At 57.2% G+C, this 56,771-nt stretch carries 58 protein-coding genes and 2 tRNA genes (2 of these 60 running past the window's edge); 46 read left to right on the forward strand and 14 right to left on the reverse strand.

Features of this window, described 5'->3' with window-relative positions; translation table 11 throughout:
- A protein-coding gene (locus IE089_RS01910; protein WP_189474658.1) for an arylsulfatase crosses the window boundary here: on the forward strand, positions 1 to 868 show its 3' portion. Its footprint begins 680 nt before the window's first position; the window shows 868 of its 1,548 coding nt (coding positions 681–1,548); its start codon lies beyond the left edge, outside the window; the stop codon is at positions 866 to 868.
- Between the two features lie 92 nt (positions 869 to 960).
- On the opposite strand, the gene IE089_RS01915 is transcribed toward IE089_RS01910, so the two are convergent.
- The 3 genes from IE089_RS01915 to pdsR all read right to left on the reverse strand — a co-directional run bounded on the left by IE089_RS01915 (position 961) and on the right by pdsR (position 4,112).
- The gene (locus tag IE089_RS01915; RefSeq protein WP_189474660.1) at positions 961 to 1,257 is read right to left on the reverse strand and encodes a hypothetical protein; all 297 of its coding nucleotides are present in this window, start codon (positions 1,255 to 1,257) and stop codon (positions 961 to 963) included.
- 92 nt (positions 1,258 to 1,349) lie between these two features.
- On the reverse strand, positions 1,350 to 3,413 hold the full coding sequence (locus tag IE089_RS01920) for an ATP-binding protein (protein WP_189474662.1): 2,064 nt from the start codon (positions 3,411 to 3,413) through the stop codon (positions 1,350 to 1,352).
- A 6-nt stretch (positions 3,414 to 3,419) separates the two neighbouring features.
- Positions 3,420 to 4,112, reverse strand: a complete 693-nt coding sequence (gene pdsR / locus IE089_RS01925) for a proteobacterial dedicated sortase system response regulator (RefSeq protein WP_189474664.1) — start codon at positions 4,110 to 4,112, stop codon at positions 3,420 to 3,422.
- A gap of 161 nt (positions 4,113 to 4,273) precedes the next feature.
- On the opposite strand from pdsR, the gene IE089_RS01930 reads away from it, so the two are divergent.
- From IE089_RS01930 to IE089_RS02010, 17 genes are all read left to right on the forward strand, one after another.
- A complete protein-coding gene (locus tag IE089_RS01930; protein WP_189474666.1) occupies positions 4,274 to 6,475 on the forward strand; it encodes a marine proteobacterial sortase target protein in 2,202 nt (733 codons plus the stop codon).
- Positions 6,468 to 7,082, forward strand: a complete 615-nt coding sequence (locus IE089_RS01935; RefSeq protein ID WP_268247970.1) for a class GN sortase — start codon at positions 6,468 to 6,470, stop codon at positions 7,080 to 7,082. The genes IE089_RS01930 and IE089_RS01935 overlap by 8 nt, the downstream gene beginning before the upstream one ends.
- Entirely contained in the window at positions 7,079 to 7,495 is a 417-nt protein-coding gene (locus tag IE089_RS01940; RefSeq protein WP_189474670.1) for a hypothetical protein, read from the forward strand. The genes IE089_RS01935 and IE089_RS01940 overlap by 4 nt, the downstream gene beginning before the upstream one ends.
- A 47-nt stretch (positions 7,496 to 7,542) precedes the next feature.
- Entirely contained in the window at positions 7,543 to 8,427 is an 885-nt protein-coding gene (locus IE089_RS01945; protein WP_189474672.1) for a phospholipase D-like domain-containing protein, read from the forward strand.
- A gap of 24 nt (positions 8,428 to 8,451) precedes the next feature.
- Positions 8,452 to 9,048 (forward strand): phospholipase D-like domain-containing protein, encoded by a 597-nt coding sequence (locus IE089_RS01950; RefSeq protein WP_189474674.1) that lies wholly within the window; start codon positions 8,452 to 8,454, stop codon positions 9,046 to 9,048.
- 38 nt (positions 9,049 to 9,086) lie between these two features.
- A complete protein-coding gene (locus IE089_RS01955) occupies positions 9,087 to 10,400 on the forward strand; it encodes an APC family permease (RefSeq protein ID WP_189477297.1) in 1,314 nt (437 codons plus the stop codon).
- Between the two features lie 247 nt (positions 10,401 to 10,647).
- Positions 10,648 to 12,582 (forward strand): threonine--tRNA ligase, encoded by a 1,935-nt coding sequence (gene thrS, locus IE089_RS01960; RefSeq protein WP_189474681.1) that lies wholly within the window; start codon positions 10,648 to 10,650, stop codon positions 12,580 to 12,582.
- The gene (infC, locus tag IE089_RS01965) at positions 12,560 to 13,111 is read left to right on the forward strand and encodes a translation initiation factor IF-3 (RefSeq protein WP_268247971.1); all 552 of its coding nucleotides are present in this window, start codon (positions 12,560 to 12,562) and stop codon (positions 13,109 to 13,111) included. The genes thrS and infC overlap by 23 nt, the downstream gene beginning before the upstream one ends.
- Positions 13,112 to 13,170: 59 nt before the next feature.
- Complete coding sequence (gene rpmI / locus IE089_RS01970) at positions 13,171 to 13,365, forward strand: 50S ribosomal protein L35 (RefSeq protein ID WP_189474682.1); 195 nt, start codon at positions 13,171 to 13,173, stop codon at positions 13,363 to 13,365.
- A 31-nt stretch (positions 13,366 to 13,396) separates the two neighbouring features.
- The gene (gene rplT / locus IE089_RS01975) at positions 13,397 to 13,756 is read left to right on the forward strand and encodes a 50S ribosomal protein L20 (protein WP_189474683.1); all 360 of its coding nucleotides are present in this window, start codon (positions 13,397 to 13,399) and stop codon (positions 13,754 to 13,756) included.
- 444 nt (positions 13,757 to 14,200) lie between these two features.
- On the forward strand, positions 14,201 to 15,220 hold the full coding sequence (gene pheS, locus IE089_RS01980; RefSeq protein WP_189474684.1) for a phenylalanine--tRNA ligase subunit alpha: 1,020 nt from the start codon (positions 14,201 to 14,203) through the stop codon (positions 15,218 to 15,220).
- Between the two features lie 15 nt (positions 15,221 to 15,235).
- On the forward strand, positions 15,236 to 17,611 hold the full coding sequence (gene pheT, locus IE089_RS01985) for a phenylalanine--tRNA ligase subunit beta (protein ID WP_189474685.1): 2,376 nt from the start codon (positions 15,236 to 15,238) through the stop codon (positions 17,609 to 17,611).
- Between the two features lie 11 nt (positions 17,612 to 17,622).
- Entirely contained in the window at positions 17,623 to 17,928 is a 306-nt protein-coding gene (gene ihfA / locus IE089_RS01990; RefSeq protein ID WP_189474688.1) for an integration host factor subunit alpha, read from the forward strand.
- Entirely contained in the window at positions 17,906 to 18,268 is a 363-nt protein-coding gene (locus IE089_RS01995; RefSeq protein ID WP_189474690.1) for a MerR family transcriptional regulator, read from the forward strand. Before ihfA ends, IE089_RS01995 begins: the two co-directional genes overlap by 23 nt.
- A 61-nt stretch (positions 18,269 to 18,329) precedes the next feature.
- A tRNA-Pro gene (locus IE089_RS02000) sits at positions 18,330 to 18,406 on the forward strand.
- Between the two features lie 240 nt (positions 18,407 to 18,646).
- The gene (locus IE089_RS02005) at positions 18,647 to 18,796 is read left to right on the forward strand and encodes a hypothetical protein (RefSeq protein ID WP_189474691.1); all 150 of its coding nucleotides are present in this window, start codon (positions 18,647 to 18,649) and stop codon (positions 18,794 to 18,796) included.
- A 39-nt stretch (positions 18,797 to 18,835) separates the two neighbouring features.
- A complete protein-coding gene (locus IE089_RS02010) occupies positions 18,836 to 19,051 on the forward strand; it encodes a hypothetical protein (protein ID WP_189474693.1) in 216 nt (71 codons plus the stop codon).
- Positions 19,052 to 19,104: 53 nt separating this feature from the next.
- On the opposite strand, the gene IE089_RS02015 is transcribed toward IE089_RS02010, so the two are convergent.
- Positions 19,105 to 19,452, reverse strand: coding sequence for a gamma-glutamylcyclotransferase family protein (locus IE089_RS02015; protein WP_229802534.1), 348 nt, complete (start codon positions 19,450 to 19,452; stop codon positions 19,105 to 19,107).
- 52 nt (positions 19,453 to 19,504) lie between these two features.
- Positions 19,505 to 19,966: an Lrp/AsnC family transcriptional regulator gene (locus tag IE089_RS02020; protein ID WP_189474697.1), complete on the reverse strand. Its 462-nt coding sequence runs from the start codon at positions 19,964 to 19,966 to the stop codon at positions 19,505 to 19,507.
- A 149-nt stretch (positions 19,967 to 20,115) separates the two neighbouring features.
- Here IE089_RS02020 and IE089_RS02025 point away from each other — a divergent pair, with 149 nt between their 5' ends.
- The gene (locus IE089_RS02025; RefSeq protein WP_189474699.1) at positions 20,116 to 21,774 is read left to right on the forward strand and encodes an aminotransferase class V-fold PLP-dependent enzyme; all 1,659 of its coding nucleotides are present in this window, start codon (positions 20,116 to 20,118) and stop codon (positions 21,772 to 21,774) included.
- Positions 21,775 to 21,915: 141 nt separating this feature from the next.
- Positions 21,916 to 23,160 carry a cyclic di-GMP phosphodiesterase gene (locus IE089_RS02030; RefSeq protein WP_189474702.1) on the forward strand — a complete coding sequence of 415 codons (1,245 nt, stop codon included), beginning with the start codon at positions 21,916 to 21,918 and terminating at the stop codon, positions 23,158 to 23,160.
- 661 nt (positions 23,161 to 23,821) lie between these two features.
- Here IE089_RS02030 and IE089_RS02035 read toward each other — a convergent pair.
- Positions 23,822 to 24,547, reverse strand: a complete 726-nt coding sequence (locus tag IE089_RS02035) for an RT0821/Lpp0805 family surface protein (protein WP_189474704.1) — start codon at positions 24,545 to 24,547, stop codon at positions 23,822 to 23,824.
- Between the two features lie 22 nt (positions 24,548 to 24,569).
- Positions 24,570 to 25,058 (reverse strand): RNA polymerase sigma factor, encoded by a 489-nt coding sequence (locus IE089_RS02040; protein WP_189474706.1) that lies wholly within the window; start codon positions 25,056 to 25,058, stop codon positions 24,570 to 24,572.
- A 147-nt stretch (positions 25,059 to 25,205) separates the two neighbouring features.
- Here IE089_RS02040 and IE089_RS02045 point away from each other — a divergent pair, with 147 nt between their 5' ends.
- Positions 25,206 to 27,098, forward strand: coding sequence for a S8 family serine peptidase (locus tag IE089_RS02045; RefSeq protein WP_229802535.1), 1,893 nt, complete (start codon positions 25,206 to 25,208; stop codon positions 27,096 to 27,098).
- 6 nt (positions 27,099 to 27,104) lie between these two features.
- Here the strand turns inward: IE089_RS02045 and IE089_RS02050 are convergent, their stop codons facing one another.
- Positions 27,105 to 28,031 carry a surface lipoprotein assembly modifier gene (locus IE089_RS02050; protein WP_189474708.1) on the reverse strand — a complete coding sequence of 309 codons (927 nt, stop codon included), beginning with the start codon at positions 28,029 to 28,031 and terminating at the stop codon, positions 27,105 to 27,107.
- 182 nt (positions 28,032 to 28,213) lie between these two features.
- Here IE089_RS02050 and IE089_RS02055 point away from each other — a divergent pair, with 182 nt between their 5' ends.
- A complete protein-coding gene (locus tag IE089_RS02055) occupies positions 28,214 to 28,501 on the forward strand; it encodes a DUF3144 domain-containing protein (RefSeq protein WP_229802536.1) in 288 nt (95 codons plus the stop codon).
- Positions 28,502 to 28,518: 17 nt separating this feature from the next.
- On the opposite strand, the gene IE089_RS02060 is transcribed toward IE089_RS02055, so the two are convergent.
- The 3 genes from IE089_RS02060 to IE089_RS02070 form a co-directional block, all read right to left on the reverse strand.
- Positions 28,519 to 30,855: a putative bifunctional diguanylate cyclase/phosphodiesterase gene (locus IE089_RS02060; RefSeq protein WP_189474710.1), complete on the reverse strand. Its 2,337-nt coding sequence runs from the start codon at positions 30,853 to 30,855 to the stop codon at positions 28,519 to 28,521.
- A gap of 132 nt (positions 30,856 to 30,987) precedes the next feature.
- Positions 30,988 to 32,499, reverse strand: coding sequence for an FMN-binding glutamate synthase family protein (locus tag IE089_RS02065; RefSeq protein ID WP_189477305.1), 1,512 nt, complete (start codon positions 32,497 to 32,499; stop codon positions 30,988 to 30,990).
- Between the two features lie 72 nt (positions 32,500 to 32,571).
- The gene (locus tag IE089_RS02070) at positions 32,572 to 33,705 is read right to left on the reverse strand and encodes a medium chain dehydrogenase/reductase family protein (protein WP_229802538.1); all 1,134 of its coding nucleotides are present in this window, start codon (positions 33,703 to 33,705) and stop codon (positions 32,572 to 32,574) included.
- A 129-nt stretch (positions 33,706 to 33,834) separates the two neighbouring features.
- On the opposite strand from IE089_RS02070, the gene IE089_RS02075 reads away from it, so the two are divergent.
- Positions 33,835 to 34,599 (forward strand): alpha/beta hydrolase, encoded by a 765-nt coding sequence (locus IE089_RS02075; protein WP_189474711.1) that lies wholly within the window; start codon positions 33,835 to 33,837, stop codon positions 34,597 to 34,599.
- A gap of 105 nt (positions 34,600 to 34,704) precedes the next feature.
- Here the strand turns inward: IE089_RS02075 and IE089_RS02080 are convergent.
- Positions 34,705 to 34,791, reverse strand: a tRNA-Leu gene (locus IE089_RS02080).
- A gap of 179 nt (positions 34,792 to 34,970) precedes the next feature.
- Here IE089_RS02080 and IE089_RS02085 point away from each other — a divergent pair.
- From IE089_RS02085 to IE089_RS02115, 7 genes are read left to right on the forward strand one after another with little or no spacing between them, the layout of a single operon-like run.
- On the forward strand, positions 34,971 to 35,234 hold the full coding sequence (locus IE089_RS02085) for a hypothetical protein (RefSeq protein ID WP_189474713.1): 264 nt from the start codon (positions 34,971 to 34,973) through the stop codon (positions 35,232 to 35,234).
- Positions 35,235 to 35,289: 55 nt separating this feature from the next.
- On the forward strand, positions 35,290 to 36,354 hold the full coding sequence (queA, locus tag IE089_RS02090) for a tRNA preQ1(34) S-adenosylmethionine ribosyltransferase-isomerase QueA (RefSeq protein ID WP_189474715.1): 1,065 nt from the start codon (positions 35,290 to 35,292) through the stop codon (positions 36,352 to 36,354).
- Complete coding sequence (gene tgt / locus IE089_RS02095; RefSeq protein WP_229802539.1) at positions 36,351 to 37,472, forward strand: tRNA guanosine(34) transglycosylase Tgt; 1,122 nt, start codon at positions 36,351 to 36,353, stop codon at positions 37,470 to 37,472. The genes queA and tgt overlap by 4 nt, the downstream gene beginning before the upstream one ends.
- Positions 37,473 to 37,474: 2 nt before the next feature.
- Positions 37,475 to 37,792 (forward strand): YqfO family protein, encoded by a 318-nt coding sequence (locus IE089_RS02100; protein WP_189474717.1) that lies wholly within the window; start codon positions 37,475 to 37,477, stop codon positions 37,790 to 37,792.
- On the forward strand, positions 37,792 to 38,394 hold the full coding sequence (locus IE089_RS02105; protein WP_189474719.1) for an NUDIX hydrolase: 603 nt from the start codon (positions 37,792 to 37,794) through the stop codon (positions 38,392 to 38,394). The genes IE089_RS02100 and IE089_RS02105 overlap by 1 nt, the downstream gene beginning before the upstream one ends.
- Positions 38,391 to 38,915, forward strand: a complete 525-nt coding sequence (locus IE089_RS02110; protein ID WP_189474721.1) for a gamma carbonic anhydrase family protein — start codon at positions 38,391 to 38,393, stop codon at positions 38,913 to 38,915. Before IE089_RS02105 ends, IE089_RS02110 begins: the two co-directional genes overlap by 4 nt.
- Positions 38,912 to 39,103, forward strand: a complete 192-nt coding sequence (locus tag IE089_RS02115; RefSeq protein WP_189474723.1) for a DUF1289 domain-containing protein — start codon at positions 38,912 to 38,914, stop codon at positions 39,101 to 39,103. Before IE089_RS02110 ends, IE089_RS02115 begins: the two co-directional genes overlap by 4 nt.
- On the opposite strand, the gene IE089_RS02120 is transcribed toward IE089_RS02115, so the two are convergent.
- Together IE089_RS02120 and IE089_RS02125 are read right to left on the reverse strand one after the other, a co-directional pair.
- Complete coding sequence (locus IE089_RS02120; RefSeq protein ID WP_189474725.1) at positions 39,095 to 40,375, reverse strand: HlyC/CorC family transporter; 1,281 nt, start codon at positions 40,373 to 40,375, stop codon at positions 39,095 to 39,097. The two genes, IE089_RS02115 and IE089_RS02120, sit on opposite strands and share 9 nt — an antisense overlap.
- Before the next feature lie 82 nt (positions 40,376 to 40,457).
- On the reverse strand, positions 40,458 to 41,261 hold the full coding sequence (locus IE089_RS02125; protein ID WP_189474732.1) for a cytochrome C assembly family protein: 804 nt from the start codon (positions 41,259 to 41,261) through the stop codon (positions 40,458 to 40,460).
- A gap of 99 nt (positions 41,262 to 41,360) precedes the next feature.
- Here IE089_RS02125 and ffh point away from each other — a divergent pair, with 99 nt between their 5' ends.
- The 16 genes from ffh to IE089_RS02205 form a co-directional block, all read left to right on the forward strand.
- The gene (ffh, locus tag IE089_RS02130) at positions 41,361 to 42,752 is read left to right on the forward strand and encodes a signal recognition particle protein (RefSeq protein WP_189474734.1); all 1,392 of its coding nucleotides are present in this window, start codon (positions 41,361 to 41,363) and stop codon (positions 42,750 to 42,752) included.
- A gap of 214 nt (positions 42,753 to 42,966) precedes the next feature.
- Entirely contained in the window at positions 42,967 to 43,212 is a 246-nt protein-coding gene (gene rpsP / locus IE089_RS02135) for a 30S ribosomal protein S16 (RefSeq protein WP_189474736.1), read from the forward strand.
- Positions 43,213 to 43,238: 26 nt separating this feature from the next.
- A complete protein-coding gene (rimM, locus tag IE089_RS02140) occupies positions 43,239 to 43,772 on the forward strand; it encodes a ribosome maturation factor RimM (RefSeq protein ID WP_229802540.1) in 534 nt (177 codons plus the stop codon).
- Between the two features lie 26 nt (positions 43,773 to 43,798).
- Positions 43,799 to 44,551 (forward strand): tRNA (guanosine(37)-N1)-methyltransferase TrmD, encoded by a 753-nt coding sequence (gene trmD, locus IE089_RS02145; protein ID WP_189474738.1) that lies wholly within the window; start codon positions 43,799 to 43,801, stop codon positions 44,549 to 44,551.
- Between the two features lie 35 nt (positions 44,552 to 44,586).
- Entirely contained in the window at positions 44,587 to 44,943 is a 357-nt protein-coding gene (gene rplS / locus IE089_RS02150) for a 50S ribosomal protein L19 (protein WP_189474740.1), read from the forward strand.
- 282 nt (positions 44,944 to 45,225) lie between these two features.
- A complete protein-coding gene (locus tag IE089_RS02155; RefSeq protein WP_189474742.1) occupies positions 45,226 to 45,450 on the forward strand; it encodes a hypothetical protein in 225 nt (74 codons plus the stop codon).
- A 24-nt stretch (positions 45,451 to 45,474) separates the two neighbouring features.
- A complete protein-coding gene (locus IE089_RS02160) occupies positions 45,475 to 46,137 on the forward strand; it encodes a hypothetical protein (RefSeq protein ID WP_189474744.1) in 663 nt (220 codons plus the stop codon).
- 106 nt (positions 46,138 to 46,243) lie between these two features.
- Complete coding sequence (gene xerD / locus IE089_RS02165; RefSeq protein ID WP_189474746.1) at positions 46,244 to 47,149, forward strand: site-specific tyrosine recombinase XerD; 906 nt, start codon at positions 46,244 to 46,246, stop codon at positions 47,147 to 47,149.
- 146 nt (positions 47,150 to 47,295) lie between these two features.
- Entirely contained in the window at positions 47,296 to 48,042 is a 747-nt protein-coding gene (locus tag IE089_RS02170) for a DsbC family protein (protein WP_189474748.1), read from the forward strand.
- Positions 48,043 to 48,167: 125 nt separating this feature from the next.
- Positions 48,168 to 49,361, forward strand: a complete 1,194-nt coding sequence (gene alaC / locus IE089_RS02175; RefSeq protein ID WP_189474749.1) for an alanine transaminase — start codon at positions 48,168 to 48,170, stop codon at positions 49,359 to 49,361.
- Between the two features lie 22 nt (positions 49,362 to 49,383).
- On the forward strand, positions 49,384 to 50,703 hold the full coding sequence (locus IE089_RS02180; protein WP_189474751.1) for a homoserine dehydrogenase: 1,320 nt from the start codon (positions 49,384 to 49,386) through the stop codon (positions 50,701 to 50,703).
- Between the two features lie 8 nt (positions 50,704 to 50,711).
- Positions 50,712 to 52,109: a threonine synthase gene (thrC, locus tag IE089_RS02185; protein ID WP_189474753.1), complete on the forward strand. Its 1,398-nt coding sequence runs from the start codon at positions 50,712 to 50,714 to the stop codon at positions 52,107 to 52,109.
- An 8-nt stretch (positions 52,110 to 52,117) separates the two neighbouring features.
- Positions 52,118 to 53,845 (forward strand): single-stranded-DNA-specific exonuclease RecJ, encoded by a 1,728-nt coding sequence (gene recJ / locus IE089_RS02190; RefSeq protein ID WP_189474755.1) that lies wholly within the window; start codon positions 52,118 to 52,120, stop codon positions 53,843 to 53,845.
- A gap of 83 nt (positions 53,846 to 53,928) precedes the next feature.
- A protein-coding gene (gene prfB / locus IE089_RS02195) for a peptide chain release factor 2 (RefSeq protein WP_189474756.1) occupies positions 53,929 to 55,027 on the forward strand; the annotation gives its coding sequence in 2 pieces (ribosomal slippage) (positions 53,929 to 54,003 and positions 54,005 to 55,027; 1,098 coding nt in all).
- 34 nt (positions 55,028 to 55,061) lie between these two features.
- Entirely contained in the window at positions 55,062 to 56,555 is a 1,494-nt protein-coding gene (gene lysS / locus IE089_RS02200; RefSeq protein WP_189474758.1) for a lysine--tRNA ligase, read from the forward strand.
- A gap of 73 nt (positions 56,556 to 56,628) precedes the next feature.
- On the forward strand, positions 56,629 to 56,771 hold the 5' portion of the coding sequence (locus tag IE089_RS02205) for a hypothetical protein (protein ID WP_189474759.1). It continues 433 nt past the right edge of the window; only the first 143 of its 576 coding nucleotides appear in the window; the start codon lies at positions 56,629 to 56,631; its stop codon lies beyond the right edge, outside the window.

The raw sequence follows: 56,771 nt of genomic DNA on the forward strand, positions 1-56,771 counted from the left end.
GTGGAGCGGCACGCGCATGCACTTCCGCACCCACGTCTCGGAAGAGAAGATGAAGTGGTGCAAGGAGCAGTACCCACGCGCGGATGAATACAGCTGCGGAATGGTGGAGCACGATGCGCACATCGGGCTGTTCCTGGATAAGCTGGATGAGCTGGGCATTGCCGACAACACGATCGTGTTCTACAGCACCGACAATGGGCCGCACTACAACACCTGGCCAGATGCCGCTTCAACGCCATTCTTTGGTGAGAAAAACACCAATTGGGAAGGTGGCTGGCGAGTGCCTGCGGCCGTTCGCTGGCCCGGCAAGATCGAGGCTGGCTCCGTGTCTAACGAGATCATGCATCACATGGATTGGTTGCCCACCTTCCTTGCAGCGGCCGGGGAAGCAGATGTCAAAGACAAGCTGCTGAAGGGACATCGAGCCATTGGTCGTCGTTACAAGGTCCACCTGGATGGCTACAACTTTTTGCCCTATTTGACAGGTGAGTCTGAGGAAGCGCCTCGCAGAGAAATCTTCTATTTCTCGGATGAGGGTGATCTGACGGCGTTACGCTACAACGATTGGAAGATGATCTTCATGGAGCAGAAAGAGTATGAGACGTTCCGAGCTTGGATCGAGCCATTCACCCCACTGCGCGTACCCCTGATCTTCAATCTCCGTCGAGACCCGTACGAGCGGTCTTATCGCACATCCAATACCTATTATGACTGGATGCTTGATCGGGTCTACCTGCTGGTGCCTGCACAGGACTACGTTGCGCGGTTCCTGCAGACCTTTGAGGAGTACCCGCCGCGCCAGAAGGCAGCGAGCTTCTCCCTGGACCAGGTGATGGAAAAACTCACCACACCCTCTGGCAACCCTTAGTACCGCATGGGTTGCTGGGAAGGGCCTCTAACGAGGCCCTTTTTTGTGCATGAATGTTCAGTGATTCGCTCACTACTGCTTTCGCCGATAATCTACAAATCACCGTTCGCACTGCGCGGGGCGAAGTAATCGGCTGCCTCAGGCGTCGCCGTGAGCTCAATCGACTCCACCACTTCACCATCGATGATATAGGCTTGCCGACAAGTTTCCGTCTTGATGTGTGCTCGTTCAGTCCGCAGTTTTTCCACTGCAATTTCAGCGCGCGTGGCCTCAGCACCCGAGGTATCACCCTGTGCGATTTGACGTATTAATCTTTGCTTCAAACTTTCACCGTTTTTGGGCTGAAGCTCCAACTGGTGCGGACGTGGTTTCTTCGGTACTGCGATCATGCTGGTTTTCCTCCACTTTGAGGAAAATGCTACGCCGACACTGACGTCCATCGGATGGCCGGCGACGACAAGTGCTTTGCAGATTGCGCCATTTATGTCGGATCGATGGGGCCCGGCAGGATAAGCGTGATTTGCACACCCGAGCCATCCTCACGATTGTCTGCCTTCGAGGTACCCCCAAGTGCTGTTGTAATCAGGCGTACAACGTGGAGGCCGAGACCCAGGTGAATACTATTGCTCTCCGCGGTCTCCCGCAGCGACACCATGGGTTCGAAGATCTGACTGCCCAGGTGTTCCGGTAGCAGTGGCCCGGGATTGGTTACGGTAACAGCGACGCGGTCGTTTAACACACCGGCGCCCAACTCGATGGTCTTGCCACGTTGTGTAAATGACACCGCGTTGGCCACCAGTTTATCCAGGGCCTGCGCCAGCAGATCCGGATTACTCTCGATCCAGATTGGCTCTGATAGGGTTAAGGTAAATCGCCTATCGCTGTGAATCTGTGCGTAGGCCGTTACCAGTTCTTCGAGGAAAGCATTCAACTCTATACGCTCACGTTGTGGCCTCTGGAGGCTGTCTTCCAATCCGGCGGCCTCACTCATCGCAGTCAGTATTCGGCTCAAGCGAGCAAGGCCTTCCTGTGCACGCTGCCGGTAGGTAGCCCTTTCCTCCTTGTTGAGGGCAGGGTGTGCGAGGTTGTCCAGCGAGGATTGAATCACCGCAATGGGCGTGCGCAGTTCATGGGCGAGCTTACTGCTGAGGGTCCTGAGGTACTGGTTGTAGTCGGCAACGCGATCCAGCAGTTCAGCGTAGCGCCGGGAGAGATCGCCAATCTCATCCTTGGCCCGGCTGCGCGGAAACCGGTCGATGTTACCGTCACTGTCTAGCGCTGTTTCGGCGGCCTGGCTAAGCCGCCGTATCCGCCAACTGAGCAGGCTTGCATACGCCAAAAGCCCCAGCGCAGATACAGCAATAGCGCTCAGACTGTAGCCCACCAGAGTGGAAAAAGCCGCATCGGTCAATGACAGGTATCGCTCGCTGCTCTGTGCCACCAATAAAGCGCCCATTGGCGCTGCGTTGGCGAACAGGGGAGCCGCAGCCTGGAGCAGCGCACGGTCTCCGCTGGCGGCGTCGCCGTAACTGGCGACACCACCATAACCGGCCATGGGGTCCTCGAGCGTTTTGTCTGCCAGCTTACCGCGATTATCCACTGTGGGGCGCGGCGCCAGGTTCTCTTCAGGCAGAGCCCACCGATAGAGCTGTCGCAGCAGCCAATGGGTATTGCCACTGCCCGCGGCAGAACTGCTCTCATCACTGCCTAATTGGGCCAGGCGCTGGCCGCCCTTGTCAAACAGGGCGATATCAGTGCCGGGTGCAATGAATCGCTGCAACCATTGCTCCAGTGCGGGGGGGGAATGAATGAGCCAAGGGGGCGCAGCGGTGTCTAACGCGGTGGTATTGCCCAAAGTACGCGTACCCGATCCCGTGAAGGCCACATCCACCAAGTAAAAGCCAAGGCGTTCACCGAGCAGGCTGATGGGCATCTCCAATTCAAGGTTGTAGCCTTGTGCAGTGTCCTGCCAGACCCCGCGGATTCGATTAGGGTCGGTACCCGGGAGTGCGCGGTCTACGTACTGTGCCCTGATCCGCCCCGGCGCCGCGGTGGATATGACATAGCTCTGGCGCCGACCCTGTACCCAGGTGGTGAGATACAGTCGGTCGCCATTGGGCTGCGGTGAGAGAGCAGGGTTGTGAAAGACAATCTCGGGGTCGCTCACCTGAAAGAGCAGATACAGCCGGCCTTGCCGAGCCATTGCCTGGTACCGCAGTTGCAGTGAACTGTCGCTGTTGCCGTATTGCCTGAACCGCTGCTCCGGCCAACCTTCGGCATAGCCGTCCACGATCACGGGCTGCTCCGTGGGCCAGGCATAAACGCTGTCGCGGGCGTCGGGCAGGTCTTTCAGCCGCAAGGTATCGGGGTAAAGCAGGTCGTCCCGGTCTGTGAGCGTTGCCGCTATTGTCTCGGCGGTCGCTTGTAGTGCCTGCTCCTGGCCATCGCGCAAACCGGACTCAATTTCCCGAATAAACTGGCAGCCTGCCCATGGCAGGCTCAGCAGCAATAAACTCACCAGCAATAGCTGTCGGCGCAGGGTCATGACAGGCTATTCCATGTGCCAGCTGTATCCCATGGCATACGCTGTTTTGATGGCAACAAAGTGCGCGTCTACGGCTTTGAACTTGCGCCTCACTCGCTTGATGTGAGAGGTGATGGTGTTGTCGTCCAGGACCACGTTGGCTGCATCCATGAGCTGTTGCCGATTTTTGACGTGCCCGGGATGCTGTGCCAACGCATGCACAATCCAGAACTCCGTGACGGTGAGGTCTACGGCTTCACCACGCCAGTGTGCCGTCATTCTGTCCGCGTCCAGCCTGAGTTCGCCACGCGTGAGTGCCTGGCTCTCGGTCTGCGGTGAGCGCAGGGCCTCCATGCGGCGCAACAGGGCAAATATGCGCGCCAGCATATGCTCCTGACTGATGTCTTTGGTGACGTAATCGTCCGCGCCCAGTCTCAGCCCCGAGATAATGTCCACCTCGGAGTCACGCGCGGTAAGAAACATGATGGGTAGCTCACGGCTCTGGCTGCGCAATTCGCGGCACAACTCGAAGCCACCCTCGGTGTCCATGCCCAGTCCGATATCAATGATGGCAAGATCGGGCAGGTGGGTGTTGAAGGCATCGGTAGCGCTGGCTTTGTCCGAGTACCAGGAAACCCTGAAACCACGGCGCTGTAGCGCCTCGCGATAGTTAGCGGCAATCGCGGCCACGTCTTCGACGATGGCGATGTGATGGTCCATAGGGCGCTCCGAAATGATGTTCGCATGGTTTCAAAAACCCAGCTGCCTCACAAGGCTCTGCCACAATTCATCACAATTCGCCTCTGTCCTGCCCGAATCGTGCCATTACTGCGCCGCAATGACTCGCTTGAATAACTCCCATACCAATAAGGGGAGTCATCATGTCTTTTGCTCATCATTTCTATGCCCGTACGCGGTCCAGCTCACAATGGCGTGTCGCCGGGATGTGGTACTGCTTCCGTCTGTTGCCCGGGGCGATCGTCGCCGGCTTGCTCGTGCTTTTGTTATCCGCGTCTCCCGCCAGAGCGGTAGCGCCGGATCACATGCCCTTGCAAACAGGGGGGTTGCTGCTTGAGACGGCCGCCGGTGAGTCGCATCCCGCTGTCATGCAGTCCTCCAACTTTGACGTGTCGATCAGCGGAATGGTGGCTGTCGTCACGCTAACCCAGCATTTCGCCAACGAAAGCAGTGACTGGGTAGAGGGCGTTTACTCGTTCCCGCTGCCCGATGAGGCTGCGGTCCGCTCGATGGAGTTAATCGCGGGTGAGCGTCGGATCGTGGGTCGCGTTCGCGAGCGGCAGCTTGCGCAGCAGCAATATCGCCAGGCTCGGGAGGAGGGGAAGCGCGCCAGTCTGGTAGAGCAGCAGCGCCCCAACCTTTTCACCAATCGCATCTCAAACATTGCGCCCGGTGAGTCAGTATCGGTGCGTCTGGAATACGTACAGCCAGTACTGTACCGCCAGGGCGAGTTTTCACTGCGGCTGCCAACAACGCTAACACCGCGTTACATGCCGGGTAGGGTTTTGGAAGAGGGTGCTGGCAATTCGAAGCGGGAAATTCTTTCGATTAATGATGGCAGTGGGTGGGCACAGTCGACCGATCAGGTGCCTGATGCCGCGCTGATCTCGCCGTTTCTGCATGCCAGTCAGGGCAGCGATACCTCGCCTCTGAATGCGATGACACTTCAGGTATCGCTTGATATGGGTTTGCCTCTCGCAGACTTCACGTCGCTGTATCACGAGGTGGCTATCGCTCGGCAGCAGTTCACTTACCAAATTAATCTCGTCGATGGCCGCGCTGAAATGGATCGTGATGTGCTGCTCTCATGGCGAGTTGCTAGTGGCTCGGAGCCGCAGGCGGCCTGGCTGTCCGAAACGCGCAATGGCAAGCACTACGGTCTGCTTATGATTGTGCCGCCAGAAACCGCGCCGGTGCCGGTACCGCGCGAGCTTGTGTTTGTGATCGATACGTCTGGCTCAATGGCCGGTGACTCGATCCGGCAGGCAAAAAGCAGTTTGCGGCGTGCGCTGCGCAGGCTCTCGAGTGATGACCAACTTAACGTCATTGCCTTTGATTCAAGGGCTCGGCGCCTGTACCCACAGGCGATGCCCGCGAGCCAACAGCGCATCGCACAAGCACTTTCCTATGTCGACAGGTTGGAAGCTTCGGGTGGTACGGAGATGCTGGCGGCCCTGCAAATGGCATTGTCAGATCAGTCTGAATTGCATTCGGACCGGTTGCGGCAGGTCGTTTTCGTCACCGATGGCGCAGTGGGTAATGAGCAAACGCTATTTGAGGCGATCAATCAATCTCTTGGGCAATCACGTCTGTTCACGGTGGGCATTGGCTCAGCGCCCAATAGCTGGTTCATGCGCGCTTCCGCAGAGCTCGGTAGAGGTACGCACACACATATCGGCAGTGCTGGTGAAGTCGCGGAGCGCATGGATGCGCTGTTTGATGCCATGGCGGCGCCGGTCGCTACTGACATCGATATTCAGTGGCCAGCCGAGGTTGACAGCGCACCTGCGCGTATACCGGATCTGTATCACGGAGACCCGGTGCAGGTGGTTGCCCGTTTGCCACAGCCGTTGGCGCCCGGCAGTGCTATTACCCTTCGAGGTGTTACCGGCGGCCAAGCCTGGGAACGCGCTGTCACGGTATCTGCGAGTAGAGACTCCCATGAAGGGGTGGCGAGTCTGTGGGCGAGGCGAAAAATCCGGGAACTTCTGGATGGCCGTGCCCAAGGCGCTGATCAAGCTAGCGTAAAATCGTCGGTGCTAGCGTTAGCTTTAGAGCATCAACTGCTAAGCCCCTACACCAGCTTTGTTGCTGTGGATGAAACGCCGGTACGTGAACCTGGCTCAACGCTGACATCGCGTCCCGTGCCCAACACGGCGCCACGTGGGCAAGCGCCGCAGACCTATGCCTGGCCTTCCACCGCCACGTCTGCGCCATTGAGTATTTATCTGGCTAGTGTGTTCCTGCTTTCCGCGATCCTGGTGTGGCGCCTCGCCCGGGACGAGGTAACCCCGGCGGCAGATGTCTGTGCGTCGCGATCACGTATGGCACAAACCCATGTTTAGCGCAGTAACACGATGTGCCGCTTGTGTCTGTTTGTGCCTGGGCTTGTATCACTTGCAGTACGCATTGTTGATTGAGGCGAAGGCCGCAATGGCGCCCTTCCTGATAGAGCGGGCCTGGCAGCAAACATTGGTCTCCGGCGTAACGTCAAGGCCTTGGCCCTGGGCTGATACCTGGCCAGTAGCTCAGCTCGAAATTCCAGCAGTCGACGTGCGATTGCCCATTCTGGCAAGCACCAGTGGTGAGGCGCTGGCATTTGCGCCAGGACTGCATGCGGGCTCAGTGCTTTGGGGAGAGCCCGGCAGCGCGGTAATCGGTGGGCACCGTGACACCCATTTCGACTTTATGGCTGATCTGGTGGTGAATGACCGGCTGCAAATACAGGACAGTCTGGGCAGACAGTTGCGCTACCGCATCGCTGAGTTGCATGTCATCGACAGCGCCCATACACCTCTGGTTACTGAGGGCAACGAGCACCAAGTGCTATTGGTGACCTGTTATCCCCTGGACGCACTCCACGCAGGAGGCTCGCTGCGCTATGTGGCGGTAGCAGAAATGGAGCCACTACAACCGACTTTTCTTGCCTCGAGACGGAGTTTCAAACTATGAAACCGATTGCACTCAGACACACCGTGGCCGTGTATCAGGCCGTAGGTCCGCAACAGCTCGCCGCCCTGATTCGCACCGACTGGCGGTGCATTGAGCCGGGTTGGGGTGGCGAGCACTTTACGTATTTGAAGCAGCGCCAGCGCTACGCGGAGATGATCGCCCGGCAGTGGGAGGTGCCGCTCTACGGTGCGGGGTATGTGGTACGGCTTGTATTGCCTGAAGATGCACTGCGCCAGTATGACCTTGAGACCGTTGCCTACGAAGAGCACTTGGAGTATCGGGTACCCAGTTGCGAACTGAGGACCTTAAGCCGCGAGTTAGTGGGCGCCATTCAGCCTGTGGCAGCGTTTATGGATCGCGAGAGCTACTCCATACCCTTGGGGTCGCGGCCACTGGCGTCGCTTATTGGGTAGTGTGCTCATGCTCGCAACCGAGCGGGGTGGCCGTATAATGCAGCGCCATGCGAACGCGACTCGTCAATCCGGTATTTCATGTTCTGCTCATTGTGTTGGCGCTTGGCGGTTGTGCCGCCATCACACCGCAAGAGGACAGGCCGGCAGATAAGTCCATGGCGCCCGCGGCGTTTGAACGCTGGCCGGCCCTTTCCCCGATCGCCGACCGCAACGTGCTGGTGCCGCTCAACGAGGGTAAAACAGCATTGAACTGGCGCTTGCAGTTGCTCCAGTCCGCCACTCAGAGTATCGATCTTCAAACCTTCATCTGGCGCACGTATGCCACGGGCAATGCCATCCTCGCAGCGGTACTGGACGCCGCTGGCAGAGGAGTGAAAGTTCGCGTTCTGCTGGATGACAGTTTTCTGGCCCATGCAGATCCGGTGCTACACGCTGTCGCTCAGCATCCCAATATTCGCTATCGGATCTATAACCCCGCAGCCAACCGAGCCGGTGGCACCGTGACGCGGCAGCTGGCAAACATCACTGAATTCAATCGCCTGAACCACCGGATGCATAACAAGCTGCTATTGGTGGATGGCCGAGTGGGTATCGTGGGTGGGCGTAATCAGGCCGATGAGTACTTTGGCTTGCGCCAGCAGCAGAATTTCCGCGATATGGAGGTGCTGTTACAGGGGCCCGTGATAAATGACCTGGCGCCTGCCTTCGATCTCTACTGGAACGATGAGTGGAGCATCGATATTGATGCCCTGACTGAGGGCGACCCCGGCCTGAATCTTATCAGTGAGCGCCAGGCTCTTGCCGCTGCGCCGCGCTATCCCTTGCCACCGGTGGCGAGCGTCGCGCAGTGGCGCCAGGTTTTCGAGGGCGGCTTTGCGGCGGAACTGGAGCTGATCGTCGACGATCCACAGCAAGTGGGCAGTGGTGAATGACCGGTGCAGTGGGGGGATGCCTTCATGAATCGTATCGACAGTGTGGAAGCGGACCTGCTCCTCGTATCCGCCTACTTCATTCCCACGGATGCGCTGATGGCGGCATTGGACCGGGCGGTACGCCGTGGTGTACGGGTTCGTGTGCTGACTAACTCCTTAGGCTCGAACAATCATGTGTCGGCACACGCCGCATACACTCACCATCGACGTGCGTTGTTGATGGCCGGGGTCAAGTTGTATGAACTGCGTGCCGATGCCAGTGATCGGGCGCGTTACATTTTCTCCGGCGTTGAAGACAGCATGCTGGGGCTGCAGGCGAAGTTTGCCGTGCTCGATGATTGCTGCATTGCTGTGGGTTCTTCGAATTTGGACCCGCGTTCGTTGTTGTTGAATTCTGAGTTGGGAGCTTTCGCGATCAGCGAGCCGTTGAACGCGGAGTTACGCTACCTATTTGCAGTAGACATGGCGCCGGGTAACGCCTGGCGTGTCTCGCTGGATGACGCGCAACGAGTGATCTGGAGCGACGAAGCCGGACACCGCTATGATGCTCCGCCGGCTTCATTTTTCCTGCGAGCCGAAAACTGGTTCTTTGGTTTGCTTCCGCTCGACGGACAGATGTAGGGTACAGGCGTTAACCGCAGCAATAACAAGGACTGACTCTGTCTCGCTATAAGCCCTCCGTTGCCGCGGCTGTTGTCATCGCCAATATGATCGGGACCGGTGTGTTCACCAGTCTGGGGTTTCAGTTGGTGGAGCTGCAGTCCGCGCCGGTCCTTCTCTTGCTGTGGCTGGTTGGCGGCATAGCCGCCCTCTGTGGTGCCTTGTGTTACGCCGAGCTGGGTGCGGCCTTGCCCCGCTCTGGCGGTGAGTACAATTTTCTTAGTGAGATCTATCACCCCGGCGCCGGCTTTGTTTCAGGCTGGATTTCTGCGACCGTTGGATTCGCTGCCCCTACTGCACTTGCCGCACTCACCTTTGGCAGCTATCTCGGCTCGGTCATTGAAGGAGCCTCGCCAACTGTTCTCGCCACCGGGCTGATTGTTGTTCTTACTGTGGCCCACTGCACAAGTCATCGAGGCAGCGGCAGTACCCAGTGGTGGTTAACGCTATTAAAGCTGCTGTTGATCGTGGGCTTTTCTGGCGCGGCCCTGCTGTTGTCCAGCGAACGCACAGAGACGCGGTTCGTCCCTGTGACCGGCGATGGCGCACTGGTGGCCAGTGGTGCATTTGCTGTGGCGCTGATTTACGTGAACTACGCCTATTCCGGGTGGAACGCAGCAACTTACATCAGCGGTGAACTGGAGAATGCGCAGAGCAATCTGCCGCGTGTTCTGGCCCTCAGCACGGCAGGGGTGTGCCTGGCCTATCTGCTATTGAACTACGTGTTCCTCGCGGTGGCGCCAATGGACGCTATGACAGGAAAGGTGGAGGTTGGATTTATCGCCGCAACTTACGCCTTTGGAGAGAGTGCCGGCAGGGTGATGGGTGTACTGCTGGCCTTGCTGTTGATTTCCACCGTGTCTGCCATGATTCTCGCCGGTCCCCGCGTCCTTCATCGAATAGGTGAAGACTATCGCCTGTTCTCGCCGCTGGCGCGCAGCAACAGGCACGGAATCCCCGTCGCTGCCATTCTGTGTCAGGCGGCAGTTGCGCTGGTGTTTTTGTGGACGGCGAGCTTCGAGCGCATTCTGGTATTCGCTGGCGCCACCATGGCCCTGAACACGTTTTTTACCGTGCTGGGCTTGCTTGTTCTGCGCTGGCGCGAGCCTGACTTACTGCGCCCCTTCCGTGTAACCCTGTATCCGATTACACCCCTGGTGTATCTGGGGCTGACGGGATGGACGCTCTGGTATGTCGTGGCTCAGCGCCCTGTGGAGGCTATGCTGGGGTTGGGCATTGTCGCCAGTGGGGTAGTGTTCTATCTCATCAGTCGACACCTCAGCAGGGAACCGAGTCAAACAGGGCGCGCATAGTCACATCGAGTGCGCTAGCGACTTTAGCTTGGCGGTGATTTTTCCCCTTCAAAACCGGCGCCCGCTCCTCTAGAATCTCGGTCCCGAAAAGCACGGCGCTTTTCGGTTGATGTCACGCGCTGTGCGTCATAACCGGTTGTCAACGCAGTGGGACCGTAACCACTGCACAGCAAAAGGTTCTGCACGTGAGTCGGCGCGCAAACACCACGTGGCCTTTGGTAGGGGCCACCACTGTGAGGAATGAACCATGCCTGTTATCACTCTGCCCGACGGAAGCCAGCGCGGCTTCGACAACCCCGTTTCTGTTTATGATGTCGCTGCGGATATCGGTCCCGGCCTGGCCAAGGCCACGCTTGGCGGACGTGTAAATGGTGAGAGGCGCGATGCCAGTGATCTCATTACCAATGACAGTAATCTGAGCATATTTACAGCGCGAGATGAGGACGGCCTCGAAATAATTCGCCATAGCTGTGCCCACCTGATTGGCCATGCTGTGAAGCAATTATGGCCCGAGGCAAAGATGGCAATTGGCCCCACGATCGACGAGGGCTTCTACTACGACATTGATCTCGACCATCGGCTCACAGAGAGCGATCTCGAGGCACTTGAGGCGCGGATGCATGAGCTCGCAGACTCTGAATATGAGGTGGTGAAGCAATCAGTTAATTGGCAAACGGCGTACGACACCTTCGAAGCACGCGGCGAAATCTACAAGATGGAGATCTTGGAACAGGATGTTCCTCGCGATGCTACGCCCGGGCTCTACCATCACGAAGAATACGTGGACATGTGTCGCGGCCCACATGTGCCTAATATGCGCCACTGTAAGCACTTTAAGCTGATGCGAGTCTCTGGCGCCTATTGGCGCGGCGACCAGAGTAATAAGATGCTGCAGCGGATTTATGGGACCGCTTTTGGTGACAAGAAGTCCCTGAAGAAATACCTCACGCAACTGCAAGAAGCTGAAAAGCGCGACCATCGTAAAATCGGCAAGAAACTCAATCTGTTTCATACGCAGGAAGAGGCCCCTGGTATGGTGTTCTGGCACTCGGCCGGATGGAGCATTTACCAGACTATCGAACAGTACATGCGACGGGCGCAGTCCGAGCACGGTTATCAAGAGATCAAAACTCCGCAGCTAGTAGACCTCACCCTGTGGGAGAAGTCAGGTCATGCGGACAAGTTTGGCGATGACATGTTTATGCTGGAATCTGAAGGGCGAAATGTTGCCGTTAAGCCAATGAACTGTCCCTGCCACGTGCAGGTATTTAATCAGGGTCTGAAGTCTTACCGGGATCTGCCCTTGCGTCTGGCAGAGTTCGGCAGCTGCCACCGTAACGAACCCTCGGGCTCACTGCATGGCATTATGCGGGTGCGCGGGTTCGTGCAGGACGACGCCCACATTTTCTGCACCGAAGAGCAGATTCAGCCTGAAGTATCAGCATTTATCGATTTTCTGCACGCGGTGTACGCCGACTTTGGCTTCAGCGATGTGATCTATCGCCTGTCTACGCGGCCGGAAAAGCGCGTGGGCTCTGATGCCGACTGGGACCGCGCCGAAAAAGCACTGGCTGATGCCCTGGATGCCCAAAATCTGCCCTGGGAGGAGTTGCCGGGGGAGGGTGCATTCTACGGACCAAAGATCGAGTTCTCGCTGAAGGACTGCATTGGCCGTGTGTGGCAGTTAGGCACGGTACAGGTGGATTTCTCGATGCCCGGCCGTCTTGATGCACAGTACGTGGCCGAGGATGGCTCGCGCCAGGTACCCGTGATGTTGCACCGCGCCATCCTTGGATCGTTCGAGCGATTCATCGGAATTCTGATCGAACATTACGAAGGTGTGTTTCCTACCTGGCTGGCCCCAACCCAGGCTGTGGTGATGAATATCACTGACAAGCAGTCGGATTACGTCAAAAATGTGGAAGATGCCTTAAAAAACAAAGGCTTTCGTGTGATTTCGGACTTGAGAAACGAGAAAATCGGCTTTAAAATCCGCGAGCACACTATCCAGAAGGTCCCGTACCTCTTGGTAATCGGGGACAAGGAAGTGGAATCACAGACAGTGGCCGTGCGCGCCCGTCGTGGTGAGGACTTGGGATCCATGGATCTCGATGCTTTCAGCAAGGTACTCACAGACGATGTAGCGCGACGCGGTCGTATTGCATTGGAGAATCAGCATTAAGAAAGACGGTAAGGGCGCTTCCAAAAAAGCGCTGACCAATGAACAGATCACGTCGGACCCGGTTCGACTGATTGGCGCAGGCGGTGAGCAGGTTGGCATCGTTGCGTTGAGCGAGGCTCTGGCCCAGGCCCAGGCGGCCAGCATGGACCTCGTGTTGATGGCTGATTCAGACCCCGCAGTCTGCAAGATCATGGACTACGGTAAGCACATCTTTGAGGCGAAGAAGCAAAAGTCTGCTCAGAAGAAGAAGCAGAAGCGAACTCAAATCAAAGAAATGAAGTTTCGTCCAGGGACGGAAGAAGGGGATTACCAGGTAAAACTACGCAACCTGGTACGTTTCCTAGAAAACGGCGACAAGGCCAAAGTCACGCTGCGTTATCGCGGACGCGAAATGGCCCACCAGGAAATCGGCATGGAGCTACTCAAGCGAGTAGAAGCTGATCTGGCCGAGTTAGGTTCTGTCGAGCAATTCCCGAAAATGGAAGGCCGGCAGCTGACTATGGTTATCGCCCCCAAGAAGAAGAACTAGCGGCCTGTGAATGCCCTGGTTTCTTTGTTTTATTTATTTGCGAATGCGGAGTAAAGACTATGCCTAAAGCAAAAATTCACAGCGGGGCTGCCAAGCGGTTCAAAAAGACCGCCGGCGGTTACAAGCGCAAGAGCGCTAACAAGAGTCATATCCTGACTAAGATGACCACCAAGCGTAAGCGTCAGCTGCGCGGTACTTCAATGGTCGACAAGAGCGATGTCGTTCTGGTTGATCGTTTGATGCGTGCCAAGTAACGGTTATTCGGACTAGGAAAGGAGACGACTTATGCCTCGCGTAAAACGTGGTGTGGTGGCTCATCGCCGTCACAAAAAGATTCTTAAGCAGGCCAAGGGTTACTACGGTGCCCGCAGCCGTGTATTTCGGGTAGCAAAGCAGGCTGTCACTAAAGCGGGTCAGTACGCTTACCGTGACCGCCGTCAGCGCAAGCGCCAGTTCCGTTCACTGTGGATCACGCGTATCAACGCTCAATCCCGTGCGAATGGCCTGAGCTACAGCCGCCTGATCAATGGTCTGAAGAAGGCCGAGATCGGCCTGGACCGTCGCGTTCTGGCGGATCTGGCAGTACACGACAAGCCAGCTTTTGCAGCGATCGTGGAGCAAGCGAAGGCGGCACTGGCCGCTTAAGCCCAAACCTGCCGCCAGAGCCACCTCTGGTGCTTGGCGGGATCGCTAGCTACACGTAATACAAAGGGAAAGGGCCTGGCTCTTTCCCTTTTTTTGTTGGTGAGCCAGCAAATTTGGAGAGAGCTTTAGCGACCTCTCATTGCGTATTGCAGGACTAGGCGCTTGCGGTGGGAATGCGGAAGCCCGTAGAGAATGATTTGGCCTAGAGAGACCGTCTCGCGCATGGATGCGCGAGCCGAGCCTACATGGACGTATTCACCGCGTGTCTCGTTAGACCAAATCGTTCTCCAGGGCGTTGAGAGTTCGAGCACACGAGGACGTGGCGCGCGTAGAAACGCGCGTCGAGCTTACATGAACAAACTTACGGCGTGTCCTAGAGGACATGTTTCCCGTCCTAGACGGAATTAAACAATGATGCCCTCAACAGGTATCTGAGGAAGAAGAATGGAAAACCTCGCACCTTTGGCTGAAGAGGCCAAGGCGAAAATAGCCGCGGCAGAAGACGGCCAAACGCTGGAGCAGTTACGCGTTGACTACCTGGGTAAGAAAGGCCAGATCACCGGTCTTTTGAAAGGTCTGGGCAAACTCTCTGCCGAGGAGCGGCCTGAGGCGGGCGCCAAGATCAACGTGGTTAAGCAGGAACTGCAGGCATTGATTGGCGAGCGTAAAGCGGCGCTGGAGTCGGCGGCCCTGAATGCCCAGTTGGCTGCTGAGACGCTGGACGTGACCCTGCCCGGGCGTAACGCGTCGGTGGGTGGTTTGCACCCCATCACGCGAACTATTGAGCGCATGGAAGATTTCTTCGCAGCGATTGGCTTTGAAGTGGTGGAAGGCCCCGAAGTTGAGGATGACTATCACAACTTCGAGGCGCTCAATATTCCGGCGCACCATCCCGCGCGTGCCATGCACGATACCTTCTACGTGGATGACAGCACCGTGTTGCGCACTCACACGTCGCCAGTACAGGTGCGAGTGATGGAGAGCCAGGAACCGCCGCTGCGCGTGATTTGCCCCGGCCGCGTATATCGCTGTGATTCAGATCTAACACACTCACCCATGTTCCATCAGGTCGAAGGGTTGTTGATTGATGAGCAGTCTAGCCTCGGCGACTTGAAGGGCCTGATTGAAGATTTTCTGCACGCTTTCTTCGAAAGGGATGACTTGTCCGTGCGCTTCCGTCCCTCGTTCTTCCCTTTCACTGAGCCTTCTGCGGAAGTGGACATTCAGTGCGTCAAGTGTAGCGGTGAGGGTTGTCGTGTGTGTAGCCACACCGGCTGGCTGGAAGTCATGGGCTGCGGCATGGTCAATCCGCGTGTGTTTGAGTACTCCAATATCGATACCAACAAGTACACGGGCTTTGCTTTCGGCATGGGCGTCGAGCGCCTCGCGATGCTGCGCTACGGCATCAACGACCTAAGACTGAATTTTGACAACGACCTGCGCTTCCTAGAGCAGTTTGTCTAAGCGGAGAACACGACAGTGATTATTAGTGAACAGTGGCTGCGCGAGTGGGTAAACCCAAAACTGAATACTGCAGACCTCGCGCACCAGATTACGATGGCCGGCCTTGAGGTTGACGCTGTTGAGCCGGTTGCCGGCGAATTCAGTGGCGTGATCGTCGCCGAGATCGTAAGTGCAGAGCAGCACCCGGACGCCGACAAACTGCGCGTCTGCCAGGTGAATACCGGCGCTGAAACGGTGCAGATCGTTTGTGGCGCACCGAATGCGCGAGTCGGCCTGAAAGCACCGCTCGCGGTGGTCGGCGCAGTATTGCCCGGCAATTTCAAGATTAAGAAGGCCAAACTCCGTGGCGTAGAAAGCCAGGGCATGCTGTGTGCTGAGGAAGAGCTGGGGCTCTCTGACGCCAGTGACGGTCTCATGGAACTGCCTACGGATGCCGCGGTAGGCACGGATATCCGTGATTACCTGATGCTGGATGACAACACGATCGAGATTGGCCTTACCCCTAATCGCGCCGACTGTATGGGTATAGCGGGTATCGCGCGTGAAGTGGGTGTACTCAACAGTCTGTCTGTGTGTGAGCCCGCGGTTGAAGCGGTGACTCAGACCATTGACGACGCAGTGACCATCGAGCTGCAGGCGCCGGCGCGCTGCCCCCGTTACCTGGGGCGTATTATTCGTGGCGTAGATGTCTCTCAGCCGTCACCACTGTGGATGCAGGAAAAACTGCGCCGCTGCGGTGTGCGTTCTATCGATGCGGTTGTGGATGTCACCAACTACGTGTTGTTGGAACTGGGTCAGCCCATGCACGCTTTCGATTTCGCCAAGCTGTCGGGCGGGATAGTGGTGCGCGAAGCAGCGGGCGGTGAATCCTTAACGCTGCTGGATGGGCAAACTGTTGAGCTCACTGGCGACACACTGGTTATTGCCGATCAGAGTGGTCCGCTGGCCATGGCGGGCATCATGGGCGGCGAGCCTTCCTCTGTGACAGGTAATACGCAAGATATTTTGTTGGAAGCTGCTTTCTTCACGCCTGAGCTGATGGCCGGCAAGGCCCGGGGCTATGGATTGCACACCGACTCCTCGCACCGCTACGAGCGCGGTGTGGATTTCGAGCTGCAGCGTAAGGCAATAGAGCGGGCCACAAGTTTGTTGCTTGATATCGTAGGTGGACAGCCCGGTCCCGTTGTCGAAGCCGTGGAGCCAAATGATCTACCGGAGCGAAAGCCGGTGACGCTGACGCGCAAGGGTATCCGTCGCGTGTTGGGCTTTGCTATGGAAGACGCACAGGTCACCCGCATTCTGGATGCGCTGGGTCTTACCACCTCGCCCACGGACGAGGGTTGGGTGTGCAGTGTGCCCTCCTGGCGCTTCGATGTTTCCATTGAGGCAGATTTGCTGGAAGAGCTGGCGCGAATCTATGGGTATGACAATCTGCCCGTCACGCGTATCAAAGCAGATCTCGCCATACCGCAGCGCAGTGAGTCGCGCCTGTCTGTGCGGCGTGTGCGTCGCCATCTGGCGGCTGCCGGTTATCAGGAGGCAGTGACCTACAGTTTCATTGATCCTAAGCAGCAACAGGTGTTCGATCCTGATCAGCAGCCAGTGGCGCTGAAGAATCCCCTATCCGCTGATATGGCGGTGATGCGCACCAGCTTATTGCCAGGTCTGGTGAGTGCGCTGGTTTACAACACCAAGCGTCAGCAGCCCCGCGTGCGTCTGTTCGAAACCGGTTTGCGCTTTGAGACGGCAGGTGGCGAGCTGGTGCAGACACCTACGCTGGCACTGGCGATCACCGGAAGCCGCGGGCTGGAATCCTGGGCAGATGATCGCTCTGTGGTGGATTTCTTCGATCTCAAAGGTGATGTGGAAGCGCTGTTAGCCGGCGCCGGAGCAGCCGGCAATCTGCAGTTCAAGGCAGCTGAGCGCGATGGGCTGCATCCCGGGCAAACGGCGGCAGTACTGAGGGACGGTGAGCAGATCGGTGTTATCGGTGCGCTGCATCCTGGCGCGGCGAAGTCGCTCGGTGTGAGCGGTGATGTCTTTGTGGCTGAGCTGGACCTGGCGGCAGTGACTAAGGCATTCGTTCCTGCATTTGCCGAGCTTTCCCGCTTCCCTGAGGTTAAGCGGGATCTTGCGGTCATCGTCGACAGAACAGTAGCATCTGATGACCTGATGCAGAATGTTCGTTCTGCTGCTGGTACTTACCTCACGGACCTAACCCTGTTTGATGTATATGAGGGCAAAGGTATTGATCCCAAAAGGAAAAGTCTTGCGCTGAGTTTGACTTTCCGGGAGCAATCGCGCACTCTTAATGACGAAGAGGTGAATCAGTCCGTGCAACAAGTCATTGATTCGCTGGAAAAAAATTATAAGGCTGAGCTCAGGGGCTAGGTAATACCGTCATGACCGCGCTCACAAAATCCGAGATGGCTGAACGCCTGTTTGAAGAGCTTGGGCTCAACAAACGGGAAGCCAAAGAGATCGTAGAACTCTTTTTTGAGGAGATTCGCGCGTGTCTTGAGGAAAATGAGCAGGTTAAACTATCCGGGTTTGGTAATTTCGACCTTAGAGACAAAAGCCAGCGGCCAGGACGTAATCCAAAAACGGGCGAGGAGATTCCTATCTCTGCGCGTCGTGTGGTGACCTTCCGTCCCGGGCAAAAGCTAAAGGCGCGAGTAGAGGCGTATGCTGGAACCGAGTCACAATAACGAACTGCCGGCGATCCCGGGCAAGCGTTACTTCACTATTGGTGAGGTCAGCGAATTGTGCGCGGTGAAACCCCATGTGTTGCGGTACTGGGAGCAGGAGTTTCCGCAGCTCAAGCCAGTGAAGCGTCGAGGTAATCGCCGCTACTACCAGCGCGAGGATGTACTCACCATTCGCACGATTCGTAGCTTGCTCTACGAGCAGGGTTATACCATCGGCGGCGCACGCCAGCGCATGACCGAAGAGAGGGATGCCGGGGGTGCGCAAGCGGCCCATGCCGACCTTCAGGATGCCATTCGTGAACTTGAGGATGTGTTGGAGATCCTCGGGCCCGCCAAGTAAATTCGGTTGTATCTTCAGCGGTATTGATTATAATGCCGCCCTCGCCGAATCAGGCGATTCTCGGGCTATAGCGCAGTCTGGTAGCGCACTTCACTGGGGGTGAAGGGGTCGTAGGTTCAAATCCTGCTAGCCCGACCAAAATACAAAAAAGGCCACCCATTTGGGTGGCCTTTTTTGTATTTGGATAGGCCACTTTATTTGTGAGCGCCCGGCAAGCGTTCGCGCAATAGGCGCACCGGCTGCGATTCTGTGAACAGATTGAACGGATGTCAGCGATGCCGCTGATCTGTTTGTTGGTGATTTTGCTCATCGTAAAATCCGGTATCTGTTGCACGCATTTGCTTCGTTAGACTGCACCTTTGCGGTGGAGGCGAGCGTGTGAACCGACTTTCCCAGGTATTTGTTTTCAAGATCACGGCAACTGTGTTCATCTGGTGTTTGCCGCTGCTGCTGTTTCCGGAATGGCTGTTGGAACAACTCGGCTTCCCACCGCAATCAACCTACTTGTTTGTCAGGTTGCTGGCATGAGCTTACCTTGCTCTCTGCGTGGGCTACGGATTTGGGCTGTTGGCATCTCTGAAGGGTGAGCGCTCAATGCCCCCGATTTGGGTCGGGATAGTGAGTAACGGTGGTGCCTGCATTCTCTTGCTGTATTTCACGCTGATTGGCGCGTGGTCGACCTGGTCGTTACCGGTTGTATATGTGGGCTGGTCGTCAATCGCAGCAACAGCGCTGATCACAGTGGGGCTGGTGAGATACGGTATTCGCGATCGTGGACGTTAGTGGGGAGGTAGGTTACCGCGGGGCGGTGTGCCAAGTGTCAGTTCATTTCTGGTTTATGGTGCCACCAGCGCATAGACCCTGGCATCAGCTACCTCATCGTTCTCCAGTCGCAGGCGCGCCACTACCCGTTGATACTCTTCACCCTCAAAGGCATCCAGTCTCGCCCAGTGATCGGGCAGAGCATCAGACCAGAGAACCTGCCCTTTTATTGCACCCGCGGCGGCGTCGAGTACTAAACCAGGAAACCCTTGCTCAGCCCCCCCCCAGCCCTTGCTGATCAGTCGCCCCTTAACTTCTCCGTGTTGCCAGATCCCGTTTATCTCATATAGAACGTGAGCATTAGGACCATCCGGCTGTAAGGTGCCGTAGACGAACAGTCCTGTTTTGGCGCGAGGTTTCACAGGATTATGCATCTTGTACAGAGGGTGAAAGGGCGCGCATAGTCTCGTTCCTCTAGAGTGGCAATTGCGTAGTGTGTTTGAGCTCTTCCATCACGAAGCTCGCACTCACATCAAACAGATCCGCCGCCAGCAGTTGTTGATAGAGCGCGTCGTAACCTGCCATGTCGGGCACCACGACCTTGATCAGGTAGTCTACATCGCCCCCCAGCCGGTACACCTCCAGCACGCCGGGTATTGCCTCGATAACCTGCTTGAATTTCCTGGCCCAAGCGGTGTTGTGCTGGCTGGTTTTCAATGAGATGAAAGCTGTCAGGGGAACGCTAAGCGCCTCCTGGCTGAGTAGGGTTACCCGTTGCAGGATGACACCGTGCTCCTCCAGTTTTTGTATTCGCCGCCAGCAGGCAGATTTGGAGATGCTGGCAAGATCGGCGAGGTCTGCGATAGACAAAGCGGCGTCTGCCTGCAGGTACCGCAATAAGATCTTGTCAACTTTGTCGATGGAGTTTCGCTCCATGAAGTTCTCTCATTATAGAACATTAAGCCGAATAATATATCAAAATAGAAATAATAGTCCGAAAATATGCGATAAAAGTGAACAATAGGGACAATGTTTCGCGGACGCTTGATTACCATACTTGAACGTATTCGAACCGGTACCGCGCTATGTCAGAAATCATTGAGCACATTCGTAACGATATCATCGGTGATAAAGACCCCGTGCACACGCCCTATGGTGTTAAGCCGATGGTTTATGCCGACTACACGGCCTCCGGTCGAGCCCTGAGGTCCATTGAGCGGCGCATTGTCAGCGATGTACTGCCGAGCTATGCCAATACACACACCGAAGCCTCGTACACAGGCGCGCGCACAACGGCTCTGCGTGAGCAGGCTCGAAGCGTGATACATGCCGCCGTGGGCGGTTCTGAACAGGATAAGGTCATTTTTTGTGGCTCCGGTGCAACCGGTGCAATTAACCGCTTGATCGCATGCATGGGCTTGCAAGGCGGTGACGCCTGCGATGGGAAGCGCACTGATGCGCCCGTGGTCTTTATTGGACCTTATGAGCACCACTCCAATGAGCTGCCCTGGCGGGAGAGCGTGGCTGAGGTTGTGGTCATCCCCGCGGATGCATCTGGCATGATCGACCAGAATGCCCTTGCAGGAGCTCTTGAACAGCATGCGGACAGATGCCTGAAAATCGGAAGCTTCTCCGCCGCCTCTAATGTCACCGGTATTAAGTCCGATGTAGAGGGTATTACTGCGCTGCTGAAACAGCACAATGCCTTGGCGTTTTGGGACTATGCCGCGGCCGCGCCCTACGTCACTATTTCTATGAACGGGCCTGCGCCGCTGGACGCCGTGTTTATCTCAACCCATAAATTCATCGGTGGCCCCGCAACCCCCGGCGTTTTGGTGGTCAAGGAGGCGCTGCTCAGTAATGCGGTTCCTGCGGTTGTGGGCGGCGGTACTGTGGCTTATGTGTCGCCCGACAGCCACCATTATGTGGCTGATGTGGAGCGCCGGGAGGAGGGCGGTACGCCCGCAATCATTGAAAGCATTCGAGCGGGCATGGTGTTCGCTCTCAAAGAACAGGTGGGTGTAAAAACCATAGAAGAGCGAGAATCACAGTTTATTGCTCGCGCATTGAGTCGCCTAGACGAACATCCCTCGATCGAGATTTTGGGCTCCACTGAACGGCAGCGCCTGGCCATTCTTTCCCTGCGGATAAAACACCGGGGTAAAGACCTGCACTACGGGTTTGTGGTTGCCCTGCTCAATGATTTGTTTGGCATTCAGGCGCGCGGGGGCTGTTCCTGCGCGGGGCCCTACGGGCACCAGTTACTGTCAATCGATGCGTCCGCCAGCGAGCGCATTGCCCAGCGAGTGTTAGCAGGCGACTTCGCTCAGCGCCCCGGCTGGGTGAGGCTGAGCTTTAACTACTTCATTGATGATGCCGAGTTCGATTACCTGCTCAGTGCTATTGAGTTGATAGCGGAGCACGGTTGGCGGCTCCTGCCTGACTATAACTATTGCACGCACACTGGGGTCTGGCGTCACGACGATGCTGTGGGACAGCCGTCGATCAGCGAGCTGTTTACTCCCGAGTTTGCGCAGACCGATGCAGCGCCAGCGACTCAAGCGGAACACTGGCAGCCACAACACTTGCTACAGCAAGCCAGAGATATCCTCTTGTGCGCCTCCGCGACCGGCGCGGGACCTGTAAGCCTGTCAGAGTCTTCGAATGCTGAGCCTTCGGTGCCGGTCAGTCATGCCGACTGGTTTCTCACAGCGCAGGATGTGCAGACAGCGCAGGGACGCTAGATTCTGCACCAGTGGGCTCCGGATAGAGGCGTTGAATTTTCTTCACTTTTTCGCATTTTTCCCGCGCAGGAGGCTCGTCGGCAGAGATAGAATGCCGATAGGACTTGGAATTCGCCTGTAGTAGGGGAGACCGCGCGCGGGATGCTGCAGTCTTTAAAAATTTATACTTCCGACCTCGAGGTGGGGATGTTCGTCAGTGCGCTGGACAGGCCTTGGCTGGAGACCCCATTTCTGGTGCAGGGCTTCCTGCTCACCTCTCGCGAGCAAATCGACGAGTTGCGTGACTACTGCTCCCACGTCTTCATTGACACTTCCAAGAGCAAATTGCTGCCAGAGCAGGCGCGAAAGCTGATCAGTGCGGGCCGCAAGCGCCAGCCGGTTGAGGCCATTTTTCCGGGACGGCCAATCGCGGCTTACAACGACCGTAGCGATTTCAGCGAAGAGCAGCACCTTGCGGATGCGGCGCTAGACTCACTGCTCTCGGATATTGAATTCATTTACTCTGAGGCGGGCGATACCGGTCGCGTCAAAGTGATTGAGTTGCGCAAGTCAGTGGAGCCGTTGGTGGACAGCGTATCTCGCAACCCCGACGCCTGCCTCTGGATAGCACGCTTGAAGGAGCACGATAGTTATACCTACAAGCACAGCCTTGGGGCTGCTATCTGGGCCGTGTCATTGGGTCGTCAGTTAGGGTTGCCGCGTCAGGATCTGCGTTCACTGGCAATGGGCGCGTTGCTAATGGATGTGGGTAAGCTCCGGATTGATCCAGAGCTTCTGACCGCCGAGCGTGCGCTCACAGAAGATGAAGCCGAACAGATGCGCCTGCATGTGGCTCATGGCGTTGAGATCATCGAGAATAGTGGTGTTATCAACCCGGATGTATACGCCATGGTGGCACATCACCATGAGCGCTATGACGGCTCAGGGTATCCGCAAAGGCTTCGCGTAGAGGACATTCCGCCCGTTGCCCGTATTGCCGGCATCGTGGACAGCTACGACGCGATGACTAGCGACCGCAGTCATGCCAACGCCATGTCACCGTCTGAGGCCATTAAGGTGCTCTATCAGGCGCGTGATATCGAGTTTCAGGCAGAGCTGGTTGAGGCTTTTATTCAGGCTATCGGTATTTATCCGGCAGGCACTATCGTTGAGCTGGATTCGGGTGAGATAGCCGTTGTTCTGGCTGATTACCGCACCAGTCGGCTGCACCCCAAAGTATTGGTGGTGCGCGATGCTCAGAAAAACCCAATAGCACACCCCGCGGCGGTTGATCTCAGCACCGCGGCGGATGGCAAGCCGCTCGCTATTCGCTGTGCACACCAGCCCGGTGCCTTCGGCATTGACCTTGCTGATGCCGCCATCCAGGGCTTTGCACCCACGATGTAATGCCGCCGCTGGTGCTAAATTCCCCACTATGATCACAAGCTTGTGTGTGACGCCAATACGGGCCTCGCAGAGGTAGTTGTCGCTCCTGAAACCCCCATTCTCACTGGGCTGGGGCCTTGTGAAAATTTATTTGCGAAAAGTGGGAATAAAGTGCCCGAGCCGGTCGTTAACTATTCAAGGTGGAGTGAAACACACCTCGAGCAAGCGGCATTCAGCCTCTTGGGTACGCATCGCCTCTGGCACAGAATGCGTGGCTATGACCGACTTGCCTCGACTTACAACGCGAAGGCGCGTCGCTTGATAATCAAGCGTCACCCTTCGCCCTTTTCTTTTCTGGAGTGAGGTTGCTAGCGCCCTCACTCTGAATCCCAGGGCCTGTCGTCGACATGGGGCGGCAGGCCCTGCCTCTCACCCCCTTCTCACCACACATAACTGCCAATAAACAGGTCGGTGCATTGCCATCTTGGCCGAATACTCCTATGCGCGGGAGACTGGCAGATGAGCGTCGTCCCAAGCGTATAGCGCTAAATGCTGATCGATTTTCGATTAACGGTCAGCTAGGTGGTGCGTGCGCCGTTGAGCGGCTCTGTAGTGCCCTGATAATCAGGCATAAAAAAGGCCCCATTAGGGGCCAGCGAGAACTGCTTATCAGCCGACGATGCTATCGCCAACCGTTGGCAATCAGTGTTGACTCGGCATTGCGACCAAGTGCGATATCGGCGGCGTTTTCCCCGATAAATGTCGCGACCTTATCACTATCACTATCACCCGCGCCCGCCGGTTGGTAGGCGTCACCAGGGTTCAGGAATGCTTCTGTGCCCAGTGCCTGAGTGACCCATTCACCGCTGTCCTGGCGGCATGCAACGCCGCGCCAATCTTGCTCCTCGGCAGATAACAGGTATTCGCGGCACCATTGGCCGCTGGTGCTGGGGAAGGTAAGTACGGGCCGCAACTGCCGGCCATCGTCCAGGATCTGCCAGCCTTTAGCCATTGATGGGCTTGTTTCCAGTGCCTGGGACAACAGCAGGTCATCATTCAGCAAATCGGGAGAGCCGGCGCTCTGGAAAGCGGTATTCTGCGCGATCAGCACACCGCAAATGGCGGCTACTGAGGCGGCGATCGCAAACTGTGTGCGCTGCGAGCGTTGCGGGAAGGCAATCACGTTGTTGTTTGTAGTGCCGAGCATGGCTGCAACTTTGGGTGGAACGGCGTCTGTGCCGGGGGCGGTGAACGTCGTCTTTAAGCTAATGTTCAGTGCCGTGGATTCTTCCAGCAGGGCCTTGAAGGCCGGCTCAGACGCGCAGCGCTGCTCTACTTCTACGCGCTCTGCAGGGGACATTTCATTGTCCAGGTAGCGCGAAATCTGTTCCAGGTCTGTCTGACTCATAGCGGTCTTTCTCTCTAAGGGCTTAAAGCAACCCTTTGATATCTAACAAATTTTTCCTTGCCCTAGCGATCCTGCTCATGATGGTCCCCACGGGAACCTGCAAAATCTCGGCCGCCTCCGCATAGGTTTTACCCTCTACGGTTACCAGGGTCAGCGCCAGGCGCTGTTCATCTGGCAGTGTTTCCAGTGCCTGTGACAGCCGCTGGAGCTTAACTTCAACGCCGGCGACATGTTCCGCTGAATCTACAGTTTCTTCTTTAGAATCAGTAGCTTGGACATGTCTTTGGCGTACATCTCTGGCGCGAATCTCGTCAATCCAGACGTTCTTACAGACCCTGTAGGCCCACTTACTGACGTGGGCGTCCTGCGGCATGCCTTTCTCCAGCAGGCGCTCTACTGTGGCTTGCAGCAGATCGTCTGCGTCTGCAGCCTGACCTGCCAGCGACAGGCAGAAGCGCCGAAGGCCGCTTAAATCGGCCAGTAATGCCTGTCGTTGGTCGTCTGAAAGCACGTGATTCGCTTATCTGTTAGTATGAGAACGAGTGAGCGGCGGATTTTATTCCATGTCATGGAATTTATCTGCACGCGTGACCGTCTTCTATATACCTTTATCACTCTAATCCGCGGCGAGCTATACGCGCGGGAGCAACCGATGCCGATGACTGATTCAGACCAAACAATGCATAGCCAGCGCCGCATAACCGCGGGTACTGCTCTGTGGGCGCGCTCGCTGGCGCTGGTGCTGGCGATAGGCGGGGCTGTGCCCACCGCCCTGGCGCAAGATGAGCTTACGGTTGGCGGGCGCGTCGAGGTGGAAGAAGTCGTCGAAGAAGCCGTTGAAGAGCAGGTAGCTGAAGTTGTCGAGGAAAACGTTGAAGACGACACTCAGGAACAGGTTGAGGAGTCCATAGCGGACGCCGTGACCGAACAGGTCGAGGACCGAATCGCCGATGCGCAGGAACTCTCGGTGGGTGGGCGCACGGAAATCACGGTTGAAGAGAGTGTAGAGGAGCAGGTCGAGGACGCGCTGGAAGATGACATCAGCGCAGGTGTCGAGGACGCGATCGAAGATGCGGTGCAAGCCACTGTTGCGGAAAACCTGGAGAACGAAGTTGGCCAGGATATCGAGGACAGCATCGAAGAAACCATCGCCGACAATGTTGAAGTCTCGGTTCAGGACACCGTAGAAGAAGCGGTAGAGAGCGAAATTGAAAACACCGTTGTTGAGAATATCGAGGAATCAGTTGAGACAGAGGTGGAAGAAAGCGTGGCCGAAGCGGTGGAACAGGATCTCGAGGAGAATGTCGAGGAGTCTGTCGCTGAGATCGTGGAAGACAACGCGGAGCAGGCTGTCGAGGTCGCGCTGGAAGACAGCGTGTCTACTAAGTTAGAAGGGTCGGTTGAAGAAAACCTTGAAGTGGCTGCTGTCACTGCCGTGGAAGGTCGTATCGAAAACGAAATCGATTCCGTCATCGAAGACATAGAAAGTGCGCTGGATGTGGACGAGCGTCGCATTCGCCGCGGCCAGTGGCTGGTGATGGCGGAGCCGGATGTCTTCGAAGAACTGGCGGACGAGGGTTATATCTTTGACGCCATCACCGATTTGCCCGGGATGGGCATGCGTTTGGCTGAAGTGGCGGCGCCTGCCAGCTTCGACATCTCAACCGCGCGTCAGGGCGTGTTTGATGTTGTTGGCAGCGATCGTGCGCAGGTCGACCTCAACCACTTTTACACAGCGGGCACACCCGACAGTACACACTCCGAAGGTGGCGTGGCACCGCGTGATGCCATTGCATTCCCCGCTGATACCGCGGATCTCGATCTGAAGATTGGCATGCTCGATAGCCGTGTGGATACTGCTCACCCCTCGCTGGCGGCTGCGAATATTGAAGCACGCTCATTTGTAGCTCAGGGCGCCGATGAGCCGGCCTTCCACGGAACGGCCGTGGCGTCCATTATCGCCGCCGATGGCGAGCTTCAGGGGCTGGCCCCCCAAACGCAATTGTATGCAGCCTCGGTGTTTGAGGATGACACTGAGCGCGGCGAAATCGCCAGCACCGTCAGTTTGGTTCGCGCCCTGGACTGGTTGATTTCCTCCGGTGTGGATGCGGTCAATATCAGTCTTGCCGGCCCACCCAATAGGTTATTGGAAGCCGCGCTTTCGCGCGTATCCGAACGAGACGTGATGGTGCTTGCCGCAGCGGGCAACGGCGGACCCATGGCGGAGCCGATGTACCCTGCGGCTTACGAGTCGGTAGTGGCTGTGACCGCGGTCGATACCGGTGGCAGAGTCTTCCGCCTGGCAAACCGTGGTGACTACCTGGATTTGGCAGCGCCCGGCGTTGACTTGCGTCACGCGCAGGCCGGCGGCGGTTATGTGGCTTCTTCAGGCACCTCGTTCGCCGTGCCCTTTGCGGTGACGGCGGCAGCCCGCCTCAAGCATGTTGCACCGAATGAAGATGTAATCGCACAGTTGTTCGACGGGGCGCAGGACCTGGGACCGCCCGGACGCGATGAAATCTATGGGTATGGGCTGCTGAATCCGCAGTAGCAACGGCTACCAGCTGTACAGCATGCGGGTGCCGACGATCGTTTGCGTGTAGTCGGCCACTGGCAAGTTCGAGTCGTAATCACCGTAACCCCCATAAATCTGCCAAGTGAAGCGCTGTGTTAAGGGGATTTCCACATCTACCTTCCACCGGCTGCGGGATTCCTCCCGCTCCTCGCCAATGCTGGGCGTTACACCCGTGAAGTCGCGATCTTCGTAGCGCCACGCAAGCTCCAGCTTGTTCAGTAATGAGAACATCTCGAAACGCTGTATGTAGCGAACCTTGAGGTTATGAGACTGGAAGTCGAAACGCTCGGCTTCCGCATCCTCTTCACGGAACTGATAGCCAACGTTAAAGTAGCTGCGCAAACCGCGCCGGAAAAAGTAAACGTCCAACTCGCCCGCATGTGCCAGGGCATCGCGCTCGGGTCTGTCTTCAATAGTTTTTGCCAGGTATACGTAGGCTGCACGACCAAACCAGCGCTTGCTGAGGAATCCTGACACAGACGGTGATAGGCGCCAAAGCTCAAGGAAGGCCTCACCGTCCAGACGGGCATTGATGTAGTAAGCAGACAGGCCAGTGTTCACATCGCCAAGATCTACTGCGAAGTCAGTGCCGAGAATGTGCGTCTGTCTGTCTACTTGGGAAAACTCATCGTACTTGGCATTGCCCAAATCGTAAGTGATCGACAGGTCGGCGCTTTGGCCCAGCGGTATGTCGACGCCAGCGCCCAGATCCAGCAGTAGCGCATAGTCTTCTTCGCCGCTAGTCGCGTCCACTTCCTCCACCGAAACATTGGTGTCGTACTCGGCGCCGACGGCAACGTCTGCTGAAAAAGTCGGGCCCGCCGGCGGTGCATCCTTTGACTGGGCAGCACTGCCCTGGCTCGCAAGGGTGGCAAGAGTCGTGAGGGCAATGGTGAGGCTGCGGCGCATGGCGGGCAGTGTACACGCGCGCAATCACTGGCGCAGCACTCAATGCTTGTTTTCAGCGAACAGAAGGCTGGGCGCATCTAATTCTCCAGGATCAAGTGACACCGGTTTCAACACAGCGCGGTGGCGGGCGTTAGCGGTAGTGTTAGAATTCGCGCTTTGCGAATATTTCGATAGAGGTCCCTATGTCAGACGAGCAGAGCAACCAGCACTACGCGTGCATGAACCGTTTCATTGAGCTGGCCAATGAGCTGAAGGACGAAGGCATGCCTGTCGCCGTAGTCTCCTGGGCAATGATGACGGCATCAGCCCATTACTCTACCTACTCTGTTGCCGGCAACACGGGTGGCTTGAACGATTCAGGGATAGAAAAAATCACCGACGCGTACCGCCAGCAATTGAAGCAGGTGCAGGAAGTGAAGAAGGCGGAGATTGAAGCCCGCGGTGGTGAGATCCAACAAAAAGACGCCTGATTTGTCTCGGGGCTCGGCTATCGCTGTGCGAATGCAACGCCCCGGTTTAACTGCCGAATCTGATCGTCGAAGCTCCGCTCTTTGAGCATGGGTATCAGTGCGTCAGCCGGCACCGGCTTGCTGAACAGATAACCCTGAATGATGGCCGCGCCATGTTCCGTGAGGAATTGGTATTGGCTGCCCGTCTCCACGCCCTCAGCCACCAGTTCCAGGTTTAGGCTGTTGGCCATCGCAATGATCGCCGCAACGAGGTTGGCATTGCGCTGGCTTTTGCCAATGTCCATCACAAAGCTACGATCAATCTTCAACTCATCCAGCGGAAAGCGCGTGAGATAGCTGAGTGATGAGTAGCCGGTGCCGAAGTCGTCGATGGACAGCCGCACGCCGATGTTCTTCAAGCTCTGAAGGGTAACCACCGTATCCTGCGAGCCGTCCATCATAATGCCTTCGGTCAGCTCCAGCTCAAGCGCCGACGCGTCCAGACCCGATTGAGCAAGGGCAGACTCGACATCGCTCACCAACATCGGGCTGATTTGCAAAGCCGACAGGTTCACGGAAACGCGGCTCAACTCAAGCCCCCGGGCTTGGAATTCGGCAAGCTGTCGGCAGGCTTCGTTAAGGCCCCAGTTCCCCAGTTGACTGATGAGTCCGATCTCTTCCGCGATAGGGATGAACTTGTAGGGTGGAATCAGTCCCTGTTCAGGATGTTCCCAGCGCATCAGGGCTTCGGCGCCAATGATATTACCCGTGTGCGTATCAACCTGCGGTTGGTAATGCAGCACCATCTGTCCCCGCTCGATGGCCCGGCGCAGATCAGTTTCCAACCGCAGCCGCTCTACACCGGCAGCGCCCATGGCGCTGTCATAGAACAGGTAGTTGTTCTTGCCCTGCTTCTTGGCGTGGTACATGGCGGTATCGGCAGCTTTGAGCAGCCCCTCTGTGTCGCCGCCATCGTCGGGAGCCACAGCAATGCCGATACTGGGTGTCACGATAATTTCATGACCATCGATGTTCATGGGTGTGGTCAGCGAGTCAAGCAGTCGCTGTGCGACCAATGCGGCAGATTCGGGCTTGTCGATCTGGTTGAGCACCACGGTGAACTCATCGCCGCCCAGCCGCGAGACATCAATGCGTGACTCAGAATCCACGTAGTGTGCAACCACATCACTTTCGCGCACACAGCCGGAGAGACGGTGTGCAACTTCCTGTAGTAGTTGATCGCCGGCGCTGTGGCCCAGCGAGTCGTTGATACGCTTAAAGTTATCAAGGTCGAGAAACAACAGCGCCAAGGGCTGCTTGTTGCGTCGGGCCATGCGCAGTAACAGGCTGAGTTGTTCCGCAAACAGACGTCGATTAGGCAGTGCTGTGAGGCTGTCGAAGTACGCCATCTGGCGCAGTCGATCCTTGGTTTCCGTGACTTCCTTAACGGCCTTGTTCAGTTCCGCATTTCTTTTTGATAATTGCTCAGTGCGTTCTTCAACCTTCATGGACAGCAATTGGTGATCGACGTCCATCTGCGACTTATAGGTATTCAGTCCTGCGATGATGCCGTTGAGTACGCGGGCAATTTCAGCCAGGTCGCCGGCGCTGGACTCATCAACTTTCTCCACCATCTTTCCTGAGGCTATATCGTCAGCGACTTTGGCAAGACGCCCCAGCGGTGCGGTGATACGGCGGGTGATCAGTGAGATAACAAATGCGCTGAACAGAATTACCAATAATCCAATGGCGGCGGAGCTGGCCACGGTACCCAGCGTTTGATAGCGCAGCAGCACGCTGCTCATTTCAATATCCAGATACCCAATTACGTACAGGCTGCGCGCAGAGTCCCGTTCCGACAGCGCCAGGCCAAAGGATTCCCCGGTTACACCAGTTTCGAAAGGATTGATAACGGAGCTTATCGGCCGAGTGATGTGGTTCACCCGCTCGCCAAGGCTGGCGATAGTGAGCAACAGCTGATTAGGTGGTGTGACGTCGGCGCGTCGCACGGCGCCTGTGGTTTGTAGTGGCCCCGCCTCACCGCGCAATGATTCGAAACTGGGCTTACCCTCACCCTCAGACCAGGGTGCAGAGCGCTCACCGACTTCCTCGCCCGTTGCATCAAACAGTCGTACTCGCCGCAGGGCGGGTGACAGCGTCATCAGCTGCGACAGGTTCTGGCTGATGGCCGTTTTGTCATTGAAGTACAAAGCCAGTTGCAGCTGAGGCATGCCTGCAATCGCAGTGACCACCTCTCGCGAAATTTCGTCCCGCTGATAGTGGTACTCACGCTCGCCGATAAAAATCGTGAGTAGCGTCGTCGCGCCGACGGCAATTACCCAAATGAGCGTGTTGATCTTGCCTGAAATTGTCACTGCACTGTCTCCGACGTCAGGCTTTGCGGCTACCCGAAAGCAGCGCCGCGCTGCGTAAGGCAAACGCTAGCACGGTGCTTTTTGAGACGGCAATTGATGATTGGTAAAAAGGCCAGATTGTTGCTGCGCCAGCTATCGGTACCTGTCGTGTGTGATGGCGTCGGGATGCAGCGACGCTAGGGATTCGGGAAGACCAATCTCGTTAATCACCTGGGCATGTTCTCTTCGCAGTTGGGCAGGCTCCCGCACCCCGCAACTGTGCGCGATGATCTCAACTTCATGCTGAAGATTGGCCGCGTAGCTCGCCACCCGCGTTGCTTTATTTGTGGGGTCAAGCCCCTTCTGCAGGTCAGGATCATGGGTAGTGATGCCTGTGGGGCAGGTGTTCTTATTGCACTGCAGTGCCTGTATGCAACCCAGTGCAAACATGAACCCGCGGGCGGAATTCACGCAGTCGGCGCCCAGGCAAAGCGCAGCAGCCACGCCAGAGGGGTTAATCATTTTGCCTGAGCAGATGACGCGTATTCGCGAACGCAGCCCGTACTCCACCAGTTTGTCGACGACCAGTGGCAGGCTTCGCTTGATGGGTAAACCCATGTAGTCCATCAGGCTTTGTGGCGCAGCACCGGTGCCGCCATCTGCGCTATCGACGGTGATGAAGTCTGGCGCATAGGCCAGCCCTTTATCGTGAATCGCCACGCAGAACTCATCCAACCATTGGGCCTGGCCAATGACGCATTTTATGCCTGCGGGAATGCCGGTCAGTTCTCGCACGTGGTGAATCATGGTTAGCAGTTCATCGATAGTGCCGATGTCTGTGTGGCGATTAGGGCTAATGGAATCTTCGCCCTCAGGAATGTGGCGTGTAGACGCGATAATCTCGGTGACCTTTTCGCCCGGCAATATTCCACCCTTGCCGGGTTTGGCGCCCTGAGACAGCTTTATCTCGATCATTTTGACGGATTCGTGAGCGGCAACAGCCGCGAGCTTTTCGTCGCTAAGACTGCCATCTGCGTTGCGCACACCGTACTTGGCCGTACCGATCTGGAAAACCAGATCGCACCCGCCCTCGAGGTGAAAGGGCGACAGTGCGCCTTCACCCGTATTCAGCCAGATGCCGGCCTGGGCGGCACCTATGGAGAGCGCCTTGATTGCTGGCGCGGAGAGGGCGCCGAAGCTCATGGCGGAGATGTTGAAGAAGGCCGAGGTTGTGTACGGAGCGCGTGCGTAGCCTTCGCCGAAACTCAGTTGGCCCCTTTCTTTTATCTGTTCTTCCAATGGTGGGAACAGGCCGTTCAGGAACAGGTAATCCCCGGGTGTGTTCAGTGGATGGGTGGAGCCGAAGGCGATGGTGGAGTCCACGTTCTTGGAGGCCCTGTACACCCAGGAGCGCTGCGCTCTATTAAATGGGAGCTCCTCCCGGTCCAGCGCAAAGAAGTACTGCCGGAAGAACTCACCCAGATGTTCAAAGAAGTACCGGAAGCGTCCAATGATAGGATAGTTTCTGCGAATGGTGTGCTGTGTTTGGGTGATATCCACAACATACATGTACAGCAGCACCAGTGCGCCGGCGCCAAGCAAAAATGCGAACAGCAGTACGCTTAACTCCAAGAAGCCCACCGCGAAAGCGTGGATAGTGCTCATTGTTTCCATGCGTTGTTACCTCCTTACCCGACGGGTTGGTTGAGTGTCCGCGACTGGTTGACTAGCGCAACATTAGCGCAACAGCAGTGCATCAGGTACTAGCACCACCTTACCTTCGACGACACCAGACTCTATGAGTTCGTGTGCCTCGCTTGCGCGGCTCAGGGGGAGAACCTGCCAGATCCGTGGTGACACTTTTCTATCCGCCAGCAGCGACATGAGTTCAGACAAATCCTCCCGAAACCAGTCCGGGTGCGCTGCGCGCATGGCGGTGATGGAGTAAAAAGTCACGGAGCGCTCTTCGCTGGGGAACCAATCCCAAAGGAACTGCTGCCACTGAAATGCCAGGAACTCGCTGGCCACGGACCAGATATTGCCTGCTTCGGCGGCAAGTGAGGCGCTGTATAGGCCATAGGTCACCAGCGCGCCGTTATCACCGAGTGCTTCGTAGGATCGTTTGAAGTTGTCCAGGCTTATTGCATCGAAAGCCGCGTCGACACCTTTGTTATCGGTCTGCTGGGCAATTACTGAGACAAAGTCTTCGCTGCGGTAATCAATGGGTAACGCGCCGCGCTGCCTGACATAGTCGTGCTTTGCTGATGATGCCGTGCCGAAGACTCGAATGTCTTCCAAGTTAGCAAGTTCGGTCAGTGCACTGCCCACGGCGCCTGATGCGCCGTGCACGAGAATGGTGTCGCCCGCAGTCATTGATGCCACACGATGGAGCATCTGGTAGGCAGTGGTGTAACTGAGAATGAGACCGACGGCCTCATTCGCATCGACACCGGGTGGCACAGGCACGAGGTGTTTTGCCGGCCTTATCGCATACTCTGTGTAGGCGCCCCATACACTGAGATCAGCGACTCGCTGTCCCAGAAGCGCAGGTTCAACCCCTTCACCGACTGCCTCTATCACTCCGACCAAGTCGTAGCCCGGGACCAGTGGTGGCTCTTCGTCCACTTCCCCATAGAGTCCCTTTCTAACGAGCACATCAGTGAAAGATGCGCTTGCGGCTTCAACGCGTATGCGCACCTTGTCCGGGCCGGGCGGGGGTAAACCTTCCACGGTTTCCAGTGTCAGCACATTGCTATCGCCGTATTCTGTCATAACGATACGTTGCCAGGATTGCGCTGCGTTCGCGCCCATGGGTAGGCCAACGACAAGCAGTAATGCGAAGTTAAGACTCCGCATAATCGGCTTTTTCATAGTAGAGTTTCCTGATGCACTGGTTAGCAACTATAGCCTCTGTCACTTAGGGTGTGATTGCTTGGTTTTTGTGGACATGCCGTGCTGCGTTTAATTTGATAAGGCACCGTAAATGCCAGGGAACAAGTGATGACTCAAGGGCCGATCGTGACGGACTTTCTTGCAAGGTCGGATGGTGAGCAGATTGCTGTCTGCCACATAAAGGGCAGCGCGCCCGGCGTACTTTTTCTGCCAGGGTTTAATTCCGATATGCGCGGCACTAAGTCGCAGGCACTGGCGGCCTGGTGTCAGCAGCGAGGCATCGCCTTTACTGCGCTGGACTACTCTGGGCATGGGGAATCATCCGGTGAGCTCAAGCATGGCAGCATGGGCCGCTGGCTCGACGATGCCGTGGCGGTTCTGGACGACGTCTGTGAGGGGCCGCAGTTGGTTGTGGGGTCTTCCATGGGCGGTTGGCTAATGTTGCTGCTGGCACTGGCGCGCCCCAAGCGAGTAAGCGGTTTGGTGGGCATTGCCGCTGCCCCAGACTTCACCCAGCGGCTATTCGAGCAGCGATTATCGGCAGACCAAAGAGCAAGCTTAGGGCAGACCGGATACTGCGAACTGCCCAATCACTACGATGACGGCGTGCCGCACACTATCGGCCGACAGCTGATAGAGGAGGGGCGTGAGCACCTGTTGCTGGGCGGCTCTATCAACTACACCGGGCCGGTGAGATTGCTGCACGGACAGCAGGATGAGGATGTGCCCTGGCAGCTGTCGGTGGAAGTGGCCCAGCGTTTGCAAAGCCGGGATGTGGAGCTGATATTGGTTAAGGACGGTGATCACCGTTTGTCGTCAGGAAAGGGCATCGCTCGTTTAACGGCTGTCGTCGGATCAATGCTTGGCGTTTGAGTTTGGTACCGGAGGTCGGACTCGATGGTCCGACATTCGGCCGGCGCGCAGCGTGCTGCTCAAAGAGTTTGGTATCGGAGGCTGGACTCGATGGTCCGACGAGTTTGGTACCGGAGGCCGGACTCGAACCGGCACGCTTTTTACGGCGGGGGATTTTGAATCCCCTGTGTCTACCAATTTCACCACTCCGGCAGGGAGGTGCGGCCCTGTGGGGTCGCTGGAGAAGGCGCGGATTATAGCAATGCCTTCTGCGCATGCAACAAATTCACTTTCAAGGAAAGCCTGTTTCCCGTTAAAATGCGCGCGAAGTGGTGGCGCTGCTGCCTGTATTCCGCAACTAGGTCCATCTGAGTATCCGGGGAGAAAAGAAAATGGCGATGAAACTGGTTAAGAAAACCGACAGTTACAGTGTTTTTCTGCGTAGTGATGAGCGTTACGCGGTGAAGGATGGCAGCGGAAAGCCCGTCAATGGCGACGAAAAGGTTCGTATCTTGGTGGAAGAGGGGCTGATTAAGGCATCACTGCCGGCAGAACCTGCTCCAGAGGCTGAAGAGGCGGAAGCCGAGGCCCCCGCAGAAGAGGGTGCTGAGGAAGCATCCGAGGATGCGGCCGAGGAAGGCGGCGACGACGAGTAAGCCTCGCCGATCCTCTGGAAAGCCGGCCATGTGCCGGCTTTTTTGATGGTGAACTATGAAACTGAGTGAATTCCATTACGACTTGCCGCAGGAGCTGATTGCACAGCACCCGTTGCCCGACCGCACCGCCAGCCGTTTACTGCACCTCGATGCCGGAACTGGCGCCATTGAGCACAGACGATTTTCTGACCTACTGGATTTGCTGGCACCCAATGATCTTCTGGTGTTCAACAATACCCAGGTTATTCCGGCTCGACTCTGGGGACGAAAAGCCACCGGTGGGAAGCTGGAAATCCTTATCGAGCGCACAACCGGTGAGCACACCGCGCTGGCTCATATACGGTCCAGCAAATCACCCGGCGCGGGCATGGAAATTCGGCTCAGTGCCACCGCAGGGGCCGAGCCTGGCGACCGCCGTCTGCGGGTTACCGGGCGGGAAGGTGCACTATTCTGTATTGAATCCCCGGATATCCCTCTCTCTCAGGTGTTGGTTGAACTCGGTCATATGCCGTTGCCGCCCTATATTGAACGGCCGGATGAAGACAGTGACCAGTCGCGTTATCAAACGGTGTATGCATCCCGCGAAGGCGCGGTAGCAGCGCCCACCGCCGGTCTGCATTTTAGCGATGATCTCCTGCAGGCCATTGATGACAAGGGCGCAGGGCGCACTGAAGTTACGCTCCATGTGGGCGCTGGCACGTTTCAACCGGTGCGCACAGACACCATCGAAGATCACCAGATGCATAGCGAGTATCTGGAAGTGAGCCAGGCCACTTGCGACGCCGTGGCGCGCACCCAGGCATCAGGCGGGCGAGTCATCGCCGTGGGCACCACCGCCGTACGATCCTTGGAGACTGCCAGTCGCAGTGGTGTTCTGGCGCCTTACAAAGGCGATACGGACATCTTCATTTACCCCGGGTACGAGTTTCAGGCGGTAGACGCGATGATTACTAACTTCCATTTACCCGAATCCACGCTGATGATGCTGGTAAGCGCTTTTTCAGGCAGCGATCTGATCATGGATGCGTATGCGGAAGCTGTCGCGCAGCGCTATCGTTTCTTCAGCTATGGCGACGCCATGTTCCTGACTTCGCCCATCTCTCGGGGCGCACAGCCATGACCCGCGAAAGCCGTATGCAGTTTACACACTGGGCAACTGACGGAGCCGCCCGTCGCGGTCGCTTGACCTTTCCTCGCGGTACGGTAGAAACCCCTGCCTTTATGCCGGTGGGTACTTACGGCACCGTAAAGGGGATGTTGCCGCGAGACATTCGCGCCATTGGCGCAGAGATCATCTTGGGTAATACCTTCCACCTGTGGGTTCGCCCAGGCACTGACATCATCGAACTGCATGGTGATCTCCACGACTTTATGGGGTGGGAAGGCCCAATCCTCACTGACTCTGGCGGTTTCCAGGTGTTCAGCCTGGGCGATATGCGCAAGATTACGGAAGAGGGCGTGCGTTTTAAGTCTCCAGTTGATGGTAGCCCCCTGTTCCTCGACCCTGAAACATCTATGGCCATTCAGCGCTCATTAGGCAGCGATATCGTGATGATATTCGACGAGTGCACGCCATACCCGGCTACAGTGGATGAAGCGCGTACGTCAATGGAATTGTCACTGCGCTGGGCAAAACGCAGCAAGGACGCCCATGGCGACAGCTCCGCCGCCTTATTCGGGATTATTCAAGGCGGGATGTACGAAGACTTGCGCGCTGAATCGCTGGCTGGGCTGGAGCAGATCGGTTTCGACGGCTATGCCGTCGGCGGCCTCTCCGTCGGTGAGCCCAAGGAAGATATGGTGCGTGTGCTTGAGGGTATGCAACCCTTACTGCCCGACAACAAGCCGCGTTATTTAATGGGTGTAGGCACACCGGCGGATCTGTTAGAAGGCGTGCGGCGCGGGATCGACATGTTCGATTGCGTGATGCCTACCCGCAACGCGAGAAACGGCAACCTCTTCACATCGCGTGGCCAGCTAAAAATACGCAATGCCCGTCACAAAACCAGCACATTACCTATCGATGAGGAGTGTAGCTGTTACACCTGCACTAATTTCAGTCGTGCCTATCTGCACCATCTCGACAAGTGTAATGAGATTCTCGGATCGCAATTGAACACCATCCATAACCTGCACTTTTATCAGCAGCACATGGCGGGCATACGTGCCGCGGTAGAGGCGGGCACACTGGACGAGTTCGCAGCCAATTTTTACGCGCAGCAGGCGCGCGGCGTTTAGCCATGTATAAGTTAGGTGTGTACGTGCCTGACTCGCACCTAGAGTCGCTGAAACAGGCTCTGTTTGATGCAGGTGCCGGCAGGGTAGGCGATTACGACCAGTGCTGCTGGCAGGTCAAGGGCCAGGGCCAGTTCAGGCCGCTGCCCGGCAGTGAACCCTTCACGGGTGATCAGGGCTCGGTATCTTCCGTTGCGGAGTACCGCGTTGAATTGGTGTGTACTGACGATTGTATCCCGGCGGTTGTTGCCGCACTAAAGGCAGCCCACCCCTATGAGACGCCTGCCTTTGACGTCGTGCAACTCCACACCGAGTTTGAGTGATGCTGCAATCACCGGTGTTGGAAAAAGTTTGCGCGGCGCTCCCGTTGAGTGGTGCTAACTGGTCAGCCGCGCAGGCCCCTCAGGCAGCAGTACTGGTTGCGCTAACGGACGACGAGAGCCCACAAGTTCTACTGGGAGAGCGATCGTCGACACTCAAAACCCATCCCGGCGAAATCGCTTTCCCCGGGGGCAAACGTGATCCCGAGGACGCGGGCCCCTGGGTGACGGCAAGGCGCGAGGCGCATGAGGAGGTGGGGCTTCAGCCCGCTGATTCGCATGCGCTGGGTGAGCTGGCACCGCTGTTTACGCGTACAGGATTTGAAGTGCACCCCTGCGTTGCGCAAATTTCAGGTCGTAGCGAGTTTGTTGTGGAAGAGCGCGAATTTGCGCGTATTTTTATGCGGCCACTGTCCGCCTTTGCAGATGCTCGGGCTTTCCGACTGGAAACCATGGAGCATCGTGGGCGCGTGCGGCAAGTGCCTTTTTATGACATTGATGGCGACACGATATGGGGTGTCACGGCGGCGGTGTTGGCGCAGCTGGCGAACCTCGCATACGATGCCGCTCTGGATTTACAACGCGACTGGAACCAAAGCCCATGATGTATAGCCTCGGCGACAAACAGGTCACGCTGATCGGCGGTGATCACTTCATAGCCCCCAATGCAGCCGTGATCGGTGACGTAACCTTGCACGAGAAAGCCAGCGTCTGGTTCAGCTGCGTCTTGCGCGGTGATGCTGAGCGCCTTGAGGTCGGCGAGGGTAGCAATATTCAGGACGGCACCGTGATGCATGCCGATCCCGGGTTTCCGCTGGTTATCGGCCGCAACGTTACTGTTGGCCACAACGCAATGCTGCACGGTTGCCAGATTGGCGACGGCACGTTGGTGGGTATCAATGCCGTGGTACTGAATGGCGCGAAAGTTGGTAAGGGCTGTTTGATTGGTGCTAATGCACTGGTGACTGAGGGTATGGAAGTACCCGATGGCAGCCTGGTGTTGGGTTCACCCGGTAAGATCAAAACCACCTTGAGCGCCGAGCAACAGCAGGGCCTGATGATCAATGCCCAGCACTATGTGTCAAACGCTGCGCGTTACAACGAACTGTTAGAGCAGCAGGTATGAGCGATCCCGCGATAGCCAGCCCCTGCGTGTCCGTGTGCGCGCTGGATGAGAACGATATCTGTATGGGGTGCTATCGCAGCGCGACCGAAATCACCGATTGGTTTATGGCCAGCGACGAAGACAAGCGCGCGATTATGCGCAGGGTCGCCGAACGGCGCGAAGCGGATGGAGGCATCCGCCTAATGTGATGGCGGTGCTACCGCTTTTATGGCAACAGTAGCGCGCACAGCGCGCACCACGTTACCTTCCAGCTCGAGAATCTCGAATCGGTAAGCGTCTATTGCCAGTCCCGCATTGGCGTCTGGAAACGATTCCAAAAACTCAAGGATCAGGCCGCTGAGCGTTTTTGGTCCATCGGTGGGCAGATCCCAATCCAGATGCTTGTTGATGTCGCGAATCGAGGCGGTGCCATCAACAATGAAGCTACCGTCGCGCTGGGGAAAAATCGTGTCGCTGGTGTCTACCAGATTTGAGGTGAACTCACCTACGATCTCTTCAAGGATATCCGCCAGTGCAACCAGTCCCAGCAGGTCGCCGTACTCATCCACCACCATGGCCAGGCGGACTTTCTTCTGCTGGAAGTTCAACAGCTGCGTGTGCAGAGGAGTGCTCTCAGGAATGAAATAGGGCTTGTCCATTTCACGCACCAACGCGGCGCGATCCAGCCCATCGCTGCTCAAAACCCGCGACAGGTTGCGCAAATGCAGTATGCCCTCGATGTTGTTCACATCGTCGCGCCACACCGGTAGCAGAGTATGCGAGCTATTCTGCAGGCATTGAATGATGTCCTCATCGCTGTCGTCCAAGTCTATGCCATACACCTCATTGCGGGGGATCATAATGTCATCCACGGTCACCTGCTCCAGGTCGAGGATGTTGACCAGCATTCCCTTGTGGCGCTGGGGGATGCGTGCGCCGGCCTCGGTTACAATCGTCCGCAGTTCTTCGCTCGATACAGATTCGTCCTGATTGCCCGTGGGGTTGATGCCTAGCAGCCGCAAGAACACATTGGTGATGCCGTTGACGCCAACCACCACCGGGTACAGCAGCTTCAATAGCGGCCACAGTATCAAGCTGGCGGGAAAGGCGATCTTTTCAGGGTGCAGTGCTGCAAAGGTCTTAGGTGTGATCTCTGCAAAAATCAGGATGACCAGCGTCAACAGAAGGGTAGCAATCACGATCCCGGCGTCACCGTATAGCTGAATGGCTATCACGGTAGCGATTGCGGATGCGGCAATGTTCACCAGATTGTTGCCGATCAGAATCAAGCCAATCAATCGATCGGGCCTTTCCAGCAGTTTGCTGGCACGAATGGCGCCCCGATGGCGCTGTTTGCGCAGATGTTTCAGGCGATAGCGATTCAGCGACATCATGCCGGTCTCCGAGCTGGAGAAAAAACCAGACATAAGAATCAGTGCTGCCAGAATCGCGAACAGAAGACCCAGCGGTGCCTCGTTCAAGAGAGGGAACGTCTCCCGAAATGTAATGAAGAGCTATGGTGAATAAAAAGCGCCGAGCACACAAGCCCTGACGGGCGTCGGTTTAGCCGCGTTGAAGCACCAGCTCCAGCACCATCTTTGAGCCGAAGAAGGCCAGCATTAGCAGTGCGAAGCCTCCGAGCGTGAAGCGGACCGCAGTCTGGCTGCGCCAGCCCAGTTGGTAATGCCCCCACAGCAGCGTGGAGAACAGGAACCAGGCAACGATGGTGAGCACGGTTTTGTGTACCAGGTGCTGCGCGAACATGTCGTTCATATAGACCATGCCGCTGGCAATGGCCAGGGTCAGCATTATGACGCCCACCCATAGCAACTCAAACAGCGCGCTCTCCATCGACTGTAGTGGCGGTAGCATGCTGACAATGCCGCGGGTGCGGTGGTGTCGCAGCTGGTAGTCTTGCACCGCCACAATAGCCGCCTGCGCTGCGGCCAGGGTCAATACTGCGTATGCCAGCAGCGAGCTCCCGATGTGTACATACAGGCCGCCGCTCATCGCTGTCTCTGTACTGCCAGTGTCAGGGCTGAAGCTGGCAACCAAAAGGGCAAGACCGGAGAGCGGGAATAGCGCGATCAGCAGGTTCTGCAGGGGCCGGCTCACCAGTGCCGTAAAGCAGGCCACGTTCATGATCAGGAAAATCAGCGCAGGCACTTTGTAAACCCCGAGGCTCAGCCCGGGGTGAGTGAACACAGTATCCCAGACCACCACGGCGTGGCAGAGCAGAGCGACAATGCCAGCACCGACGACCGAGCGCGAGACGCTGGGGCGTTTCTGCCGAAGGTGCAGCAATTGAATGCCGCTGGCAGCAAAGTAAAGCAGTGCTGCAGCGACTGCGAGAGAGGCAGAAGACATAGGTTGGGGAGCGGCGTCCGGGTGACGTATACTTCGCCCCTTTGTACCGATTTGACCCCGTGGAATCAATAGCGCCAGCGGCGCTCAACGAGTTATCCGATGTTTCAAAGCTTAAGTGATCGCCTGTCGGCCAGCCTGCGCACTATCAGCGGCAAGTCGAAGCTGACTGAAGACAATATTCAGGACACCCTGCGTGAGGTGCGCATGGCGCTGCTGGAGGCCGACGTTGCGCTGCCTGTCGTTAAGCAGTTTGTCGATTCGGTGAAACTGCGGGCATTGGGTCAGGAAGTGATGTCCAGCCTGAGTCCGGGTCAGGCATTTCTCAAGATCGTTCAGGCTGAGCTGGAGTCGGTGATGGGCAGTGCCAATGAGGCACTGAATCTTGCGACGCAGCCCCCGGCAGTGATCCTGATGGCAGGTTTGCAGGGTGCGGGTAAAACCACCTCCGCAGCCAAGCTGGCAAAGTTGCTGAAGGAAAGGGACAAGAAGTCAGTCACTGTAGTGAGTGCCGACGTTTACCGCCCGGCTGCGATCAAGCAGTTGGAAACGCTTGCCGGAGAGGTAGGCGCCGACTTTTTCCCCAGTGATGTCAGCCAGAAACCCGTTGATATTGTGAACGCAGCGCTAGACCACGCGCGAATCAAATTCAGTGATGTGCTGATTGTAGATACCGCGGGCCGTCTGGCCGTCGATCAGGACATGATGGACGAGATCGCCCAACTGCACAGTGCCATCAAGCCCATCGAAACCCTGTTTGTGGTTGACGCGATGACAGGCCAGGACGCGGCAAATACCGCCAAGGCCTTCGGTGAGGCACTGCCACTCACAGGCGTCATTCTTACCAAGGTCGATGCAGATACGCGTGGCGGTGCGGCTCTGTCGGTGCGCTCCATCACCGGCAAGCCCATCAAGTTCCTCGGCGTGGGTGAGAAGACGGCCGCGCTGGACCCATTCCACCCCGACCGTCTAGCTTCGCGCATTCTTGGTATGGGCGACGTGATGTCGCTGATCGAAGAAGCCGAGCAGAAGGTCGATAAGAAGAAAGCTGAGAGACTGGCACGCAAGGTCAAGAAGGGGCAGAAGTTTGACCTGGAGGACTTCCGCGATCAGCTACAACAGATGAACAATATGGGGGGCATCACCAGCATGCTGGATAAGCTCCCGGGTATGGGTAATCTCTCCCAGGTGGCGCAGCAGAACATCGATGTGAAGATGTTTGCGCGTATGGAGGCGATGATTAACTCCATGACACCTAAGGAACGCCGTAACCCCGAGCTGATTCAGGGCTCGCGCAAGCGTCGTATCACCCAGGGTTCAGGCACCCAGGTGCAGGACCTGAACCGTCTGCTGAAGCAGCACAAGCAGATGCAAAAAATGATGAAAAAGATGAAGGGCGGCGGCATGCAGAAAATGGTGCGCGGCCTTGGTGGCATGATGCCGCCCGGCGGCGGTGGTATGGGTGGTCCGGGCGGAATGCCCCCGTTCCGCTAGCGCACTGGCGCTGCAGGCTTGCCATCGAGGCGGGCCTTTCGCTCTCCCGCTCCTAAGGTACGGAAATCCCTAAAATTTTTCCGATCTTGGGGTTTTATTTCCAGCGCAATTTCCGTATGATACGCCACCTTTCCGGCCCGCAGGTCGGTTTTTGTCGTGGGAATGCGAGCAAGATCGTCGCAGATGCCTACAAAATTTTAGGAATTTACAGAAAATGGTGACAATTCGTCTTTCTCGTGGCGGTGCCAAGAAGCGCCCCTTCTACCACCTGACAGTGACTGACAGCCGCCGTGCGCGCGACGGTCGTTTCATTGAGCGTGTGGGTTTCTTTAACCCGGTAGCGCGTGGCCAGGAAGAGCGTCTGCGCATTGATCGCGATCGCATCGAATACTGGCAGGGCCAGGGCGCCCAGCTGTCCGAGCGTGTAGCCAAGTTGCTCAAGGACTCTGCGGCAGCCTGATAGGCACCGCATCGGGGAGTGAGCCCGTGACCGATGGATACCTGGTGGCCGGAAAAATTACCGGCTGCTACGGCATCAAAGGTTGGGTCCGGATTCACGCCTACACCGATCCCGTCGATAATTTCCTCGGCTTCGGTGGCTGGATGTTGAAGCAGCGCGGCGCCACGCGCCCCATTGTCTTCGACGCCGGCAAGCGCCACGGCAAAGGTCTGGTTGCCCATATTGCGGGCGTCGATGACCGCGACGCGGCAGAAGCCTTCAAGGGGCTGGAAGTACTGGTAAAGGCCGATGTACTGCCGCCGCTGGAGCAAGGCGAGTATTACTGGCACCAGCTGCAAGGTCTGCAGGTGTGGTGTCATACAGAAGGTGAGCCCCCGGTCTTGTTGGGGGCAGTCGATTACATGATCGACACCGGCGCCAACGATGTGATGGTGCTGAAGGCCTGCGAGGACAGTATTGATGAACGCGAGCGTTTGATCCCCTATTTGGAGGGGGATGTGGTCACCGAGGTGGACTTGGAGCGCGGCGTAATAGCGGTGGACTGGTTCCCGGAAGAGTAGAGGAGCCCACAGAGGGAACTGGCGGTATGCAGATTGCGATTGTCAGCCTGTTTCCGGAAATGTTCAGCGCGGTGAGTGAGCACGGTGTCACTGGCAGAGCCGTTGACCAGGGCAAGGTGGCGTTAAACCACATAAACCCGCGAAGCTTCACCACCGACCGTCACCGCACGGTCGACGACAGGCCTTATGGCGGTGGCCCGGGCATGTTAATGAAGATTGATCCGCTGCAGCAGGCAATATCTGCAGCGAGGGCCTCACTGAACGGTGAGCCCAAAGTTGTATACCTGTCGCCACAGGGCAGACAGCTCGATCACAGCAAGACGGTCGAGTTGTCAGCGTTGGATAGCCTGGTATTGGTGGCGGGACGGTATGAAGGCGTGGATGAGCGCCTGATTCAGTCGGCAGTGGATGAAGAGATTTCCATTGGCGACTATGTATTAAGCGGCGGTGAATTACCCGCCATGGTGTTGATCGACGCGATTACACGCCAGTTGCCTGGAGTATTGGGGCACGAACTGTCGGCACAGGAAGATTCCTACGCCGACGGATTGCTGGATTGCCCGCACTACACGCGGCCCGAGGTGTTCGAAGGGCGCGAAGTGCCGGAAGTATTACTCAGCGGCGATCATGAGAAAATCCGTCGCTGGCGCCTGAAGCAGGCCTTGGGAAGAACGCTGGAGCGTAGGCCCGACTTGCTGAAGGACAGGGTGATGTCACCCGAAGAACAGGAGCTGCTGGCGCAATATTGTCAGGAGCAAGGTATTTCAACCGAGTACTAGCCGTGAGGCTATGAGTGACCACACAGGAGCGCATCATGAGCACCAACAAGATTATTTCTCAGCTTGACGCTGAGCAGATGGAAAAAGACCTGCCGGAATTCGGCCCCGGCGACACCGTTGTTGTTCAGGTGAAAGTAAAGGAAGGCAACCGCGAGCGTCTGCAGGCGTTTGAAGGCGTTGTTCTGGCCAAGCGTAACCGCGGCCTGAACTCTGCGTTCACCGTTCGCAAGATTTCCCACGGTGTGGGTGTTGAGCGTACGTTCCAGACTTACTCTCCGCTGGTTGACAGCATCCAGGTGAAGCGTCGCGGCGACGTGCGCCAGGCCAAGCTCTACTACTTGCGTGAACTGTCCGGTAAGGCAGCGCGCATCAAGGAAAAGCTGGCTAATTAAGCTAAGCCGTCATCGCTCTCCGCACACTGCGGGCGAGCACCTGATTTCGAAAGCGGCCTCCGGGCCGCTTTTTTGTGGGTTCAAGAAAATAGTCCGTACCCACTGCCAGTGAGATAAGTCCAGAGACTGCATCTTTGGTAGGAGAGCGCTATGCATACTCACGGCTGCTTGATGCACACGTCAGTGTTGCATCGGGCCATCCTGGTGCGGTGCCCCGACAAGTTGGGTTTGCAGCTCCGGGCATTAAGGTGAACACGAAACTCATTCAGAAAAGGATTTTGTATGTTCTCGTACCTGAAACACTGCGCTTCTGCAGCACTCGTCGCTTCTCTGTCGCTGACTTTTTCCTCCGCCTCGTACGCCCAGAACGGACTTGAGTTCGTGGCCGTGGAGCCCTGCCGTATTGTGGATACACGGCAAGGTGTAGGAACCCCACTGGCCAGCGGCGTACCCTCGGGATTCCTTGCCTCCGGTAGCAGTGACACCCTGTTTAATCAGGGTGGTTAGGATTGTCCTCCCCCTCGTGAAGGTGTGAAGCCCTCCGCGATAGCGGCCTATGTGCTGGCAGTACCCACGCCCGGCTCTGAGGGTAATGGCGTATTGGTGGCCTATCCTTCAGACCAGCCCACGCCCGCCTCAGGCACAGGTTCCACGGTGAACGTTACTGAGAGCAATGCAGTCGGTAACTCCACCAATATCACGCTGTGCACGCCGGATAGCTGCGTCGGTGACTTCAATATTTTATCGCGTCGCAACGATCGTCATGTTGTCGTGGATGTACTGGGTTATTACTACGAGCCATTTACAGGTGTCGCAAGCTTCTCCGCGGGGAACTCCATAAATTCACCGGCGACTCAACCGACTGAGGTTGCGTCCCTTGATCTCACAGTCCCCTCCGCGGGTATTGTGACCCTGCATTTCAGGTCCACGGTCATTTCCCAGGGGGGAGGAGTGAGTCTGGGCTGCCTGGTAGACCTTAACCGGGAGTTTGTTGCGATAGCCGGTGAGATGTTCGCGGACGGGACGCAAGACGGCCTGTTTATCTTCCCCTTAAGTGGCAGCGTGCCGATTCCGGTAGAGGCCGGTAACGTGAGCCTATCCGTCGAGTGCACCTCGAATTTTGACGTCTCTACCCGAATCGGTGCAGTCACGATGGTAACTTCATTTGCACCCACCACCGTCGGAGCACAATAGCCGGCGGCTTAAGAGCAAAGTAAGGCCCATAGAGCGGGTGAAGGACTGTGGTCGGTCACGGCTGCAGTCTTTTCAGCAAAGCGCACCACTATGATAGCCTCTGAGTATGAGCACAGCCCATGACATGCACCCCGACATCGAGCGTTATATCGATGCCATGTGGATGGAGAAAGGGCTGAGCGACAATACCTTATCGAGCTATCGGCGTGATCTCAGGCAGTTTAACGATTGGCTGGTTGCCCAGCGAAGTTCCAGCGTAACGTCGGCCGACAGAGCACAGTTGCAGGCCTACCTGGGCTCTCGGTTGGAGCAAGGCCAATCGCAGCGCTCCACTGCCCGTTTTATGAGCTGCGCGCGGGGCTTTTACCGTTTTCTCCTCAGGGAAGGGCGTATCACCGTCGATCCAACGCTGGACGTGGACAGCCCCAAACTGGGCAGACCTCTGCCAAAATCCCTATCAGAACAGGATGTCGATCGCCTGCTGGAGGCGCCGGATCTCGACGAGGCGCTTGAGTTTCGTGATCGCACGATGCTGGAGCTTCTGTACGCCTGTGGCTTGCGCGTGACTGAACTCACCAGTTTGCAGATCTCTCAGATCAGCTTGAACCAGGGCGTGGTGCGGGTATTTGGCAAAGGCTCTAAAGAACGGCTGGTGCCTATGGGCGAAGAGGCGCTGGCCTGGTTGCAGCGCTATTTTTCGGGTCCACGATCTGAGCTCCTGAAGGGTATTCCCAGCGATGTGGTGTTTCCCAGTAAACGCGGCCGGGAGATGACGCGCCAAACCTTCTGGTACCGCATTAAACTGTATGCGCAGCGCGCGGATATTCGCTCACCGCTGTCGCCGCACACCCTTCGCCATGCCTTCGCCACGCACTTGCTGAACCACGGGGCGGACTTGCGGGTGGTGCAGATGCTGCTGGGGCATAGCGACCTGACCACGACGCAGATTTACACCCATGTCGCGCGACAGCGCATGCAGGAACTCCACGCCCAGCATCATCCCCGGGGGTAATCACTGGGGCGGTCGCGTCGGTCCGGTTTAGCTGTCCAACTGTTGACGGGGCACAGCAGGTTCTACCGGAACTTATTGCGGCGACGACGTTCCAAGCGTGTCATAATCGCCGCGTTTCGCGTTCACACCGTTTTTTGAGGACCACCATGAAAGTTACACGTTTTATCACCGGCCTGATGGCAGCCCTGCTGGGTCTTGCCAGCGCATGGGTCGCAGCAGAGGTAGACACTGATGTCGAGCAAGCGCTGCGTGCCAAGCTCGATAACCCTGCGGTAGGCCTCAAGGTAGGTACTGTGAGCGAAAGCCAGCTGCCAGGCATGTTGGAAGTGCAGTTTGAGAATGGTCCAATGGTATACGCAACCCCTGACGGTGGCTTTTTCCTGGTCGGCGACTTGTTCGCGGTGCAGGGTGATCAGTTCGTTAACCTGGCCGAGCAGCGTCGCGATAAAGAACGTGTAGCCGAACTCGACGAGATCAGCAGCGATGACATGATTGTTTTCCCAGCAGAAGGTGAGACCCGCTCGCACATCACGGTGTTCACAGACGCCACCTGTTTTTACTGCCAGAAGCTGCATCAGGAAGTGCCCGAATTGAACAAGCGCGGCGTGGAAGTGCGGTACCTCGCTTATCCACGTGCTGGTGTGGGCTCAGATGGCTACCGTCAGTTGGCAACCGCCTGGTGCTCCGAGAATCCGCAGGATACGCTGACCAAGCTTAAGAATCGTGAGTCTGTGGCCGATAACGTGTGCCCCGGAAACCCCATTTCGAGCCAGTTTGAGCTGGGCCAGAAAGTGGGTGTGCGTGGTACGCCTGCCATCATTACCGAGACGGGTCGTATGATCCCCGGCTATCAGTCTGCCGACGACATGATGGTCTCTCTGGGGCTCAACTAGCCCTCACGGGCCCAGCCGGGCCTCACGGCCGCCCCGCGTTGACAGCGTGGGGTAGCTTCATTACTGTTTCCCACCTTTCTTAGCCATTGAGCTCCTGTCGGGAGCCCCACCCGAGTTATCTAAGCGTGGAAGACCAGTTTCAGCGCATTCAGCGCCTCCCCCCTTACGTTTTCAATATCATTGGTGAACTCAAGCAGCAGGCGCGAGCCGCGGGCGAGGACATCATCGATTTCGGTATGGGTAATCCCGATCAGCCCACGCCGTCACATATTGTCGACAAGTTAGTGGAAACGGCGCAGCGTGGTGACACACACCGCTATAGCCAGTCCCGGGGAATACCGCGACTGCGCAAGGCAATCTGTGACTGGTACGCGAGGCGCTATTCCGTAGAACTGGACCCTGAGTCCGAGGCGATCGTTACCCTGGGATCCAAAGAGGGCCTTGCGCACTTGGCGCTGGCAACCACAGGCCCGGGCGATGCTATTTTGGTGCCCAACCCGTCGTACCCGATTCATCCCTATGGGTTTGTCATTTCGGGCGCCGACATTCGCCACGTGCCTATGGCGGATGAGGACGCCTTCTTCCATGAACTGGAAAATGCCATCCGCAACAGCTGGCCCAAACCCAAGATGCTGGTGCTCAACTTCCCCAGTAATCCGACAACCCACTGTGTGGAGCTGGCGTTCTTTGAACGAGTAATTGCGGTCGCCAGGGAGCACGGTATCTGGGTAGTGCAGGACCTCGCCTACGCTGATCTGTGCTTCGATGGCTATGAGGCTCCCTCGATCCTGCAGGTGAATGGCGCGAAAGACGTGGCTGTGGAGTTTTACTCCATGTCCAAAAGCTACAATATGCCGGGTTGGCGTGTAGGATTTTGCTGCGGTAACAGTCAATTGGTGGGTGCGCTTGCGCGCATGAAATCGTATTTGGATTACGGCATGTTTACACCGATCCAGGTGGCGGCCATCGCCGCGCTGGAAGGTGATCAATCCTGTGTCACCGAGATCAATGCTATGTACCGTGACCGGCGTGACACGCTGTGCAGAGGTCTGAACGATGCAGGCTGGCCTGTCACACCGCCCAAAGCGACTATGTTCGTGTGGGCGAAGATTCCCGATCATTACGCAGCGATGGGCTCACTGGAGTTCAGTAAGAAGTTACTGAGCGATGCCAAGGTTGCCGTGTCTCCCGGCGTGGGCTTCGGTGAGTATGGCGAGGGTTATGTGCGCTTCGGCCTGATTGAAAACGAGCATAGAACCCGGCAGGCCGTGCGTAACATCCGGCGCATGATGAAACAGGACGGCGCAGTCAGCGCCTGACGTTTTCCCGATAGAGAAAAGTATGATTAACGAATTACGCGCAGTAAATATAGGCATTTGTGGGCTGGGCACTGTGGGCGGTGGCACTTTCAGCTTGCTGCAGAACCACGAAGAGCTCTTGGCCGCTCGCGCCGGCACGTCCGTCAAGGTGAAACACGTGGGCGCACGCCGCGACAATCCCGAGTGCCCTACCGGTGATACGCCCGTGAGCCGTGACATCTTTGATGTGGCGCGCGACCCGGATGTGCATGTGCTGGTCGAAATGATTGGTGGCACCACGGTGGCACGAGAGCTTGTGGAAGCCGCCTTGCGCGCTGGAAAGCATGTGGTGACTGCGAATAAGGCTTTAATAGCCGAGGCGGGCAACGAGCTATTTGCGCTGGCGGCGCAGCACGGCGTTGCCCTGCGTTACGAGGCAGCAGTGGCTGGCGGTATTCCGATCATCAAAGCGCTGCGTGAAGGACTGGCGGGTAACGAGATTCATTGGCTGGCCGGCATTATCAATGGCACGGGCAACTTCATTCTCACGGAGATGCGCGACAAAGGCCGCGCCTTTGACGAGGTACTCAAAGAGGCTCAGGCACTGGGTTATGCCGAGGCAGACCCCACCTTCGACGTAGAGGGTATCGATGCCGCCCACAAGTTGGTGATCCTGGCGTCACTGGCCTTTGGTATACCGATGTCTGTTGACGCTGTCTTCGCGGAGGGTATTACCAAGCTCACGCCTGAAGATCTCGGCTACGCGGAAGAGCTGGGTTACCGCGTTAAGCATCTGGGTGTGGCCAAGCAGAGTAGTGAGGGTATTGAGCTGCGGGTGCACCCCACGCTGATTCCCGAGAGTCGTTTATTGGCTAATGTTAACGGCGTAAAAAATGCGGTACTGGTCGAGGGCGATGCAGTGGGTCCAACGCTGTATTACGGCGCAGGGGCGGGGGCTCAGCCAACCGCATCAGCCGTGGTGGCAGATATTGTCGACCTGGCGAGAGAGCTGGCAGCGGGGCAGTTGTGCCCAGTGCCTTCGCTGGGTGTTGCTCCCGAGGCGTTGAAGTCCCCCTCGTTCGTATCTATGTCCGACGTGGTGACGCCCTGGTATTTGCGCCTGGAAGCGGAAGATCGTCCCGGGGTAATGTCGGAGGTCACCAGCTTGCTGGGCGAGCAGGGCATCAGCATTGAGGCCTTGATACAGAAGGCCCCCGGTACCGGGCAGACCCGGGTACCTGTGATCGTGATCACCAACGCGGCGCGTCAGGGCGATCTGGAAACAGCGGTGGCCGCCATCGAGGCGCTGCCCACCATTACCGGTACAATAGCGCGTATCCGCGTTGAATCGCTGGACGGTTAGGACTACTCATGAAGTACATCAGTACACGGGGTCAGGCGCCCGCGTTGAACTTTGAACAGGTGTTGCTCACCGGGCTCGCTTCGGATGGCGGCCTATACGTACCCGAGACATTGCCAAAATTCTCGGTCGAGCAGATCGAAGCTATGCGGGGCATGGCCTATCCCGAGTTGGCGCTGGAAATCATTCGCCCCTTCGTGGCTGACTGCATTCCTGAAGACGATCTCGCCCAAATCCTGCAGGACACCTACGCCGAGTTTCGTCACGGCGCCGTCGCGCCTCTCATCCAATTGGCGCCTAACCAGTGGGTAATGGAGTTATTCCACGGACCCACACTGGCATTCAAGGACTTTGCCCTGCAACTGCTGGGGCGACTGCTGGACTACGTGCTGGAGCGCGAGCAGCGCAAAGTCGTCATCATGGGTGCTACATCGGGTGACACCGGATCGGCGGCCATTGAGGGCTGCAGGCGCTGCAAGAACATCGACATTTTTATCCTGCACCCTCATGAACGTGTATCCGAGGTGCAGCGCCGACAGATGACCACCGTTGTTGGCGACAATATTCATAACCTGGCAGTTGAGGGTAATTTCGATGACTGCCAGGCCATGGTGAAGGCCAGCTTCAATGCGCAGCAGTTCCTGCCTGATGGCCGTAGCCTTGTTGCCGTTAATTCCATCAACTGGGCGCGCATCATGGCCCAGATTGTTTATTACTTTCATGCAGGACTGTCGCTGGGAGCGCCGTCGCGCAAGCTCGCATTTTCTGTGCCCACCGGTAACTTCGGCGATATCTTCGCGGGTTACCTGGCGCGTGAGATGGGCCTGCCCATCGAGCAGTTGGTGATCGCCACCAATCGTAACGATGTGCTGCATCGGATCATGACCACCGCCACCTATGGCCGCCAGCAGTTGGAGCAGTCGTTGTCGCCCAGCATGGATATCACCGTGTCCAGCAATTTCGAGAGGCTACTCTTCGATCTGTATAACCGTGACGGCGCAGCAATCGCAGACCTGATGAAACGCTTTGATGTCGGTGCGGTGGATATTGATGATGCGGCGATGGCAACGGCGAGAACCTTGTTCAGTAGCGCCCGCGTCTCGGATGAAGAGACCTGCGCGCGTATTCTGGAAACCTGGCGCAGCAGTGAGTACCTTCTGGATCCTCATACTGCGATTGGCGTAGAAGCCGCCCTGAGTGCTCAGCCTGAAGGTGATGTGGCGATGGTGACGCTGGCCACTGCGCATCCTGCGAAATTTCCTGCAGCGGTGAAGCAAGCCGGTGTCGACGTTGAGCCGCCTCTGCCGCAGCATCTGGCTGACCTGTTCCAACGGGAAGAGCGTTTCACGGTGCTGCCCAATGAACTGGATACTGTTCAACGCTTTATTGCCGAGAACAGTAATGCCTGATTAGCGCTTTGAACGCGCGTGTTCAGCGCCGGGCTGCGCCCGAGCAGGTGTTTGATGCGCCGGGGCTGCCGCCTCTGCTGGCTCGTGTCTACGCAGCGCGTGGAATCGCCAGCGCCAATGAACTTGAGCTTACGCTGGCGCACTTATTACCGCCCTCTACCCTGAAAAGCAGTGAGGCCGCAGGCCGGATGTTGGCCGATGCGCTGGCCGACGAGCAGCATATCCTGGTGGTGGGTGACTACGATGCGGACGGTGCCACCAGTACCGCACTTGCCCTGACAGTACTCCGTGCCATGGGTGCAGCTAACGTCAGTTATTTGGTGCCCAACCGGTTCGAGTACGGTTACGGTCTGACTCCCGCGATTGTCGAACTCGCCAAGCCACTCGGACCGGATATCATCGTCACGGTAGACAATGGTATCTCCAGCCTTGAAGGTGTTGCGGCTGCACGAGCAGCAGGGATAGCGACTCTGGTGACCGACCACCACCTGGCCGGTCGGCAATTGCCGGATGCCGACGTTATAGTGAACCCCAATCAGCCCGGCTGTAACTTTGCCAGCAAAAGCCTCGCCGGTGTGGGGGTGATGTTTTACTGCCTGCTGGCACTGCGTGCCGAGTTGCGCCAGCGGGGTTGGTTCAGTGATGCAAGGCCGGAGCCTAACCTGGCTGATTATCTGGATTTGGTGGCGCTGGGCACTGTGGCAGATGTCGTGCCTTTGGACCGGAACAATCGCATCCTCGTAGACGCTGGTTTGAAACGCATTCGCGCCGGTCGTGCCTGTCACGGTATTGCTGCTCTTCTAGAGGTGGCCAATCGGCAGCAGGGTAGGGCAGTGGCATCTGACCTGGGCTTCGCTGCCGGGCCGCGATTGAATGCGGCGGGTCGACTGGACGACATCTCGGTAGGGATCGAATGCCTGCTGGCCCCCGATGCTCACCGTGCGCGTGCACTGGCCGCCGACCTGGATGGCCTGAATCGTGACCGTAGGGCGATAGAGCTGGGCATGCAGAGAGATGCGCAAGCCCAACTCGATGCGATGGTATTCGATGATGCCGAGCAGCCGCCGGTTGCGTACTGCCTCTACGATGCCGGGTGGCATGAGGGCGTGGTTGGCATACTGGCATCGCGGATCAAAGACCGTGTTCATCGTCCCACTATCGCGTTCGCCGACGGTGCCGGCGGTGAGTTAAAAGGTTCTGCCCGATCCATCAAGGGCATACACATCCGTGACGTGCTCGATGCTGTTGCTACGCGAAACCCCGGTCTGGTGTCCAAGTTTGGCGGGCATGCCATGGCAGCCGGACTTAGCCTGCCCGCCGAGTCTCTGGATGCTTTTCGCAAGGCATTTATTGCAGAAGTCGCCAGACATGCTGAAGACGTAGAGCTGGATGCAGTGATCGAATCCGATGGCGCCTTGAGCGCGGCCGAGTTTGATCTGCAACTTGCTGAGGCACTGCGGTTTGCAGGCCCTTGGGGGCAGCACTTCCCCGAGCCTGTTTTCGATGGTGTCTTCAATGTCGTTGATCAACGCTTGGTGGGGAGCAACCATCTAAAGATGGTGCTGTCGTTGCCGGGCGAATCAACAGTGATGGATGCTATCCAGTTTAATGTGGATACGGCGAGCTGGCCGCAGCCTGAACTGTCTCAGGTGCGAGCAGCCTATCGGCTGGATGTAAATCAGTATCGCGGCCGCAACAGCCTGCAGCTGATGATTGACCACCTCGAGCCCGTCTAAGGCCAGACGGCGGTCGTCTGGCGCATTCCCCCTGCGCACTGGCTGCGCTAAAATGCGCGCCTTTTTCGAGGAATCGTTGACCCATGCTGGAGATCAACCCGCTACTGCAAGCCCTGAAAGACATCGAGGCGCGTACCGACGTGCTTAGGGGGTATCTTTGACTTTGCTGAACGCAAAGATCGGCTGGCCGAAGTAGAGCTGGAACTCGCTGAGCCCTCAGTCTGGGAAGACCCTGATCGGGCGCAGGCTTTGGGGCGAGAGCGTGCCTCTCTCGAAAGTATTGTTCACACCATTGAAAGCCTCACTTCGGGCGCGGCTGATGCCGCCGACCTGCTCGAGATGGCCGCTGCTGAGGATGACGAAGATGCCACGGAAGAGATCCGCGAGGAAATTGATGGTCTGATCGGCATTCTGGAAAAGCTTGAGTTCCGTCGCATGTTCAGCGGCGAAATGGACGCCAACAATGCCTTCCTAGATATTCAGGCAGGGTCCGGTGGCACCGAGGCCCAGGATTGGGCCGAGATGATGCTTCGCATGTATCTGCGCTGGGCAGAGGCCAAGGGATTCAAGGCTGAGCTGGTGGAGTGTAGCGCCGGCGAGGTGGCGGGCATCAAGAGCGCCACCATCTTCATTGAAGGCGAGTACGCCTTCGGCTGGCTGCGTACGGAAATCGGTGTACATCGCCTGGTGCGTAAATCGCCCTTCGATTCCGGCAATCGCCGCCACACGTCGTTTTCTGCCGTGTTCGTATCGCCAGAGATCGACGACAACATCGATATCGAGATTGATCCCTCCGATGTGCGCACTGACACCTACCGGGCATCGGGCGCCGGCGGTCAGCACGTGAACAAAACCGATTCAGCGGTGCGCCTGACGCATGAGCCCAGCGGTATTGTTGCGCAGTGTCAGAGCGAGCGCTCGCAGCATCAGAACCGCGACAAGGCCTGGAAGATGCTTCGTGCGAAGTTATACGAGCAGGAAGTGATGAAGCGCCAGGAGGCAGCCCAGGCCGCAGAAGATAGCAAAGCTGATATCGGCTGGGGCAGCCAGATTCGTTCCTACGTGCTTGATGACTCTCGTATTAAGGATCTGCGCACTGGCGTTGAAACCAGCAACACGCAAGCCGTGCTGGACGGCAGTATTGATCGCTTTATCGAAGCCTCATTGAAGAGCGGCCTCTAGGCTCGCAAACCACTATTGATTGGATACTACCCGCATGAGTACTGACACACAGGCACCCGCGCCCCAGGATGAGAACAAGCTGATCGCCGAGCGGCGCAGCAAACTCGACAGCCTGCGCGAGGCGGGGCCGGCCTTCCCCAACGACTTCCGGCGCAGCGCGCTGGCGGGCGACCTACAGCGTGATTACGGTGACCAAGATAAGGAAAGCCTTGAAGCCGCCGGTCAGTCTTTCGCCGTCGCCGGTCGCCTGGTTCGCAACCGCGGTGCTTTTCTGCTGATTCAGGATGTGTCCGGCAGCATTCAGTTGTACATCGACCGCAAGGGGCTGGACGAAGATACGCTGGCGGCCATCAAGTCCTGGGACCTGGGCGATATCGTTGCCGCAGAAGGCGTGCTGCATAAGTCGGGCAAGGGCGATTTGTACATCAATATGAGTACAGCTCGCCTGCTCACTAAAGCCCTGCGTCCGCTGCCTGACAAATACCACGGACTGGCCGACCAGGAACAGCGCTATCGCCAGCGCTATGTTGATCTGATCGTCAACGAATCGTCGCGTGAGGTGTTCCGTCTCCGTTCACGCATCATTGCGTTTATTCGCAATTACATGGCCGGACGCGACTTCATGGAAGTTGAGACGCCGATGATGCACCCTATCCCTGGCGGTGCGACGGCCAAGCCCTTTGTGACTCATCATAATGCGCTGGATCTCGATATGTACCTGCGCATCGCACCCGAGTTGTACCTGAAACGACTCACAGTGGGTGGCTTTGAGCGGGTGTTCGAAATCAACCGCAGCTTCCGCAACGAGGGGTTATCCACGCGGCATAATCCCGAGTTCACCATGCTCGAGTATTACTGGGCGTATGCGGATTTCGAGGATGCAATGGATCTCACGGAAGATCTGATGCGCAAGTTGACTCAGGGGGTGTTGGGCACAACCACGGTGACCTACCAGGGTCAGGACTACGACTTTGCGCAGCCATTCCGTCGTATGACCGTGTTCGACAGCATTCTGCACTTCAATCCGGAGCTGACTGCGCACCAGATCTCTGACGACACGCAGGCAAGAGAGGTGCTGCGCGGTCTTGGTGTAGAGGCCCAGCCCGGCTGGGGTCTTGGCAAGGTGCAACTGGAGATATTCGAAGCGACGGTCGAGGAGAATCTGGACCAGCCAACCTTTATTACTGCCTATCCAACGGAAGTGTCTCCACTGTCGCGTCGCAACGATGATGATCCCTTCATCACGGACCGCTTTGAGTTCTTTGTGGGTGGACGCGAGCTGGCTAATGGCTTCTCGGAACTCAATGATGCAGAGGACCAGGCAGAGCGGTTCCAGGCGCAGGTGGCGGAGAAAGACGCGGGCGACGAAGAGGCCATGCACTTTGACCACGACTATGTGCGCGCGTTGGAGTATGGCATGCCCCCTACTGTGGGCGAGGGTATCGGTATAGATAGACTGGTGATGCTGCTCACTGACTCACCCTCCATCAGGGACGTGCTGTTGTTCCCCCATATGCGGCCGGAGTAGGGGCTTGCCCCTGGTACCCCTGCGAGTGCTAAACTCCGGCAACGCCGCGACGCGGACGCGCTCTGGAGAATCTGTGCCAAACCGACTCACGCCTGCCACCGTCTTTTTGTGCGCGCTGGTCATGACCGGCTGTAATACCCCAGCGACGGTGGCTCCCGAGGAGCCGCGCGACCCCAACTCCGTTCCTGAATTGACGCTCAATCTGCCTGAGGCACG

This window comes from Parahalioglobus pacificus, from assembly GCF_014652275.1.
Lineage (GTDB): Bacteria > Pseudomonadota > Gammaproteobacteria > Pseudomonadales > Halieaceae > Parahalioglobus > Parahalioglobus pacificus.

What these genes read in the sequence shown, in the direction of transcription:
- IE089_RS01915 (WP_189474660.1), bottom strand. Translation starts at nt 1,257, where the DNA reads ATGATCGCAGTACCGAAGAAACCACGTCCGCACCAGTTGGAGCTTCAG.
- IE089_RS01920 (WP_189474662.1), bottom strand. Translation starts at nt 3,413, where the DNA reads ATGACCCTGCGCCGACAGCTATTGCTGGTGAGTTTATTGCTGCTGAGC.
- pdsR (WP_189474664.1), bottom strand. Translation starts at nt 4,112, where the DNA reads ATGGACCATCACATCGCCATCGTCGAAGACGTGGCCGCGATTGCCGCT.
- IE089_RS01930 (WP_189474666.1), top strand. Translation starts at nt 4,274, where the DNA reads ATGTCTTTTGCTCATCATTTCTATGCCCGTACGCGGTCCAGCTCACAA.
- IE089_RS01935 (WP_268247970.1), top strand. Translation starts at nt 6,468, where the DNA reads ATGTTTAGCGCAGTAACACGATGTGCCGCTTGTGTCTGTTTGTGCCTG.
- IE089_RS01940 (WP_189474670.1), top strand. Translation starts at nt 7,079, where the DNA reads ATGAAACCGATTGCACTCAGACACACCGTGGCCGTGTATCAGGCCGTA.
- IE089_RS01945 (WP_189474672.1), top strand. Translation starts at nt 7,543, where the DNA reads ATGCGAACGCGACTCGTCAATCCGGTATTTCATGTTCTGCTCATTGTG.
- IE089_RS01950 (WP_189474674.1), top strand. Translation starts at nt 8,452, where the DNA reads ATGAATCGTATCGACAGTGTGGAAGCGGACCTGCTCCTCGTATCCGCC.
- thrS (WP_189474681.1), top strand. Translation starts at nt 10,648, where the DNA reads ATGCCTGTTATCACTCTGCCCGACGGAAGCCAGCGCGGCTTCGACAAC.
- rpmI (WP_189474682.1), top strand. Translation starts at nt 13,171, where the DNA reads ATGCCTAAAGCAAAAATTCACAGCGGGGCTGCCAAGCGGTTCAAAAAG.
- rplT (WP_189474683.1), top strand. Translation starts at nt 13,397, where the DNA reads ATGCCTCGCGTAAAACGTGGTGTGGTGGCTCATCGCCGTCACAAAAAG.
- pheS (WP_189474684.1), top strand. Translation starts at nt 14,201, where the DNA reads ATGGAAAACCTCGCACCTTTGGCTGAAGAGGCCAAGGCGAAAATAGCC.
- ihfA (WP_189474688.1), top strand. Translation starts at nt 17,623, where the DNA reads ATGACCGCGCTCACAAAATCCGAGATGGCTGAACGCCTGTTTGAAGAG.
- IE089_RS01995 (WP_189474690.1), top strand. Translation starts at nt 17,906, where the DNA reads ATGCTGGAACCGAGTCACAATAACGAACTGCCGGCGATCCCGGGCAAG.
- IE089_RS02020 (WP_189474697.1), bottom strand. Translation starts at nt 19,966, where the DNA reads ATGGAGCGAAACTCCATCGACAAAGTTGACAAGATCTTATTGCGGTAC.
- IE089_RS02025 (WP_189474699.1), top strand. Translation starts at nt 20,116, where the DNA reads ATGTCAGAAATCATTGAGCACATTCGTAACGATATCATCGGTGATAAA.
- IE089_RS02030 (WP_189474702.1), top strand. Translation starts at nt 21,916, where the DNA reads ATGCTGCAGTCTTTAAAAATTTATACTTCCGACCTCGAGGTGGGGATG.
- IE089_RS02035 (WP_189474704.1), bottom strand. Translation starts at nt 24,547, where the DNA reads ATGAGTCAGACAGACCTGGAACAGATTTCGCGCTACCTGGACAATGAA.
- IE089_RS02045 (WP_229802535.1), top strand. Translation starts at nt 25,206, where the DNA reads ATGACTGATTCAGACCAAACAATGCATAGCCAGCGCCGCATAACCGCG.
- IE089_RS02050 (WP_189474708.1), bottom strand. Translation starts at nt 28,031, where the DNA reads ATGCGCCGCAGCCTCACCATTGCCCTCACGACTCTTGCCACCCTTGCG.
- IE089_RS02055 (WP_229802536.1), top strand. Translation starts at nt 28,214, where the DNA reads ATGTCAGACGAGCAGAGCAACCAGCACTACGCGTGCATGAACCGTTTC.
- IE089_RS02065 (WP_189477305.1), bottom strand. Translation starts at nt 32,499, where the DNA reads ATGAGCACTATCCACGCTTTCGCGGTGGGCTTCTTGGAGTTAAGCGTA.
- IE089_RS02070 (WP_229802538.1), bottom strand. Translation starts at nt 33,705, where the DNA reads ATGAAAAAGCCGATTATGCGGAGTCTTAACTTCGCATTACTGCTTGTC.
- IE089_RS02075 (WP_189474711.1), top strand. Translation starts at nt 33,835, where the DNA reads ATGACTCAAGGGCCGATCGTGACGGACTTTCTTGCAAGGTCGGATGGT.
- IE089_RS02085 (WP_189474713.1), top strand. Translation starts at nt 34,971, where the DNA reads ATGGCGATGAAACTGGTTAAGAAAACCGACAGTTACAGTGTTTTTCTG.
- queA (WP_189474715.1), top strand. Translation starts at nt 35,290, where the DNA reads ATGAAACTGAGTGAATTCCATTACGACTTGCCGCAGGAGCTGATTGCA.
- tgt (WP_229802539.1), top strand. Translation starts at nt 36,351, where the DNA reads ATGACCCGCGAAAGCCGTATGCAGTTTACACACTGGGCAACTGACGGA.
- IE089_RS02100 (WP_189474717.1), top strand. Translation starts at nt 37,475, where the DNA reads ATGTATAAGTTAGGTGTGTACGTGCCTGACTCGCACCTAGAGTCGCTG.
- IE089_RS02105 (WP_189474719.1), top strand. Translation starts at nt 37,792, where the DNA reads ATGCTGCAATCACCGGTGTTGGAAAAAGTTTGCGCGGCGCTCCCGTTG.
- IE089_RS02110 (WP_189474721.1), top strand. Translation starts at nt 38,391, where the DNA reads ATGATGTATAGCCTCGGCGACAAACAGGTCACGCTGATCGGCGGTGAT.
- IE089_RS02115 (WP_189474723.1), top strand. Translation starts at nt 38,912, where the DNA reads ATGAGCGATCCCGCGATAGCCAGCCCCTGCGTGTCCGTGTGCGCGCTG.
- IE089_RS02125 (WP_189474732.1), bottom strand. Translation starts at nt 41,261, where the DNA reads ATGTCTTCTGCCTCTCTCGCAGTCGCTGCAGCACTGCTTTACTTTGCT.
- ffh (WP_189474734.1), top strand. Translation starts at nt 41,361, where the DNA reads ATGTTTCAAAGCTTAAGTGATCGCCTGTCGGCCAGCCTGCGCACTATC.
- rpsP (WP_189474736.1), top strand. Translation starts at nt 42,967, where the DNA reads ATGGTGACAATTCGTCTTTCTCGTGGCGGTGCCAAGAAGCGCCCCTTC.
- trmD (WP_189474738.1), top strand. Translation starts at nt 43,799, where the DNA reads ATGCAGATTGCGATTGTCAGCCTGTTTCCGGAAATGTTCAGCGCGGTG.
- rplS (WP_189474740.1), top strand. Translation starts at nt 44,587, where the DNA reads ATGAGCACCAACAAGATTATTTCTCAGCTTGACGCTGAGCAGATGGAA.
- IE089_RS02155 (WP_189474742.1), top strand. Translation starts at nt 45,226, where the DNA reads ATGTTCTCGTACCTGAAACACTGCGCTTCTGCAGCACTCGTCGCTTCT.
- xerD (WP_189474746.1), top strand. Translation starts at nt 46,244, where the DNA reads ATGAGCACAGCCCATGACATGCACCCCGACATCGAGCGTTATATCGAT.
- IE089_RS02170 (WP_189474748.1), top strand. Translation starts at nt 47,296, where the DNA reads ATGAAAGTTACACGTTTTATCACCGGCCTGATGGCAGCCCTGCTGGGT.
- IE089_RS02180 (WP_189474751.1), top strand. Translation starts at nt 49,384, where the DNA reads ATGATTAACGAATTACGCGCAGTAAATATAGGCATTTGTGGGCTGGGC.
- thrC (WP_189474753.1), top strand. Translation starts at nt 50,712, where the DNA reads ATGAAGTACATCAGTACACGGGGTCAGGCGCCCGCGTTGAACTTTGAA.
- lysS (WP_189474758.1), top strand. Translation starts at nt 55,062, where the DNA reads ATGAGTACTGACACACAGGCACCCGCGCCCCAGGATGAGAACAAGCTG.